Origin of the sequence: Absicoccus porci (assembly GCF_003725415.1) — a bacterium.
In the GTDB taxonomy this organism is placed as follows: domain Bacteria; phylum Bacillota_I; class Bacilli_A; order Erysipelotrichales; family Erysipelotrichaceae; genus Absicoccus; species Absicoccus porci.
This window is the reverse complement of record NZ_RJQC01000004.1, coordinates 57,516-115,186: the sequence shown is the minus strand read 5'-3', so window position 1 is coordinate 115,186 and position 57,671 is coordinate 57,516. Positions and strand designations below refer to the sequence as shown.

56 protein-coding genes, 3 rRNA genes, 1 pseudogene and 1 riboswitch (2 of these 61 cut by a window edge) are annotated in these 57,671 nt (G+C 41.0%); of the genes and pseudogenes, 37 read left to right on the top strand and 23 right to left on the bottom strand.

The annotated features are described in order from the left end of the window. From EDX97_RS10200 to EDX97_RS10170, 7 genes are all read left to right on the top strand, one after another. A protein-coding gene (locus tag EDX97_RS10200; RefSeq protein WP_128521059.1) for a bifunctional folylpolyglutamate synthase/dihydrofolate synthase crosses the window boundary here: on the top strand, window positions 1-72 show its end. The gene continues 1,107 nt to the left of window position 1, outside the view; 72 of the gene's 1,179 nt are visible here — the last part of the coding sequence; its start codon lies off the left edge, out of view; its stop codon occupies window positions 70-72. A gap of 26 nt (window positions 73-98) precedes the next feature. Then, window positions 99-725, top strand: coding sequence for a phosphate signaling complex protein PhoU (gene phoU / locus EDX97_RS10195; RefSeq protein ID WP_128521058.1), 627 nt, complete (start codon window positions 99-101; stop codon window positions 723-725). Continuing rightward, window positions 722-1,396: a winged helix-turn-helix domain-containing protein gene (locus tag EDX97_RS10190; protein WP_128521057.1), complete on the top strand. Its 675-nt coding sequence runs from the start codon at window positions 722-724 to the stop codon at window positions 1,394-1,396. Before phoU ends, EDX97_RS10190 begins: the two co-directional genes overlap by 4 nt. Continuing rightward, on the top strand, window positions 1,393-3,054 hold the full coding sequence (locus EDX97_RS10185; protein WP_128521056.1) for a sensor histidine kinase: 1,662 nt from the start codon (window positions 1,393-1,395) through the stop codon (window positions 3,052-3,054). Before EDX97_RS10190 ends, EDX97_RS10185 begins: the two co-directional genes overlap by 4 nt. Window positions 3,055-3,142: 88 nt before the next feature. Next, window positions 3,143-4,114, top strand: coding sequence for a phosphate acetyltransferase (gene pta, locus EDX97_RS10180; protein WP_317313731.1), 972 nt, complete (start codon window positions 3,143-3,145; stop codon window positions 4,112-4,114). A 46-nt stretch (window positions 4,115-4,160) separates the two neighbouring features. Beyond that, window positions 4,161-4,406, top strand: coding sequence for a GNAT family N-acetyltransferase (locus EDX97_RS10175; protein WP_128521055.1), 246 nt, complete (start codon window positions 4,161-4,163; stop codon window positions 4,404-4,406). Between the two features lie 70 nt (window positions 4,407-4,476). Beyond that, window positions 4,477-5,688, top strand: coding sequence for a trans-sulfuration enzyme family protein (locus EDX97_RS10170; RefSeq protein ID WP_221175945.1), 1,212 nt, complete (start codon window positions 4,477-4,479; stop codon window positions 5,686-5,688). 98 nt (window positions 5,689-5,786) lie between these two features. Here EDX97_RS10170 and EDX97_RS10165 read toward each other — a convergent pair whose 3' ends face one another. The 7 genes from EDX97_RS10165 to EDX97_RS10135 form a co-directional block, all read right to left on the bottom strand. Beyond that, the gene (locus tag EDX97_RS10165) at window positions 5,787-7,130 is read right to left on the bottom strand and encodes an MATE family efflux transporter (protein WP_128521053.1); all 1,344 of its coding nucleotides are present in this window, start codon (window positions 7,128-7,130) and stop codon (window positions 5,787-5,789) included. Beyond that, on the bottom strand, window positions 7,130-7,561 hold the full coding sequence (locus tag EDX97_RS10160; RefSeq protein ID WP_128521052.1) for a MarR family winged helix-turn-helix transcriptional regulator: 432 nt from the start codon (window positions 7,559-7,561) through the stop codon (window positions 7,130-7,132). Before EDX97_RS10160 ends, EDX97_RS10165 begins: the two co-directional genes overlap by 1 nt. A gap of 77 nt (window positions 7,562-7,638) precedes the next feature. Beyond that, window positions 7,639-8,457, bottom strand: coding sequence for an AmmeMemoRadiSam system radical SAM enzyme (amrS, locus tag EDX97_RS10155; RefSeq protein ID WP_128521051.1), 819 nt, complete (start codon window positions 8,455-8,457; stop codon window positions 7,639-7,641). A gap of 8 nt (window positions 8,458-8,465) precedes the next feature. Next, complete coding sequence (gene amrA, locus EDX97_RS10150; protein ID WP_128521050.1) at window positions 8,466-9,848, bottom strand: AmmeMemoRadiSam system protein A; 1,383 nt, start codon at window positions 9,846-9,848, stop codon at window positions 8,466-8,468. A 21-nt stretch (window positions 9,849-9,869) separates the two neighbouring features. After that, entirely contained in the window at window positions 9,870-11,057 is a 1,188-nt protein-coding gene (locus EDX97_RS10145; protein WP_128521049.1) for a chloride channel protein, read from the bottom strand. 35 nt (window positions 11,058-11,092) lie between these two features. After that, window positions 11,093-11,165: riboswitch (Fluoride riboswitch) on the bottom strand. A 24-nt stretch (window positions 11,166-11,189) separates the two neighbouring features. Beyond that, on the bottom strand, window positions 11,190-11,417 hold the full coding sequence (locus EDX97_RS10140) for a Txe/YoeB family addiction module toxin (RefSeq protein ID WP_245978053.1): 228 nt from the start codon (window positions 11,415-11,417) through the stop codon (window positions 11,190-11,192). An 18-nt stretch (window positions 11,418-11,435) separates the two neighbouring features. Further along, entirely contained in the window at window positions 11,436-11,699 is a 264-nt protein-coding gene (locus tag EDX97_RS10135; RefSeq protein WP_128521048.1) for a type II toxin-antitoxin system Phd/YefM family antitoxin, read from the bottom strand. 124 nt (window positions 11,700-11,823) lie between these two features. Between EDX97_RS10135 and EDX97_RS10130 the strand changes: the two genes are divergently transcribed. The 5 genes from EDX97_RS10130 to EDX97_RS10110 are packed head-to-tail and all read left to right on the top strand — an operon-like array spanning window position 11,824 to window position 15,856. Beyond that, window positions 11,824-12,432 (top strand): 4Fe-4S binding protein, encoded by a 609-nt coding sequence (locus tag EDX97_RS10130; RefSeq protein ID WP_128521047.1) that lies wholly within the window; start codon window positions 11,824-11,826, stop codon window positions 12,430-12,432. A 2-nt stretch (window positions 12,433-12,434) separates the two neighbouring features. Continuing rightward, the gene (locus tag EDX97_RS10125; RefSeq protein ID WP_173446218.1) at window positions 12,435-13,379 is read left to right on the top strand and encodes an NAD(P)-dependent oxidoreductase; all 945 of its coding nucleotides are present in this window, start codon (window positions 12,435-12,437) and stop codon (window positions 13,377-13,379) included. Further along, window positions 13,376-13,921: an RNA 2'-phosphotransferase gene (locus tag EDX97_RS10120; protein WP_128521045.1), complete on the top strand. Its 546-nt coding sequence runs from the start codon at window positions 13,376-13,378 to the stop codon at window positions 13,919-13,921. The genes EDX97_RS10125 and EDX97_RS10120 overlap by 4 nt, the downstream gene beginning before the upstream one ends. A gap of 35 nt (window positions 13,922-13,956) precedes the next feature. Beyond that, window positions 13,957-15,339 (top strand): alanine/glycine:cation symporter family protein, encoded by a 1,383-nt coding sequence (locus tag EDX97_RS10115; protein ID WP_128521044.1) that lies wholly within the window; start codon window positions 13,957-13,959, stop codon window positions 15,337-15,339. A gap of 1 nt (window position 15,340) precedes the next feature. Next, window positions 15,341-15,856 (top strand): phosphatase PAP2 family protein, encoded by a 516-nt coding sequence (locus EDX97_RS10110; protein WP_128521043.1) that lies wholly within the window; start codon window positions 15,341-15,343, stop codon window positions 15,854-15,856. On the opposite strand, the gene EDX97_RS10105 is transcribed toward EDX97_RS10110, so the two are convergent. The 4 genes from EDX97_RS10105 to EDX97_RS10090 form a co-directional block, all read right to left on the bottom strand. Beyond that, window positions 15,853-16,419, bottom strand: a complete 567-nt coding sequence (locus EDX97_RS10105) for a GNAT family N-acetyltransferase (RefSeq protein ID WP_128521042.1) — start codon at window positions 16,417-16,419, stop codon at window positions 15,853-15,855. The genes EDX97_RS10110 and EDX97_RS10105 overlap by 4 nt on opposite strands. Window position 16,420: 1 nt before the next feature. Further along, window positions 16,421-16,675 (bottom strand): TIGR03905 family TSCPD domain-containing protein, encoded by a 255-nt coding sequence (locus EDX97_RS10100; protein ID WP_128521041.1) that lies wholly within the window; start codon window positions 16,673-16,675, stop codon window positions 16,421-16,423. Window positions 16,676-16,753: 78 nt separating this feature from the next. Then, window positions 16,754-17,899, bottom strand: coding sequence for a lactaldehyde reductase (fucO, locus tag EDX97_RS10095; RefSeq protein WP_128521040.1), 1,146 nt, complete (start codon window positions 17,897-17,899; stop codon window positions 16,754-16,756). A gap of 89 nt (window positions 17,900-17,988) precedes the next feature. After that, window positions 17,989-18,543: a TetR/AcrR family transcriptional regulator gene (locus EDX97_RS10090; RefSeq protein ID WP_128521039.1), complete on the bottom strand. Its 555-nt coding sequence runs from the start codon at window positions 18,541-18,543 to the stop codon at window positions 17,989-17,991. 222 nt (window positions 18,544-18,765) lie between these two features. Here EDX97_RS10090 and thiS point away from each other — a divergent pair, with 222 nt between their 5' ends. Next, window positions 18,766-18,972: a sulfur carrier protein ThiS gene (gene thiS, locus EDX97_RS10085; RefSeq protein ID WP_128521038.1), complete on the top strand. Its 207-nt coding sequence runs from the start codon at window positions 18,766-18,768 to the stop codon at window positions 18,970-18,972. Further along, window positions 18,972-19,400, top strand: a complete 429-nt coding sequence (locus tag EDX97_RS12300; RefSeq protein WP_478209483.1) for a ThiF family adenylyltransferase — start codon at window positions 18,972-18,974, stop codon at window positions 19,398-19,400. The genes thiS and EDX97_RS12300 overlap by 1 nt, the downstream gene beginning before the upstream one ends. A gap of 74 nt (window positions 19,401-19,474) precedes the next feature. Here the strand turns inward: EDX97_RS12300 and EDX97_RS10080 are convergent. Beyond that, window positions 19,475-19,899: pseudogene (locus EDX97_RS10080) on the bottom strand (MATE family efflux transporter); the annotation flags it as partial. A gap of 118 nt (window positions 19,900-20,017) precedes the next feature. On the opposite strand from EDX97_RS10080, the gene EDX97_RS10075 reads away from it, so the two are divergent. Then, complete coding sequence (locus EDX97_RS10075; protein WP_128521036.1) at window positions 20,018-20,881, top strand: LysR family transcriptional regulator; 864 nt, start codon at window positions 20,018-20,020, stop codon at window positions 20,879-20,881. Beyond that, on the top strand, window positions 20,878-22,104 hold the full coding sequence (locus EDX97_RS10070) for an MFS transporter (protein ID WP_128521035.1): 1,227 nt from the start codon (window positions 20,878-20,880) through the stop codon (window positions 22,102-22,104). Before EDX97_RS10075 ends, EDX97_RS10070 begins: the two co-directional genes overlap by 4 nt. Window positions 22,105-22,112: 8 nt before the next feature. Here the strand turns inward: EDX97_RS10070 and EDX97_RS10065 are convergent, their stop codons facing one another. From EDX97_RS10065 to EDX97_RS10035, 7 genes are read right to left on the bottom strand one after another with little or no spacing between them, the layout of a single operon-like run. Further along, window positions 22,113-23,165 carry a threonine aldolase family protein gene (locus EDX97_RS10065; protein ID WP_221175938.1) on the bottom strand — a complete coding sequence of 351 codons (1,053 nt, stop codon included), beginning with the start codon at window positions 23,163-23,165 and terminating at the stop codon, window positions 22,113-22,115. A gap of 8 nt (window positions 23,166-23,173) precedes the next feature. After that, complete coding sequence (locus tag EDX97_RS10060) at window positions 23,174-23,902, bottom strand: GntR family transcriptional regulator (RefSeq protein WP_128521033.1); 729 nt, start codon at window positions 23,900-23,902, stop codon at window positions 23,174-23,176. Then, complete coding sequence (locus EDX97_RS10055) at window positions 23,899-24,408, bottom strand: GntR family transcriptional regulator (RefSeq protein WP_183164341.1); 510 nt, start codon at window positions 24,406-24,408, stop codon at window positions 23,899-23,901. Before EDX97_RS10055 ends, EDX97_RS10060 begins: the two co-directional genes overlap by 4 nt. A 37-nt stretch (window positions 24,409-24,445) precedes the next feature. Beyond that, on the bottom strand, window positions 24,446-25,819 hold the full coding sequence (locus EDX97_RS10050) for a uracil-xanthine permease family protein (RefSeq protein WP_128521031.1): 1,374 nt from the start codon (window positions 25,817-25,819) through the stop codon (window positions 24,446-24,448). A gap of 18 nt (window positions 25,820-25,837) precedes the next feature. Further along, window positions 25,838-27,007, bottom strand: coding sequence for an alanine racemase (gene alr / locus EDX97_RS10045; protein ID WP_128521030.1), 1,170 nt, complete (start codon window positions 27,005-27,007; stop codon window positions 25,838-25,840). A gap of 2 nt (window positions 27,008-27,009) precedes the next feature. After that, on the bottom strand, window positions 27,010-27,774 hold the full coding sequence (locus EDX97_RS10040) for an HAD-IIB family hydrolase (RefSeq protein WP_128521029.1): 765 nt from the start codon (window positions 27,772-27,774) through the stop codon (window positions 27,010-27,012). 7 nt (window positions 27,775-27,781) lie between these two features. Further along, the gene (locus EDX97_RS10035; RefSeq protein ID WP_128521028.1) at window positions 27,782-29,053 is read right to left on the bottom strand and encodes an MATE family efflux transporter; all 1,272 of its coding nucleotides are present in this window, start codon (window positions 29,051-29,053) and stop codon (window positions 27,782-27,784) included. A 110-nt stretch (window positions 29,054-29,163) separates the two neighbouring features. On the opposite strand from EDX97_RS10035, the gene nagB reads away from it, so the two are divergent. From nagB to EDX97_RS09975, 12 genes are all read left to right on the top strand, one after another. Beyond that, on the top strand, window positions 29,164-29,886 hold the full coding sequence (nagB, locus tag EDX97_RS10030) for a glucosamine-6-phosphate deaminase (RefSeq protein WP_128521027.1): 723 nt from the start codon (window positions 29,164-29,166) through the stop codon (window positions 29,884-29,886). A gap of 82 nt (window positions 29,887-29,968) precedes the next feature. Next, entirely contained in the window at window positions 29,969-30,550 is a 582-nt protein-coding gene (locus EDX97_RS10025) for a histidine phosphatase family protein (protein WP_128521026.1), read from the top strand. A 120-nt stretch (window positions 30,551-30,670) separates the two neighbouring features. After that, window positions 30,671-32,209: ribosomal RNA gene (locus tag EDX97_RS10020) — 16S ribosomal RNA — on the top strand. Window positions 32,210-32,413: 204 nt separating this feature from the next. Continuing rightward, window positions 32,414-35,294 (top strand): 23S ribosomal RNA (locus tag EDX97_RS10015). Window positions 35,295-35,343: 49 nt separating this feature from the next. Continuing rightward, window positions 35,344-35,457: ribosomal RNA gene (gene rrf / locus EDX97_RS10010) — 5S ribosomal RNA — on the top strand. Together the 16S, 23S and 5S rRNA genes form the textbook arrangement of a ribosomal RNA operon. Window positions 35,458-35,662: 205 nt before the next feature. Then, a complete protein-coding gene (locus tag EDX97_RS10005) occupies window positions 35,663-36,340 on the top strand; it encodes a F0F1 ATP synthase subunit A (protein WP_128521025.1) in 678 nt (225 codons plus the stop codon). A gap of 18 nt (window positions 36,341-36,358) precedes the next feature. After that, the gene (gene atpE / locus EDX97_RS10000; protein WP_128521024.1) at window positions 36,359-36,580 is read left to right on the top strand and encodes an ATP synthase F0 subunit C; all 222 of its coding nucleotides are present in this window, start codon (window positions 36,359-36,361) and stop codon (window positions 36,578-36,580) included. 1 nt (window position 36,581) lies between these two features. After that, window positions 36,582-37,052 (top strand): ATP synthase F0 subunit B, encoded by a 471-nt coding sequence (locus tag EDX97_RS09995; RefSeq protein WP_128521023.1) that lies wholly within the window; start codon window positions 36,582-36,584, stop codon window positions 37,050-37,052. A 5-nt stretch (window positions 37,053-37,057) separates the two neighbouring features. After that, a complete protein-coding gene (atpA, locus tag EDX97_RS09990) occupies window positions 37,058-38,824 on the top strand; it encodes a F0F1 ATP synthase subunit alpha (protein WP_128521022.1) in 1,767 nt (588 codons plus the stop codon). Beyond that, window positions 38,808-39,725, top strand: a complete 918-nt coding sequence (gene atpG / locus EDX97_RS09985) for an ATP synthase F1 subunit gamma (protein ID WP_128521021.1) — start codon at window positions 38,808-38,810, stop codon at window positions 39,723-39,725. The genes atpA and atpG overlap by 17 nt, the downstream gene beginning before the upstream one ends. Then, entirely contained in the window at window positions 39,716-41,104 is a 1,389-nt protein-coding gene (gene atpD, locus EDX97_RS09980) for a F0F1 ATP synthase subunit beta (protein ID WP_128521020.1), read from the top strand. The genes atpG and atpD overlap by 10 nt, the downstream gene beginning before the upstream one ends. Window positions 41,105-41,106: 2 nt before the next feature. Next, complete coding sequence (locus tag EDX97_RS09975; RefSeq protein WP_128521019.1) at window positions 41,107-41,520, top strand: FoF1 ATP synthase subunit delta/epsilon; 414 nt, start codon at window positions 41,107-41,109, stop codon at window positions 41,518-41,520. Window positions 41,521-41,548: 28 nt separating this feature from the next. Here EDX97_RS09975 and EDX97_RS09970 read toward each other — a convergent pair whose 3' ends face one another. After that, on the bottom strand, window positions 41,549-43,066 hold the full coding sequence (locus tag EDX97_RS09970) for an ATP-binding cassette domain-containing protein (RefSeq protein WP_128521018.1): 1,518 nt from the start codon (window positions 43,064-43,066) through the stop codon (window positions 41,549-41,551). Window positions 43,067-43,267: 201 nt separating this feature from the next. Here EDX97_RS09970 and EDX97_RS09965 point away from each other — a divergent pair, with 201 nt between their 5' ends. The 5 genes from EDX97_RS09965 (at window position 43,268) to EDX97_RS09945 (ending at window position 50,794) form a co-directional block, all read left to right on the top strand. Then, window positions 43,268-44,848, top strand: a complete 1,581-nt coding sequence (locus EDX97_RS09965) for a glucose-6-phosphate isomerase (protein ID WP_128521017.1) — start codon at window positions 43,268-43,270, stop codon at window positions 44,846-44,848. Window positions 44,849-44,930: 82 nt separating this feature from the next. Beyond that, complete coding sequence (tgt, locus tag EDX97_RS09960) at window positions 44,931-46,124, top strand: tRNA guanosine(34) transglycosylase Tgt (protein ID WP_128521016.1); 1,194 nt, start codon at window positions 44,931-44,933, stop codon at window positions 46,122-46,124. A gap of 106 nt (window positions 46,125-46,230) precedes the next feature. Beyond that, on the top strand, window positions 46,231-47,646 hold the full coding sequence (pyk, locus tag EDX97_RS09955; protein WP_128521015.1) for a pyruvate kinase: 1,416 nt from the start codon (window positions 46,231-46,233) through the stop codon (window positions 47,644-47,646). A gap of 69 nt (window positions 47,647-47,715) precedes the next feature. Continuing rightward, the gene (locus tag EDX97_RS09950) at window positions 47,716-49,260 is read left to right on the top strand and encodes an alpha-amylase family glycosyl hydrolase (RefSeq protein WP_128521014.1); all 1,545 of its coding nucleotides are present in this window, start codon (window positions 47,716-47,718) and stop codon (window positions 49,258-49,260) included. A gap of 58 nt (window positions 49,261-49,318) precedes the next feature. Beyond that, complete coding sequence (locus EDX97_RS09945; RefSeq protein WP_128521013.1) at window positions 49,319-50,794, top strand: nicotinate phosphoribosyltransferase; 1,476 nt, start codon at window positions 49,319-49,321, stop codon at window positions 50,792-50,794. On the opposite strand, the gene yaaA is transcribed toward EDX97_RS09945, so the two are convergent. Together yaaA and bsh are read right to left on the bottom strand one after the other, a co-directional pair. Further along, the gene (yaaA, locus tag EDX97_RS09940; RefSeq protein WP_128521012.1) at window positions 50,791-51,504 is read right to left on the bottom strand and encodes a peroxide stress protein YaaA; all 714 of its coding nucleotides are present in this window, start codon (window positions 51,502-51,504) and stop codon (window positions 50,791-50,793) included. The genes EDX97_RS09945 and yaaA overlap by 4 nt on opposite strands. A gap of 1 nt (window position 51,505) precedes the next feature. Next, window positions 51,506-52,480, bottom strand: a complete 975-nt coding sequence (gene bsh / locus EDX97_RS09935) for a choloylglycine hydrolase (RefSeq protein ID WP_128521011.1) — start codon at window positions 52,478-52,480, stop codon at window positions 51,506-51,508. A 76-nt stretch (window positions 52,481-52,556) separates the two neighbouring features. On the opposite strand from bsh, the gene EDX97_RS09930 reads away from it, so the two are divergent. From EDX97_RS09930 to EDX97_RS09920, 3 genes are read left to right on the top strand one after another with little or no spacing between them, the layout of a single operon-like run. Further along, on the top strand, window positions 52,557-52,799 hold the full coding sequence (locus EDX97_RS09930) for a glutaredoxin domain-containing protein (RefSeq protein WP_128521010.1): 243 nt from the start codon (window positions 52,557-52,559) through the stop codon (window positions 52,797-52,799). A gap of 23 nt (window positions 52,800-52,822) precedes the next feature. Then, on the top strand, window positions 52,823-53,335 hold the full coding sequence (locus tag EDX97_RS09925; RefSeq protein ID WP_128521009.1) for a ferritin: 513 nt from the start codon (window positions 52,823-52,825) through the stop codon (window positions 53,333-53,335). Between the two features lie 43 nt (window positions 53,336-53,378). Next, on the top strand, window positions 53,379-54,005 hold the full coding sequence (locus EDX97_RS09920) for a hypothetical protein (RefSeq protein WP_128521008.1): 627 nt from the start codon (window positions 53,379-53,381) through the stop codon (window positions 54,003-54,005). Here EDX97_RS09920 and EDX97_RS09915 read toward each other — a convergent pair. Further along, complete coding sequence (locus EDX97_RS09915; protein ID WP_128521007.1) at window positions 53,924-56,395, bottom strand: translation factor GTPase family protein; 2,472 nt, start codon at window positions 56,393-56,395, stop codon at window positions 53,924-53,926. The genes EDX97_RS09920 and EDX97_RS09915 overlap by 82 nt on opposite strands. Between EDX97_RS09915 and malQ the strand changes: the two genes are divergently transcribed. Continuing rightward, window positions 56,306-57,671, top strand: the 5' portion of a protein-coding gene (gene malQ, locus EDX97_RS09910; protein WP_338076166.1) for a 4-alpha-glucanotransferase. It continues 269 nt past the right edge of the window; only the first 1,366 of its 1,635 coding nucleotides appear in the window; it begins with the start codon at window positions 56,306-56,308; its stop codon lies beyond the right edge, outside the window. The two genes, EDX97_RS09915 and malQ, sit on opposite strands and share 90 nt — an antisense overlap.

Here is a 57,671-nt window from a genome sequence, read left to right as displayed (position 1 = left end):
AAAGATCATACATTAGTATGTGGTTCTTTATATTTCATTGGTGATTTTTACAAAGCTTTTACAAACAAATGATACACTGAGCCAAAGAGGGAAAATCTATGCGCGTACAATTGGACCATCAACTACAAAGTTTATATCGAGATTTGGTTTTAATGGGATCTTTATGTGAGACCATGTTGGCTAAGGCAGCGCATGTCTTACCAACCGGGGATACGAGTTTTGCGTTAACGATGACGCAACAAGCCAAACAAATGAAAGAAAAAGAAGAAGATATTGAACAGAGGTGTATGCGATTGATTCTTTCGCAACAACCTGTGGCCAGTGATTTGAAACAAATCCATGAAGCCCAAAGTATGGCACGCAATATTCGCCGAATGGCCGATCATGCTCTGGATATTGTAGAAATCATGGCATCGAGTCATCTAAAAACCAATGATCTAGAAGATATGGCCTTGTCGACCATTTATATGGTGAGTCATTGTATCGATGCGTTTGTGAATCAGGATATTCCATTGGCTAGATCGGTCGTGAACTATGATGATATTGTCGATGCTTGTTTTGTGAAGATCAAAGAATCGATGGTACAACGGTTACAGAAACAGACTATCGATAGTGAAGATGCCTTGGATATTTTTATGATTGCGAAATATTTTGAACGCATTGGTGATCATGCCAGTCATATGGCGCAAGATTTAATAGATACAAAGAGAGAGGAACGTGCATGATTTATTTAGTAGAAGATGATGAAAGCATTCGTAATATGATGATGTATACTTTGGAGGCCAGTGGCTTCGAAGTCAAAGGATTTGAAAATGGCAAATCCTACTTTCAAGCGATGTTGATGAATCATCCCGATTTGGTGATGTTAGATATTATGTTGCCCGATATGGATGGCATCGAAATTTTAAAGAAGATGAAAAAAGACCCAGAAATGAAAGATATTCCGGTCATCATGGCTTCAGCCAAAGGAACCGAATACGATAAGGTCATTGGCTTGGATCTGGGTGCCGATGATTATTTGGCCAAACCTTTTGGCATGATGGAAATGGTTTCTCGTGTCAAAGCCGTTTTGCGACGGACCAAACCTGATCCGGAACAAATGGTCTTGCAGGCTGGTGACTTGGAGCTGGATCTGGGGGCGCATATTGTGAAAGTCCATGGCCAACGGGTGCAATTGACTTTGAAAGAATATGAATTGTTGCGCTTGTTTATGGAAAATATCAATCGTGTCTTTACCAGAGAACAGTTATTATCCAATATCTGGGAATCGGATTATTTCGGTGAGACCAGGACCGTGGATGTACATGTCGGCACCTTGCGTACGAAGCTGCAAGATTGTGGCTCTTACATTCGTACCGTACGTGGGGTTGGGTATCGGATGGAGATTCCTCAATGAGAAAACAGATTTTTCGTTCCATCTGTGTCGTTGCGTTTGCGGTCCTTGTGGCCGTTTTTACGTTGATCATGGGGCGCCTTTATAATTATTTTACATCAGAAGAGATGCAACAATTGGCTGTACAAACAGAATTGGCTTCCAAAGCGGTCAATGATGAGGGCATGACGTATTTTAAGCATATGCGCAAGACCACCGATTATCGGATCACCTGGATCGATAGTGATGGAACGGTTTTGTATGACAATCAAGAAGATGCGAAAACGATGGATAATCATGCCAATCGAACCGAGGTCAAACAAGCTTTAAAGAAGGGCATTGGCCAAGCCAATCGACGTTCGAATACGATCATGCATCAATCGTTATATTATGCCTTGAAATTAGACGATGGCACGGTATTGCGACTATCGTGTGATCAAAATACCGTTTGGAGTTTGGCCTTTACGATGATGCAACCTATCTTTGGCATATTGATCTTGATCATTTTATTATCCCTTTTCTTGGCTAGACGGGTATCCAATCGCATCGTTGAACCATTAAACAATACCGATCTGGACAATCCCTTGGTCAATGATCACTATGAAGAATTAACGCCATTTTTAACCCGAATTGATCAACAGCAAGTGGAATTAAAAGCCCAATCACGAAAACTACATCAAAAAGAAGAAGAATTTGATGCCGTTACGAACAATATGAATGAAGGTTTGATCCTGTTAAATCGGGAAGGTATCATTTTATCGATCAATCGCAAAGCCAAACAATTATTGGGTGGAACTTCAGCCAGTATTGGCAAGGATATTTTAACGGTTAATCGCTCGTTGGAACTCAATGAATTATTGGATCAATGTCGCGAAGGCCAACAATCTGAAATTGTATATCCCATCAATCGGGAAGATTATCAATTGATTGCGAGTCCCATCTTTTATCATCAACGCGTTTCCGGTATGGCTTTATTGATGTTGAATGTAACGGAAAAAAAACAAGCCGAAAAATTACGTCGTGAATTTACGGCGAATGTTTCGCATGAATTGAAAACACCGTTACATACGATTTCTGGTTGTGCCGAATTGTTGCAAAGTGGTATGGTCAAACCCGAAGATCAAGCGAAATTTGTGCATGAGATTTATCGCGAAGCCCAACGTATGATTGCCTTGGTGGAAGATATCATCAAATTATCCCATTTGGATGAAGGTACGACCGATATGCAGTATGAAGAAATTGATTTATATACATTCACCCAACAAATGTTGGATAGTTTAGCGGATAAAGCCCAAGGTGCTCAGGTGCAATTAGCGTTACATGGCAAACATGAAACAATCAATGCGATTCCGCAATTGCTGCAAAGCATTGTCTATAATATTTGTGACAATGCGATCAAATACAATCATCCCGGTGGCCATGTGGATGTAACCGTCGATGAAGATGAAAACAACGTGATCTTCAAAGTCAAAGATGATGGCATTGGTATTCCATTGGAACATCAAGCCCGTATTTTTGAGCGTTTCTATCGGGTGGATAAATCGCACTCCAAAGCGGTAGGTGGTACCGGTTTGGGTTTATCCATCGTCAAGCATGCGGCACAAACGTTACATGCCAAACTTTTCGTGGATTCCAAGCCCAATCAAGGCACGACCATGACGGTTTGGTTCCTAAAGGATTAATCGCTTACATTTATTTGTGAAAATAATATCTTTATGGAAAGTCAGCATCAGATGTTTTATACTTGATACAGAAAAGAGGTACATATCGATGATTCTTGATGAATTGAAACAAAAAGTACAAGGAAAAAAGATTCGCTTAGTTTTTACAGAAGGTAATGATTATCGAATTCAAGAAGCGGCTCAACATTTAGTAGCCGATGATATTTGTGTTCCTGTATTATTAGGAAATAAAGATGAAATTGCGAAAGTTTCAAAAGAATATGGTTTTGATCTAACCGGTTGTGAACAAATTGATCCAGCTACCTATTCGGATAATGGTGAAATGTTCAACTTGATGATGGAACTTCGTAAAGGTAAATTAACGGAAGAAAAAGCCCATAAATTGTTGCTGCAAGCTAACTATTTTGGAACAATGTTAGTTAAGATGAAAAAAGCCGATGGCTTGTTGGGTGGAGCAACTTATTCAACGGCTGATACGGTTCGTCCAGCTTTACAATTGATCAAATGTGCACCTGGTAACAAGATCGTTTCAAGTTGCTTCCTGTTGATCAAAGGGGACAGTCAATTGGTATTTGGTGATTGTGGTATCAACATCAATCCAAGTGCAAGTCAATTGGTTGACATTACGCTTCAAACTGCACGTTCGACAAAGAACTTTGGAAAAGATCCAGTCGTTGCGTTGTTGTCATTCTCTACCAATGGTTCCGCTAAGGGTGATGATGTGACCAAGATGCAGGAGTGCTTGGCAAAATTAAAAGAAATGCCATTGGACTTCCCAGTGGATGGAGAAATGCAATTTGACTGCGCGGTAGATCCAGATGTTGCTAAGAAGAAATTCCCAGAATCAAAAGTAGCTGGTCATGCCAATACATTCATCTTCCCTAATATTTCGGCTGGAAATATTGGTTACAAGATTGCGGCTCGTTTAGGTGGATATACCGCTATGGGACCTTTACTACAAGGTTTGAATGCACCAATCAATGACTTATCTCGTGGATGTACATGGGAAGAAGTTTACAATAACGCCATCATTACGGCTAACGAAACATTCAATATTTAATGCATCAGGAACCCGATCGGGTTCCTTTTTAATAGAAGGAGTAAGTATGATCAAAATTGTATTTGAACCCGAAAAGAATCGTTCGGCTGCCTATGATGGAGAAAAGTGTATTGGGCAGTGTGTATATACCATCCATGATTCGATTTGGACGATTGTTCATACCGAAGTCGATTCGAATTATGGTGGACAAGGGATTGCTCGAAAATTAGTCAATCAAGTCATACAAGAAGCAAGAAACCAAAATGTGAAAGTGGATGCGACTTGTTCTTATGCCAAAAAAATTTTGGTATAGATTCTTTATAAGGTGGATATCATAAATCCATAGAATGAAAAGAGGCTTTCTACCATTATAATTTTCTTACATATATAAGGAGTTTACGATTGCAAAGAAACAAAATAAATTTAAAGGATATGATATTTACACCCAAGCCGTTCATACGGGAACAGATTATGATGAAGGGACCGGAGCCGTACGTCGACCCCTTCATATGGCCAATAGTTATAAATTACCCGATGATCTATCGCAAGTGAATTATTCTTCGACAGATCTTTTGATGTATTCACGCAATGGCAATCCCAACCAACATTGGTTGGAAGAAAAAGTAGCTGCCTTATACCATGCCGATGATGCCATAGTTTTTGCGAGTGGAGTGGCCGCTTTGCATGCGTTATTTTGGACCTTATTAAAAACCGGCGATCGTGTGGTTTATCCAAAAGTCAGTTATATGGCTGTGTATCGGCTATTCCATGAATTGTTCAATAAGAAATTTGGGGTAGAGACCGTTATGGTTGATATGACCAATCTAGAAGAGGTCAAAAAAGCGATTACCCCAAATACAAGATTGGTACATATTGAAACCCCCGATAATCCCACGGTGGGTATCAGTGATATTGCCGAGATTGCGAAAATGGCCCATGAAAATGGTGCGGTTTTGTCGGTGGACAATACCTTTGCCTCCCCTTTCAATCAACGACTCTTGGAACTCGGTGCTGATTTTGTGGTCGATGCTTTGACCAAATTTATCAATGGGCATGGAGATGCCCAAGGAGGTGCCATCCTTTCCAATGATTTGGAAACTATGGATCGGATTCGTTATGAAGCCCAAGTCAATGTGGGTTCGGTCATTAGTCCATTTAATGCTTGGCAGATCTTTCGAGGAGCCGTTACCTTTCCATTACGGATGGAACGGATCAATCAGTCTTCCTTAGAAATTGCCCAATGGTTAGAACAAAGAAAACATGTGACGTTTGTGTCCTATCCTGGCTTGGAATCGCATCCGCATCATGACTTGGCCAAGCGGCAAATGAAAGGATTTGGTGGAGTCATCTCGTTTGGCGTCGAAGCCGATGATAAAACCGTTGAAAAGTTTTGTGCTCATTTAAAAGTGGTTACCTTTGCGGTGTCATTGGGACATGATGAAAGTTTGATCTTCCCACAACCAAGTTATGATGAACGTATAGATTTGTATCCATCTCAATTTCACAAGGGATTTATTCGCTTTAGTGTCGGTTTGGAAGATCCACAAGATATCATACAGGATCTCAATCAAGCCTTCCATGCGATAGGGTTATAGAAATTGGTGTTTAAATCAAAAAGGCCGATGGTTTGGATACCATCGGTCTTTTTAGATCATAACTATAAGTATACTGAAAATCGAAAAAATTGAAGTACTTATTTTGTAAGTGAAATTTGTTTTCGAAATCGAAATAAATAGACAAGATTCAATAGGACTCCAAATGTAGTAGCCAATGGAGAAGCCAAACCAATCATAAATAATCCAGCTTGTTGAATGGTCATGAAATAAGCAAAAGGAATTCGTACCAGAAAGGTTTGAAGAATGCCTTGGGTCATGGTCCAAAGGGTTCGTTCATGGCCATTGAAATAGCCAAGTAATGAAAACAGGATAGCCGTAACAACTGTTTCAAACGAGAACCCACGTAAGTATTCAAAAGCGGCTTTTGTGACGATGGCTTCTTTGGTGAAAAGCGCACACATTTTATCGCCAAAAAACCAGACACATAAGAAAACCAAACAACCAAATACCAAGCCAATCGCAATGGATATTTTCGTTCCTTGACTGGCTCGATCTTCTTTTTTGGCACCAACATTCATCGAAACAAAGGCAGCATTCGATTGCATCAAAGCACTTGGTAAAAGCATCGCAAAGTTGATGATCTTGCAGGCAATGCCATATCCAGAAGAAGCGGTTAATCCCAAACTATTCACAAACGCACAGACGATCACAAACGAAATCTGGGTCAATAAATCTTGGAGGGCAAGAGGAATGCCAATTTTTAAGATATGGACTGTTTCTTCATTGAAGCCAAAATCTTTGCGTTTTACTTCAATGCCGGCAACACGCCGTTTCAATAAACCAATCGCAAAGACAACACTGACAGCTTGCGCTAAAACGGTAGCCAAGGCCGCACCAGCTACATTCATATGGAGTACAGCTACAAAATATAAATCACCGATGATGTTGATGATACAGGCAATACCAACAAAGATCAAAGGGGAGCGACTATCTCCTAAACCACGAAAGATCGCACTTAATAAGTTATACGCCACAATAAAAAAGATACCTGAACCACAAATACGAATATATTGAGCCGTTAGATCAACGGCTTCTTTTGGTGCTTGCATCAAATACGTAATCGTTAAGGCTCCAAAAAACATCAAAATAAACAAGATAATGGCAACCAATCCATACAAAGTAAAGGCAGCTCCCAATAAGCGATTGATACGATCGGCACGGTTTTCCCCTAAATACCGACTGATCAAAACCGTAACGGCCATGGAAGATCCCGTTACGACCAGGGTAATCAAATTCAATATTTGTGAGCCGGTAGAAACACCGGATAATCCAGCGGTGGTTCCAAATTGGCCAACCACCAATAAATCAACTGCACCATAGGCGGCTTGAAGAATCAAAGCTCCTAACACTGGCAACATGAATGCTAAGATTTTCTTTGGGATGTTGCCCACGGTAAAATCCGATAAAGAATCTTGTTCCATTATTTCTCCCCCTTACATAAAACTTGATAAATTTGTTCAATGGTTTGTGCCATTTGATGAATGGATGTTTCCGATACATTGGATAACTTCTTTTCGATTGTTTGAAAATAATCCGTCACATACTTTTGGACAACAGCTTGCCCATTTGGTGTTAATTCCACTTGGACCATACGATGATCTTTCGCATCGGCTATCTTTTTGATATAGCCCATTTGGGCTAACTGACGAATGACCTTGGTGATGCCAGGACGAGGCAACTCTAAAAAATTACTGATGTCACTGACATAGACCACACTTTTTTTCGTTTTTAATTGATCGATGCAATCCAAGATATGAATACTTCCTGAACTTAAACCAGATGGTAATTCTGGTTGTAGTTCCCAAATACGTTTGGCAAGATACAACGCATCAAACATTTCTCTTTCGTTCATTTTCTACTCCTAATTACAAAAAGTAATTACATTATATAACTATATGTCTAAAAAACAAGGCCAGAGCAAGCTCTGACCTATACATTTCCTAGAAATACATGATGAAGATGAGTTTTCGCAATATCTTTTAGTCGATATAATGTAGAAATATTAGTTGCTGGTGTATCCATATGATATCTTGGAAAATAACGCGTTAAATGATACGGAATATCAGGATTTAGACTGGCAATCCATTGGGTCATCGCATCTATTTCACTTTCACGATCATTCATCCCTGGTACAACCAAAGTGGTGATTTCAATATGACACGATTGTACAGCTCTTTCAATAAAAGCCATTGTTTGTTCCAAATTGCCATGAAGAATCGAATCATATGTTTTGGCATCAAAACTTTTTAAATCAATATTTATCGCATCCATATAAGGAAGAATTGCATCCAAAACCATTTGACTTGCCGTACCATTGGTAACTAAGACATTCAACATACCTGCTTCATGGATCAATTTCGCACAATCTCGTATATATTCCCAACTACACAACATTTCATTATAGGTATACGCAACCCCGATCATACGATCCTCTTTGTGATTTTTGGCAATCTGTAAGATCTGTTCTGGCAAGACGAAAGTTGCCTGAGCAGCATTGTCTTGTCTAGAAATCGTATAGTTTTGACAAAAGGGACAATCTAAGTTACATCCATAACTACCAATCGAAAGAATGGTACTGCCCGGATGAAACATGGCCAAGGGTTTCTTTTCAATGGGATCGATAGCCATAGCGGTTAGATACCCATAATTGCAACAAACAATTTGGCCAGATTGATTCTTACGAGCTCGACAAAATCCGATTTGTCCTTCTTCAAGCTGACAATGACGAAAACAAGTTTGACAAATCATGATCCACCTCAATAATGACGAACGACTTCAAACCGTTGTAGTTCGACAGGTTCATCATCCCAAATACCGGCTTTTTGTTTCGCAATCGCAATTTGTTCGGATACCGTATCGACACCATCCAAATTTGGTAATAAGAGACCACGCTTTTCGTTGTGGGTAACGATGACACCATAGCGTTTGACATCCAGTTGATCACGGGAATCTATTTTTTCAGGCTTGGAAAGCACATCCACACTATAGGACAACTTAGCCAATTCATGTTTTTGAATCGGATCAAAACGCGGATCACGTGTAGCGGCACTGATTGCATTCGCAACGATTTCTTGGGCAATGTTTTCTTTGGTGGGACCAATCGTACCAATGCATCCACGCAAACGACCATCTTTATGAATGGAACAGAAGACCCCTGCTTTATTCGCAAGCATTTCTTGTGGCACACCATCAATCGATGGAACGGTACGATTGGTAATATAGGATTCCACAGTTTTTCGTGCTAAGGCAACATAGGCATCTTCATGATCTCGTTCAGCTTGGATGCGTTTTTTATCCTGGGCTTCGAATTGATCCAAGAAATTACGATGTGGATCTTCACCCAATACTTGAAAAGTAACAACGCCATAACCAACGCCCGTTACATCTTGATGACTCAAAGCATGTGCTTCCACCTTGCATCGATCCAAAGCACCGGCCATGATCACAAAGGATCGATGACCACATTCAGCGGCCTTTTGTAGTAAATTTGGATCAAATGTCAACAATTCATCAAAAGCACCACGACCACAGACATCCATGATTTTTTCATCATAGATTGGACCATTTGGATCAAATCCATAGGGACCATCGGCTTTTAACTTATGAGAAAGATCGCCACTGGCAATATAGACAATACGTCGATTCAATTCTTTAGCGGCTTGTTGGATCAACATACCAATATGATACTGTTCGGCTAGTGAAATACCAGAAATACCCAAACGAACCAATTTGAAATTCGTGTATTTCTGCATCACAAAATACAAAGGAACAATGGTTCCATGATCTAAAGATGGATCCCGTTGTCCTAAATATCCAGCTGGTAAATGATTTTCTTTGGCCAGATCACAAACTCGTTGACTCAATTCTTGATCGTAATCGCGTTCGATATGAACGGAAGGTGCACGAAATCGAGCCATATCACCTTCGGCATGGGTACCAGGAGAAATATGTAAATAGTCGGAATACATAATACTGTGAGGGGAAGAAAGCACAATGGTTTCTGGTTGCAGATTGGCCACAAATTCTGCTGCTTGTTTATAGGCCTGTATGGTCGGTTCAATGATTTTTTCTTCAACACGACCAACTTCGGGTAAGATCATCGGTGGATGAGGAACCATGATTGCACCAACAATGGACATATAACCACCTCATTTCTAGTTTCAGTATATCACTTTGGATTGGGCAGTATAAATGGAATGGTTGCCATTGACAAGATACGCAATGATACATACCAACGTAAAAGGAATCATATTGACACCACCAAAGACTTCCAAACCAATGAAGATGGGTGCCAAAAGCGTGTTGGTTGCACTGCCAAAGACAGCGGCATAGCCCAAAGCGGCACAAAGCAGAGGATCCAATCCCAATAAGGAACCAAGAACAACACCTAAACTTGCCCCAATCGAAAACAAAGGGGTAACTTCACCACCTTGAAAGCCAATGGAAAGAGTCAAAATGGTCAAACCTAATTTTAAGATCCAATCCCAAGCATAGATGGTTTGATGAGTAAAACTATTGGTGATGAGATTGGTACCTAAGCCACTGTACCGACCACCAAATAACAGAATTAAAACAATGGCTAACGGAATCGAAACCAAACCAATGCGTCGATACGGATTGGGAAAGGCATGTTTCATCCAAGTTTTGGCTTTGGCCAAAACGGACGCAAAGAGACGTCCCGTCAATCCAAAGGCAATGCCTAATATAAGGATAGAACCAATCACATGGACAGAATGTAATGAAAGAGTGGATTGTAGATCAATCGCAAATTTGGGTAAACCCAGAAAATTCGATGTGAAACAAGCCACATAACTGGCCAGAATGGCAGGTAATAAGGCATAGACATCCAAGTAGCCCGCAATCACAACTTCCATCGCAAAGAAGGTAGCGGCCAATGGCGTTTGGAACAAGCCGGCAAAACCAGCCGCCATACCCGTAACTAAAAGGATCTTACTGTTATCAGGCAGATGGCATTTCTTACCTAGCCAATGAGAGATCGTAGCACCAATTTGTACGGCCACACCTTCACGACCGGCACTTCCACCAAATAGATGGGTGATCCATGTACCGACCATGACTAAAGGAATCAAGGCTAAAGGAATATCTTTCCGTTTGTCTAAACGAGTTTCAAAAATTAAGGTCATACCACCTAAGCTTTCTTTGTTGAAACGGTGATAGAGCCAAGTAATCAAAAGACCGGCCAGCGGTAAAAAAGGCAATAACCATAGATAGTGAATGGTCCGAAAATCCGTGATCCAAATAAGGACACGACCAAACAGGGCATCAATGGCCCCAACGATGAGCCCCACAACTAAGGCAAGGAAAATGTGTTTGTAGATGTTTTTCATATGCGCTCTCCTAAAAATAAAAAAAGACTGGTGGCTTCTTTTCAGAAGTCATCAGCCAGAATGGCAGTTTCGAACGAATCGCGGGAGTACCTCATTCCCTTGTCTAAAATTTAGCAACCAATGAAATGTTTGTCAAGCTTGATATCTACAAGCAATGATATAAATATTGTTTTCATCCAATCGATAAATTAATCGATCTTTACTATTGATTCTTCGACTCCAAAATCCCGCAAAGTCACCAATCAACGGTTCGGGCTTGCCGATACCAGCATTCCCATCTCTTTCGATATCTCTAATCAACTGATTGATTTTTTTAAGGTTTTCTTGTCTTCCGTTTGCCAAAATAGATAATCGATCCATCCATTTTTGGTGAAAACTTTATTCATGTGCATCCTCAATTAGATCATGTTTTTTTTGATTTCCCTCTTCCAATTGCTTCTTCGATTCTGTGAGCCAATCATAATTTTCTTTATTGCCTAATACATGGATATTTTCCATTAGATTATTGTAGGTATCTTCCGATAAAACGACAACATTTTCGTTGTTTTTACGAGTAACGACCATCGTTTCATATTCATTCACAACTTTGTCGAAATATGATTTCATATTCTTTCTAAGCGAGGTATAGTTAACAGCCAACATGATGTATGCCTCCTTTATTTACTTTTGTTATAATGTACAACATATTGTACGTCAATCAAATGGAACCAAAAACGCAACGTACCCGTTTCCATGTATAATATAGTAAAACAAATAGAGGGACCCTATGGAAACAAAAGACTATTTAAGAATATTAGTGGAAGACATACACTCCTGTGTGGTCGCAACCATCGATGAGAATGGACATCCTATCACACGGGTAATCGATATGATGTTGTATGATGAAAAAGGTGTCTATTTTTTAACCGCCAAAGGCAAAGTGTTCTATGAACAATTGATGAATCAAAAATATATCAGTCTTTCTTGTGTCAAAGGTCAGAAGTCGATTTCTTTATCTGGTCATGTACGCAATATTGGTCATGAAAAGTTGGATGAAATCTTTGAAAAGAATCCGTATATGAAGAAGATCTATCCAAAAGATACTCGCAATATCTTACAAGTATTTATTTTAGATAAAGGGGAAGGCCAATTCTTTGATATCAGTGATCCATCCTATATAACTCGAGGATTGATCCAATTGGGTGATGTTAAAACAAAACCAAGTGGCTATTTCATCACATCGGCTTGTATTCAATGTGGTAAATGTCTACAAGTTTGTCCGCAACAATGTATTGATTGTACGGTTGCCCCACCCGCACAAATTGATCAAAATCGTTGTCTGCATTGTGGGCAATGCGAACCAATTTGTCCGGTGCAAGCTATCGTTCAAAGATAAACATGAAAATTGTGATCACAGGACGAAATTTTGATGAAAAAGCCAAACAAGTATTGAAAGGCAATGAAATTGTTGATTATTCCTATTTGAATCTAGGTCCAGGCGCGGATCCAAATCAAATGATCGAATGCATCCAAGATGCCCAAGCTGTTATTTGTGGACCCGAACCCATCAATGCGAAGATCATGGATGCCTGTTCCCATCTACAAGTGATTTCACGAAGAGGCATTGGCTACGATAATATTGATGTATCTGCCTGTCAGAAACGCAACATTGCCGTATTACGAACTACCGGACTGGTTGAAGCCGCCGTAGCAGAACATGCCTTGGCCTTTTTATTGTATTTTGCGCGAAATATCAATCAAGAAAATAAAGAAATGCATCAAGGCCTATGGCATCGACAAAGGAGCATGGGTGCTAAGAATCGACGCTTAGGATTGATTGGTTTTGGGGGCATAGGTAAAGAAATTGCGAAAAGAGCCTATCCATTTGGGATGGACATTGTCTATTATTGCCGCCATCCCCATAAAGAATGGGACAATATGTATCATGTGCAGTATGCCGATTTGGATACTTTACTATCTAGCAGTGATTATATTTCCATTAATGTGCCATTGACCAATCAAACCAAAGGCATGATTGACAAGGAAGAACTTGCGAAGATGAAACCAGAAAGTGTATTGATCAATATTGCCCGGGCTTCCATTGTGGATACGCAAGCTTTAAAAGCTGCATTGATGTCACATCAAATTCGTGGCGCTGCCATCGATGTATTTGATCATGAACCATGTACGGACTCACCTTTTATCGATTGTGATAATGCGATATTGACGCCACATGTAGCTCCATTCACAACCGAAAACTTTCAAGCTATGAATCAACAATCCGCACAAAATATCGTGGATTGGCAACAAAATAAATTGAATAGGAAGTATCAAGTCGTATGAATAAAACCAAAATGAGTAAATTTATTTCTTTGATCTTGCGTCATCATCCCGAAGTTATTGGTATTTCCTTGGATGCGCATGGATGGGCCAATGTCCATGATTTATTGGCTGGGATCAATGCGGATAGCTATCGCTTTATCACCATGCCCATGTTAGAAGATATTGTGGCAAGTGATGAAAAAGGAAGATATAGCTTCAATGCAGACCATACCAAAATTCGAGCCAATTATGGTCATTCTCTTCCTATTGATTTGGAATTGGAAGCCGGTATTCCACCAAAAATCTTGTATCATGGGACTGCCCAAAAATCCGTGGCTTCCATTTCGAAACAAGGATTATTGCCGATGGAACGTTTATATGTGCATCTTTCCAACGATATTCCGACGGCTACAAAGGTGGCATCTCGTCATGGAAAACCCGTTATTTATCAAATCGATACGCAAAGAATGATCCAAGATGGCTATTGTTTCTATCAATCACCCAATGGTATCTGGCTAACGAAACAAGTTCCTGTTAAATATTTGGAAAAGATTTCGAAATAGTGTATGATGGTAGCGCTACGTTTTAGGGGTATAACATGATACAAACAATTATACAAATCAATCAAGCGTTGAATACGTTTATCTGGGGAATTCCCGCGATGGTGGCAATCATTGGTGTGGGTCTCTTATTGACGATTCGTACGCGCTTTCTACAAGTACGTAAGTTTTCGGATGCCATGAAAAATACGATTGGGAAGGTCTTTGATCGAAAAAAAGCCCAAAAAGGTTCGATCTCTCCTTTTCAAGCCGTTTGTACAGCACTGGCCGGTACAGTCGGTACTGGAAATATTGCCGGTGTGGCCGGAGCCGTGGCAATTGGTGGACCCGGTGCCGTCTTCTGGATGTGGTGCTCTGCCTTTTTAGGCATGTGTACCAAATTTGCGGAAGTCACCTTGGCGGTTCGGTATCGTGAAAAAAGTAAAGATGGCGAATATGTGGGAGGTCCCATGTACTACATTAAAAATGGCCTATCGCATAAATGGCTCTTTTTAGCTTATGCCTATTCCATTTTAGGTATATTAACCGTATTTGGGACCGGAAATGCGACCCAGGTTAATACGATCGTTGCTGCCATCAATGAAGCTTTATTGAATATGCATGCGGTACAAGAAAGTCAACTATCATCCATTAATTTGATTTTAGGTATCATCATTATGGGATTGGTGGCTGTTGTCTTACTAGGTGGTATCAAACGAATTGGACGGGTATCCGAACGATTGGTGCCGTTCATGGCTATTTTATATATTGTGTTGGGACTGGGTGTGATACTGATTCATATCGATCGCGTGCCACATGTATTGGCTTCCATTATTGTGGGTGCTTTCAATCCCAAAGCTGTGACCGGGGGAACCATTGGTTCGATGATGATTGCCTTACGAAAAGGCGTATCCCGCGGGATCTTCTCCAATGAAGCTGGCTTAGGTACGGGTAGTATTGCGCATGCTTGTGCCGATACGGACGAACCCGTTCGTCAAGGCTTGTTTGGAATCTTTGAAGTCTTTGTCGATACGATCGTTATTTGTACTTTGACGGCATTGGTTATTCTATTAGGTAATGAAGCCATTACCTATGGGGCACCAGCCGGTGCCGAATTGACCATTGCAGGTTTTGTTTCCGTTTATGGCCATTGGGTATCAATCTTTACGGCCGTTGCGTTGTGTTGTTTTGCGTTTTCAACCACGATTGGTTGGGGACTGTATGGGTCTCGTTGTGTGGAATTTATTGGCAGTGAAAAGTGGGTCAAACCCTTCTTGGTGATTTATTCATTGGTTTCGATATTAGGTGCAACTGTCAACTTAGGTTTACTTTGGGATATTGCCGAAACCTTTAATGGTTTTATGATCATCCCGAACTTAATTGCTCTGTTCTTATTGTCAAATAAAGTGATTTCACTCGCCAAGGAATATTTTAAGGAATAATATGGAAATACAAATTTTAAATGCGATTCAAAATATACATACCTCTTGGTTAGATGCTTGTATGATTGGCATCACAAAATTAGGAAATCATGGTTTGATTTGGTTTGGATTGACGTTGGTGTTATTGATCATTCCCAAAACACGAAAAATTGGTATTATGTGTACCCTTGCGTTGATCATTGATTTGATTGGTTGTAACTTGGTGTTAAAACATTTCTTTGCGCGGCCACGTCCATATATGGTCAATCCGAATGTCCACTTATTGATTCCAGAAGTGGGAGATCATTCTTCCTTTCCTTCGGGACACACGGCCATGGCCTTTACGATTGCGAGCGTGTTCTATCTCAACAAATTCAAAGGATGGCAAATCATTGGAATTTTTGCGATACTGATTGCCTTCTCAAGATTGTATTTATATGTGCATTTTCCAACCGACGTCTTAGCTGGTATTTTGATTGGCATCGGCTGTGGAATCTTAGGTGTTAAAATTTATCAATCAAAAAGACAAACCAATTAACGGTTTGTCTCTTTTATATTGGGGTAGGGAATGATGGGTTTTGGATGTTCTACCACATCTACGATTTTTTCCATCCAGATCATGTCATACCATCGATGAAATTTATATCCACAATGATGAAAATAGCCATTCTCTTTATAGCCTAGGTGTGCATGAAATTGGGCACTGTTTTTCGTTAGATAGCCATCGTCTTTTTGCGGATAGCCAATACACGCATAGAAATTGGTGATTCCCATTTTTTTACAGGCTTCTTCTAAAGCAAAATAGAGCTTTTTTCCATATCCCTTTTTACGAGCACTAGGATCTAAATAAATGGTCATTTCACAAGACCAATCATAGGCTTCTCGTACATTTAAATGACCGGCATACGCATATCCCATGATCGTATTGTTATTTACGATCACCAGATAGGGATACATTTCCATGGCCTTTTTCATACGTTGTTGAAAAGCGATAACGGATGGTGTCTGATATTCAAAAGTAATGGCCGTCTTTTGGACATAATAATCATAAATCTCAACCAGACGGGGGGCATCTTCCAAAGTTGCGTTACGAATGATCATATTATTCACTCTGTAATGCTGCGGCAATCCCTTTGGCTAATTGATCGGCACACGATGTATTTTTCATGCCACATGTATTTCCTTTTAAAATATCAACAGTTTTTTGGGCATCGGCACCTTCCAATAGTTTGGAAATGGCTAGCAAGTTACCGGGACAGCCATTGGTGAAGTGTACGTTGTGTAGGGTATGTCCATCCAAATCAAATTCAATTTGGGTGGAACAAGTTCCTTGTGGTTTATATGTATAATGTTTCATGATTTTCTCCTTTCCTTAAAGGATAGAAGAAAATAGATATTTGTCAACCGAAAAGAAAAGCACAGATTTCTCTGCACTTTACATTAATTGTTTGAACATATCAATGACTTGTTCTTTGGTTGCTTCACGAGGATTGCCAGGATAACAAGCATCATTTAACGCATCGATGGCTAATTGTTCCAAATCTTCTTCTTTGATGCGATCATTCTTTGGATTGATACCTACATCCTTGCTTAATTGTTTAACGGCATGGATGGCCGCATCACGATATTCTTCTTGACTCATGTCATCTACACCTTCAACACCCATGGCACGAGCAATCTCACGATATTTTTCACCGGTGTAATCCCGATTGAATTCCATCGAAATCGGTAATAAAGAAGCACAAGCTACACCATGTGGCGTGTCATAATGGGCACTCAATGTATGGGCCATGGAATGATCAATACCTAAACCTACATTGGAGAATCCCATACCGGCAATATATTGACCGAGTGCCATACCTTCGCGACCTTTTGGATCATTGTTGACTGCTGCTCTTAAGTTTTCGGAAATCAAACGAATGGCTTCCAAATGGAACATATCCGTCATTTCCCAAGCACCTTTGGTTGTATATCCTTCGATCGCATGGGTCAAGGCATCCATACCGGTTGCAGCGGTTAGTCCTTTTGGCATCGAAGACATCATGTCTGGATCCACAACGGCGATGATTGGCATATCGTGTGGATCAACACATACAAATTTTCGTTCTTTTTCCACATCGGTAATGACATAGTTGATCGTTACTTCTGCAGCGGTACCAGCTGTTGTTGGTACGGCAATGATAGGAACACAAGGATTCTTGGTTGGAGCTGTACCTTCTAAAGAACGAACATCTTCAAATTCTGGATTCGCAATGATGATACCAATCGCTTTGGAAGTATCCATCGAAGATCCACCACCAATCGCAATGATGCAGTCTGCACCACTTTGTTTAAAGGCTTTGACACCAGTAGAAACATTTTCAATCGTTGGGTTTGGTTTGATGTTACTGTACAATTCATAAGGGATCTTGGCACCATCCAATAAATCGGTGACTTTAGCAGTTACACCAAATTTAACTAAGTCTGGATCACTCGCAACAAAAGCTTTAGTGAAGCCATGCGCTTGGATTTCGGTGACGATTTCTTGAATAGCGCCTTTTCCATGATACGATGTAGGATTTAATGAAATTCTGTTTGCCATAAATTTTCTCCTTTTTTTATCTCTATCTATACAATAATGTATTTGTGAAATAAAAAACAAGTTACATTTCTATGAAAATGTAACCCATCTCATTTATAAATATTTAATTGTTTAAATAAAGAAGTTAAATCTTGTGGCATTGCATGAATTAGGATATCTACCAATTCTTCCGGTGTTTCTTTGGTACCATTTAATACCCATTTTGCGGTTCGATATACCGACGCAAAACAATAGATTTCTAATATATCCCTTTGTTTCGAATGGAGTGGATATTGTTTCTTTTTGGTGATCAAATCTAGATAAAAGGCATAGATCATTTCAAAATCATGTTGCCGTAGATTATTCTGGGAATCGGTCGAAAAGGCTGCATGAAAGAATAAAGATTCTTCTTGAATATATTGAAATTTTTTCAATAGACCATCGTAAATGGTCCGGCCTTGTCCCATACGATCAAAGGAAATACGGAGAATGCAATCAAAGTACCAATTGATCAAATCATATTTATCTTTGAAACAACGATAAAACGTTTGTCGTGAGCAATTCGCTTCGAAACAAATCTCTTTGATGGTGATGTTTTCCACACTCGCTTTTTTCATGCATTGATTCATGGCTTGGGCCAAACGTAATTTCATCGGTTCTGACATAATCCTATTCTAACATGATATCATCTATGATAACAAAATTATGGAGGGGTGTAAAAAGTAATCCAAACAAAATGAACTGGCTATAAATAAAAATGATTACTGGCTATCATTCAAAACTGTTATGCTAATTCATACTAAAGTAGTACGATAAGTAGTAATTAAAGGAAACAAAAGAACTGGATGTAAAAAGTTCTTTGAAATTGTTTGGCATTGGAGGCAGAAATGAAAATTACAGTTAATGGAGATGTTAAAGAAGTGAAGGACGGTATCACGATTAGTGAACTGATCGAACAAGAGAAGGTTGAGACACCGGAGTATGTCAGTGTTTCAGTAAATGAGGCGTTTGAACAAAAAGCAAACTTCGACACAAGAAAACTCAAAGATGGAGATGTTGTTGAGTTCCTGTATTTCATGGGAGGAGGCCAGTGATGCCATTCACAAATGAACAGCTCGAAAGATATTCGAGACATATCATTCTTAAGGAAATCGGCGTCAAGGGGCAGAAGAAGCTGATGAAAGGAAGTGTTCTGATCATCGGTGCTGGTGGTCTTGGTGCTCCAGCAGCTCTCTATCTGGCAGCTGCCGGTGTTGGAAAAATAGGTATTGTCGACGCGGATGTGGTCGATCTTTCCAATCTACAGAGACAAGTCATCCACACAACGGCTGATGTTGGAAAACCCAAGGTTGAGTCAATGGATAGGATCAAATACAACATCTTTCGATCAAAGATACAATCTTTGCGGGTAAACATCAACCAAGAGAAACGATGTTTGATGGTCCATAGACTTAGGATAGCCGATACACATTGGGATAAAGCAGTGTCGAAAGCGGCACCAAAGATACCTTGTTTCCAATAGGCAACCAAGAATAAATCCAAACCCGTATTGGCCAATACACTGATCATTAAAATGATCAATACCGTTTTCGAATGACCAATGCTTCGCATTAGAGCGCTACAAATATTGTATAAATACGTAGTTGGCAAAGCGATGAAGATCACGATCAAATAGGTTTTTGTCAAGGGAACCAAATGAGTCGGAACATCAATCAAAGAAAGGATCATTGGTAAACCAACAATACCGAAGATGGCTAAAAGGACAGAAGCCAATGTGCCAAAAACAAGGGATTGAAAGAAAATACGATGAAAGGTATCCATATCTTTTTTTCCATAACTTTGTGAGAAGAGCACCGAAATACCGGTACAAGCTCCAATCAAAAGAAAAAAAAAAGATTCATTACAGAGGAGGCAACACCGACAGCTGCAAAATTCAGTGCATTGGTAAAGCGACTGATAATGATGCTGTCGATGGTGTTGTAAAGTTGTTGAAGTATATTGCTGCCAATCAGAGGCAACATTAATAACCATAGGTTTTTCGCATATTTATTTTTCATACGTACATGCTATAATGAAAAGTGTATTGATACAAACGAAAATAAGTTAAATTAGTTTTGAATATTATTCAAAAGGTAAGATATGGAAAAAGATAAATTACGCATTTTACTTCAAGTTCTTGAAGATCAGAGTTTTTCAGCAACCGCACAAAAATTAGGCTATACACCATCTGGCATCAGTCGAGCCATCACTGCATTAGAAGATACCTTTGGTTTTCCCCTATTGATTCGCAAAGCCAATGGTGTCAAACCAACGGCAGCTTGTCTGGCTTTATTGCCTGAAATACATGAGATCTTACATCATGAGGATCTGCTATTTCAAAAAGCCCAAGAAATCAATGGCTTATCCATTGGTAGTATTACGATTGGTACAGCATATAGTCGTTTTTGTGGACCTCTACAAAATCGCATTCAATCCTTCCAACAAACTTATCCAGGAATCACCTTTCATATAACAAGTGGTTTCAGTAATGATCTTTGTGATCAATTGTTGGCCCATACTTTGGATTTTATTTTGATTGGCAAGCGCTTAGGTCAGTGGCAATGGCATCCCATCAAAGAAAGTCCAATGATGGCTTGGGTTCCTGCTCATTTTGATTTAGCCAATCAGCATACAATTCCTATACAATCCTTTGCACAAGAACCCTATATTGAAATCTATGCCGGTACCGATACCGATAATAAACGCATATTGAAACAAAATCACGTACAACCCAATATACAAATGCATGCCACCGATTCCTATACCGCCTTTGCGATGGTCGAAGCCGGATTCGGTATGGTCTTAAATGAAGAAGAAAATTGTGTCTTTCAAAGTCCCAATGTGAAGATTCTTCCGGTGACACCCACCCAAACAATTGAAATTGGGATTGCGTATTTAGATGATTTGACTCCAGCAGCAAAACGCTTTTTACCCGTGTTAAAAGAAATGGTGGATGTATTATGAAATTCAACACCAAACGTACCATCTTGATTGGTCTCGCTTTTTTTTCTATTTGTGCCTTCTGGCAATTTTATGACAATGAAATTCCCAAGATCTTAAAAAATACCTTTGGCATGAAAGAAACAATGACGGGTTTTATCATGTCTTTGGATAATATTTTGGCGCTTTTTCTCTTGCCGCTTTTTGGCCGATGGTCGGATAAAACCAATACAAAGATTGGAAAACGTATGCCATTCATTCTAGTGGGGACCTTCCTTGCCTGTGGTTTATTGATCCTTTTAGGTCATATCACAAAACTAGGCCCTTTTATTTTCTGTTTATTATTGTTGTTGGTGGCGATGGGTATCTATCGATCACCCGCTGTATCTTTAATGGCGGATTTGACCCTAGCACCCCTTCGTTCTCAAGGCAATGCTATCATCAATTTAATGGGTGCTTTGGGATGTATTTGTACGCTGATCTTGATCAAAGTGCTCTTAAAAAATGATCAATATCTACCATTGATCTATGCCTTAGTGATATTGATGTTGGCTAGTATCCTTTTGCTTTTTAAAACGGTTCCTGAAAAAAAGCTCGAAGATGAGATGGGAACTCCATCTCAAACGGAAGAAGAAAAAGCCATCGAAGCTTCCAAAGGTAAGAAGATGCCCAAAGCTGTACAACACTCTTTACTAGCCATCTTGTTGGCTGTCTTCTTTTGGTATTGTGCGTATAATGCCGTAACGACAGCTTTTTCGCGCTATGTGGAACAAGTCTGGCAGCTTCAAAACGGTGCCTATGCCGATTGTTTGATGGTTGGAACCGTGGCCGCTGTTGTATCGTATTTGCCAGTCGGACATGTAGCCCAGAAAATCGGACGTAAAAAAACAATCTTATTCGGAATTGGCTGTATGATCCTGGCCTATGGTCTGGTTTGTTTTGTGAATCAATATACAACCATGATATCGATTCTCTTTGCACTAGTTGGTATTGGGTGGGCCTCCATCAATGTGAACAGTTATCCGATGGTCGTAGAGATGAGTCAGGTTGGTGATATTGGTATGTTTACGGGTTTGTATTATACCTTTTCTATGGCTGCTCAAGTCTTTACACCGATTGCCAGTGGATTTTTACTCGAACACGTAGGCTATCAAACCTTATTTCCGTATGCTGCATTCTTTATGATACTTGCAGGCATCACAATGCTTCGTGTGCATCATGGTGACATAGAAAAAAAGAACAGCTGAACTGTTCCTTACATTAAATTCTGTTTTGCTTCTTTTAGAAGCTTACACAATGCATCCACATCTTTGGCTTGGGTAGCCCAGCTCGTCGCAATCCGCACAATACTATGCGTTTCATCGGCTTTTTCCCAGAAACTCAAATCAACGTTTTCGGATAATCGATCCAATAGAGGTTGATTCACATAGAAGAAAATTTGATTGGTGACGGTTTCTAAATACAATGGATACCCATTTTCTTTTAATGTCTGCGTAATCTTTTGGGCATATTGAATCGCTGTATCTCCAATATGCATATACAAATTATCTTTAAACAATTCATCGAATTGAATACCTAACAGTCTACCTTTGGCTAGCAATGCTCCATTTTGTTTCATGATCGTGAAAAAATGAGGAATCAAATGCGGATTGGGCATGACAACAGCTTCCCCAATCAATGCACCGCACTTGGTACCACCAATATAGAAAATATCGCAAAGCTGCGCTAGTTCTGGCAAGGAGATGTCATTTTGTTGGGAAGCGAGGGCATACGCTAAACGTGCCCCATCAATATACAAAGGCATTGAATATTTCTTACATACCGAATAAATGGCACTTAATTCGGCTTTTGAATACAAGGTACCATATTCCGTTGGTTGCGATAGATACACCATACCAGGCATGACCATATGCTCATGATTGAGATCGTGTTCAAAATCTTGCATATATTGTTCAATTTGTTGAGCTGTGATCTTACCCAACGTACTCGGAATAGGTAGTACTTTATGTCCACCAAATTCAATGGCACCCGCTTCATGCACACTGACATGACCAGAAGTGGGTGCAATGACACCTTGGTACGAAGATAAAATCGCCCCAATGATCGTGGCATTGGTTTGGGTACCACCACTTAAAAAATAAACAGACGCATCACATTGGCAAGCTTCTTGGATTCGTTTACGAGCGGATGCACAAATCGCATCGGTACCGTAACCGGGTGTTTGATCCATGTTGGTTTGGACCAATCGGTTGATAATATTTGGATGGGCTCCTTCTTGATAATCAGACGCAAATTGTAGTTTTTTCATTATTTTCATCACTTTCTTGTATGATCTTGGACAAATTTAAAACACGTATACTTTGGTTTATTGTAGGAAATCGTGTATTCCACATGTTCTTTGTGTTGATCATAGCCATAATATTGAAATAAAAACAATTGATCATTCGCCTTCACATCCATGATCGACTGATAAGCCACAGGTAGAGAAGTAATACGCAACATCGACGTTTGCGTAATGGTTGGATGATGATGATCGGCCATATATTCATATAATGAACAAGTTTGAAAATCAAAACGATCCATGTCATGAAATAAAGTCGTTGGCAGATATGTCTTCTGCAAGGCATACGGTTCTTCATTGATCGTAAAGATACGAATGAGTTCATAGACTTTTTCACACGAAAAAAAATCTTTAGCTACATCTGGAACATCGACCACTTGTAACGAGATGACCTGCCGCGAAGAACTCATGCCTTTTTGACGAATCTGCACCGATAAAGAAATATTTTCCGAATCACCCAATTGGAGACGATCATGGACCGTAGGAATCTGGGTGACAAACGTTCCTTTACCACGGAAACTGGTGACAATGCCTTCTTTTTCTAAGTTTTTGATCGCATTGCGCACCGTCATACGATTAATGCCATACATTTCCGACATTTTGCGTTCGGAATCCAACTTGTCGCCAATTTGCAGTTCACCCTGGATGATCTTTTGCTTGATGCTTTGCATCAATTGTTGATACAACGCTTGCGGATTGTTCATTGATGGATCACGCTCCTAAATCGGAAAAAGGAAGGGATGGCAGCCATTTCGTAATATTCAAACGGCTTGCCAATATTTAAATACGAATTGCCCTTGATCAATACAATATCTTGGCCACTGGACAAGTTTAAATAATTGGCCTCTTCATCATTGCAGGCCACGATCAAAATATCTTCCTGATTGGATGCCAAGTGATAGCCATATTTGTTTTCAATCACATCCAAAAAGGCCGCATTATTCAGATCAACCTGATCCAATCCCGGTACTATATCCAGATTGATATACGTCTTTTCTAGTATTTTGGGTTGATCTTCGACGACGCGTAAGCGTTTATAATAGAATAATTTGGTCGCTAAAGGCACGCCTAAGATATGTGAAATCGTATAATTGGATTCAATGATTTTTTGTTCGATGACCTTATTTTCAACTTTGTAGCCTTTTGCTTTTAATAAATTGGTTAACGAAGCAGGACTATCCATGCTCCGTTCGATATAAATCTCTGCCATATATGTATTATAACGGAATCCAGAAAAAAGAGAGAAATTATTCTCCCTTTGGCACATCGGTTTCATAATATTTTGGATCTTTTGGTAAACAAAGATCCATGATCAAGGCAACCACAAAGACCCCGGCAACCATATTGCCTGCAAAGATATCACCAAAAACATGGGGTAAATGACTAAAGAAACCATCGACTTGCGTTACACCAACGCCTAAACAAATTGATGTGGCAGCAATCAATACATTTCGATTATCCAATCCGGCATCATGCATCATACGAATACCCGACATAAAGATGGAACCAAACATGATAACAGTACAACCACCCAATACACAATCGGGTAAAGTCGTTAAGAAAGCACCAATGGGTGGAAACAGTCCACCTAAGATCATGGCTAAGGCACCAAATAGGATACAAAAGCGATTGACAACATGCGTCATGGCAATCAGACCTACATTCTGACTAAAAGAAGTAATCGGTGAACAACCAAAGATACCACCAGAAATAGCCGAAATAAAACCATCGACACCTAAGGAACCGGAAATTTCTTTCGAGGTTACATCGCGATGCAAGACTTCTTTGGCCGTGGCTGTCGTATCTCCAATCGTTTCAACCGCGGATACCACAAAGATCAAACAGAAAGAAAGGATGTGACTGAGATTGAATTTTGGAGTATAGGCACACAATTGCGGAATTGCAATGATCCCCATTTCCGAAATGGTTTTGCCCATGGCGGCAAAGTCCACCATACCAAAGAAGATGGATACCACATACCCAACCAGCATACCGAGTAATACATACATTTGTTTAAAGATGCCTTTTAATTTAATATGGAAGATCAAAGCCGAAATCAAAGTGATGGTCGCAACCAAAAGGTTTTGCCAAGCTCCCATATCGTATTTAGCCGAAGAGCCAAACGATTGTACACCTACATTTAAAATACTTAAGCCAATGGAAATAACCACACAAGCAGCAACCATTGGTGAGATGAATTTTCGCCAATATTTGGCTGTTAATCCCAATATACCTTCAAAAATACCACCAATAATGATGGCACCGACCATATAGCCATAATCTTGACTGGCAGCATTCATAGCCGCAGCTAAGAAGGTAAAGCTCAAACCCATGACGATAGGGAGCCGAGATCCAATCGGACCAATCGGATACAATTGAATCAGAGTACCAATACCAGCAATCAACATACAATTTTGAATCAGGCGTGCTGTTTCCAAACTGGAAAATGGTTTTCCATTATAGACAGCGACACCAGCAATTAAGATCAATGGGGCCACATTGGCAATAAACATGGCCAAAACATGTTGGAGACCAAATGGGATGGCCTTGGCAATAGGGACATATCCATCCAGTTTATACACATTTTCAACTTTCGCATCCGCATACGTTTCTTTCTTCATACATTTCCCTTCCTTGTGTTACATTCGTAATAATAATTCCTTTGATATAATTTTTCCCTGTTGATAATAATAGCGAGGAACACGCTTGCTGATGGCACAAACAATTTCATAGGGAATGGTTCCGGCTAAAGCGGCCCAATCATCCAATGATTGATGCGGTCCAAATATTTCAATTTCGCTACCCACATCGACATGCCATTTATCCGTCAAATCAATCATGGCCATATCCATACAAATACGACCTCGTTGTTGGACAGGTCCATCTTCGCTCATCAATTGGCAACGATTGGATAAGGAACGCAAAAAGCCATCCGCATACCCATAGGGAATTACCCCCATCCTTGTTTTCTTATCGGTCGTATAAATGCCGCCATAGCTGACATGCGTGCCGGGATCATAGACTTTAATGGTGCTTACAGTTGTTTTCATGGTCATCAAAGGTTTGAGATGCCATTTTTTCGCATAGGCTCCATAGCCATACAACAACAAGCCTGGACGAACCATATCCAAATAGGTTTCTGGATAATCCACCGTGGCACCCGTATTGGCACAATGATGAATCGCAAATCGCTGCCCCCATTTGGATTCCACTGCTTGGATCACTTTTTGAAAGAGGGCAAATTGTGCATGGGTGTATTCTCTTCCTACAGGGTTATCTTCATCGGCCATCGCAAAATGGGTGAATATACCTTCGGCTTGTAAACCAGGCCATTGACAAGCTTCGACAATCCCTTCGACACCCGTATCAAAATGTTCATCGTTACATAAATAACCCAACCGGGACATACCCGTATCCACTTTGATGTGGACCTTTAAGGTGCCACCATATTTTAATGCTTCTTGATTGTATTCATCTGCTTTCGCCTTACAAGTAACGGCTTGGGTTATGTTGAAACAAATCAAACGATCCACTTGTTCTTTGGGGGTATGACCCAAAATGAGGATGGGCATCGTGATGCCATTGAAGCGTAATTCCATGGCTTCATCAATGCTGCTAACCGCTAAATAATCGGCACCTAGATCTTGAAGCCGACTGGCAATCTGGACAGAACCATGCCCATAGGCATCGGCTTTGACCACACCTAAAAATTTGGTGTTGGGACCAATATGGGAACGAATTGTTTGATAGTTATAGTCAAGGGCATCGAGATCAATTTCGGCCCATGTTCGTTTTAATGTTGATTTCATTTTTATTCACCACCTAATAATTCGGCAATCGAACCGACAACTTGAGATGCTTGGTTTTTCACTTCTTCACTGGCCCAGTCAACGGCTGCACCATGGGGACTAAAAGTAATCAAAGGAATATCGTTGTTGCCATCACCAATCGTATAGATATTGTTTTTGTCAATATGATGTAGTGCACAAATGCGTGCAATACCAGTTGCTTTGGAAATGTTTTTCGGAACGACATCGACGACATATTGATTGGCATAGGCCACAATTTGATCGGCAAAATGATCATTGATACGTTTTTCCAATTGTAAAGCTTGTTCTTTGGAAGCCATCGACAAAACAATTTGGGCATATTTGCCTTGGGCATGTAGTTGGGCTTCCGTGATATCGGGTGCTAGATTAGGGTATCGTTTTTCTTCGAGTTGATCATCGACAATAATGCGATGCCGATAAAAGCCATCATTGACAACGTAGCTAACGATGCCACCTACCATTTTGGCAATATACATGATATCGATGGCCATAACCGGATCGAGATAGGTTGAAAATATTTCTTTTTGGGAAGCATCAAAAGCCATTCCACCATTGTTGGTGACAAAGTAATCGACGGGTAATTTGTACAGTTGCACTTGTTCTAAAATGGATTCCATCGAACGGCCCGTATCGATCACAAATAGATTTCCTTTGGCTTTCCATTGATAAATGCTTAGAAGATCTTTTTCTTGGATGGTTCCATCCACTTTTAATGTCCCATCATAGTCGGTTGCGAATAATTTCATAGGGCTATTATACTACATCTCTATATATTCTTCTTTGGTTACTTTTAAATATAAAAGAATGACCGCTGTTCCGGTAATGATCCAGGAAATTGGGTAGATAACGGCTACTTGAGCGAAGTTGGGAATGGCCAATTCCACGTAAGCTGCCACCAGGCACTTCATATAAAGAAGTGAGTGGTTCCAATAACGCAATGTATGTCATACGGATATAGGCATAATAAATGACTTTGGGATCATTGGTAAACAAGCTTAGTAAAGGACCTTTGAATAGATAAAAGGTACAAGATAATAGGGCGGTAAAGCCAAAGGCACAAAGCCAAGCCGTACGCGTGGTCTTACGACAGCGAGTATAGTTCTTGGCGGCGTAGTTTTGCGAAATAAAAGTCATCGTGGCTTGGGTAAAGCCATTGACGATGAAGTAACAAATGTATTCGAAGTTTAAGGCGGCGGCATTGCCAGCTACACAAGCGGAACCAAAATGGTTGATGGATGCTTGAATCACAACGTTTGAAAAGGAAAAGATCAAACCTTGTAGGCCAGCGGGTAGACCAATCCAAAGAATGGAACGAAGATATTCGCTTTTGATTCCTAATTTATGGATGTCTAAATGAAGCATGCCTTGTTCATGAAGCAGGGTATAGAAAATCAAAAAACTGCTGAGACCATTGGCAATGGTTGTTGCGAGTGCGACCCCATCGGCATTGCGATGAAATCCAATCACAAAAACCAAGTTTAAACAAACGTTGACAATGCCGGCAATGATCAAAAAATACAAGGGGCGTTTGGTGTCGCCGATGGACCGTAAGACGGCGGAACCAAAATCATAGATCATCAAAAAGGGCATTCCACAAAAGTAAATGCGTAAGTACATGGTGGCCATATTGATGACATTGGCCGGGGTATGTAAAAGGAGTAAGACAGGTTTGGCAATGAGTTGACCAATGATCAACATCAAAAGGCCACTGATAATGGCCAGTACAAAACTGGTATGTAAGACTTCATTGGCTTTGTCTTCTTCTTTGGCACCGATACAACGAGCTAAGACAACATTGGCACCAATGGATAGACCGGTAAAAAAGGTAACGATCATATTGATCACAGGGGCATTGGATCCAACGGCGGCCATGGCTTGACTGGAAGCAAAGTGACCTACGACAGCGGTATCCGATGCATTAAAGAGTTGTTGGAGAATGTTGGAAAGGGCAATAGGAATGGCAATGATGCATAAATTTTTATAGATACTGCCTTCCAACATATTGATAGCGTGTTTATTTTTCATAAATATCTTCTTTCTACTTGTCCTATTCTATCACGAAGTAAATTTTGATAAAGTGGTTGCAACTGGTATATAAAAGTGGTATATATGAATTAGCAAAGGAGAATGCAATTATGAAAGTTATTGTTTGTGAGAATTACGAAGAAGAATCCAAAAAAGCATTTGAAGTGATGAAAGATGTGATTCAGAAGAATCCGCATGCGATTTTAGGTTTGGCAACTGGATCTAGTCCAGAAGGTTTATATAAGGAAATGGTCAAAGACTACGAAGAAAATGGTACGAGTTATGCGGATATTACCTCCTATAACTTGGATGAATATGTAGGCATTGATCGCAATCATCCAGAATCCTATTATTCATTCATGCATAAACATTTATTTGATCATGTCAATATCAAGCCAGAAAATACACATTTACCAGAAGGTAGTACACAGGCCGATGCGGATGCCTATGAAGCCGAATTGAAAAAAGTCACGATTGATCTTCAACTATTGGGAATTGGTCGGAATGGTCATATTGGTTTTAATGAACCAGGTACATCGTTTGATGCGCCTACCCATATTGTGGATCTAACTCAAAGTACGTTGGAAGCCAATAGTCGTTTCTTTGACAATGATGTCAATAAGGTTCCTCATCAAGCAATGTCGATGGGATTGGGATCAATCATGCGTTCAAAAAAGATCTTATTGGTAGCCAATGGAGCGAATAAGGCCGATGCGGTAAAAGCCATGGTAGAAGGACCTGTAACGGAAAAGGTACCAGCTTCGATTTTACAAAAACATCCAGATGTCGTTGTTGTCTTAGATAAAGCGGCTGCATCCAAGTTATCAAAATAAATGATTTCTCCCCCCCCTAGGTCGAAGGATTCTCCTTCGGCCTTTTTGTGTATAATAAGGAAAAAGAAAGGGAGAAGCAAAAATGAAGATTGTAGTGATTCGACATGGAACAACGGATTGGAATGATAAAAATTTAGCACAAGGGTCAACCGATAATCCATTAAATGAAAGAGGGATGGAACAAGCACGAATAACGGGAAAAAGATTACGAGGAATGGGAATTACGAAAATTTATAGTTCGCCATTGATTCGGGCGCGACAAACGAGTCAAATTATTGCTCAAGAATTAGAGCAAGAAGTACCGATTATAAATGAACCGGCTTTACGCGAACAAGATTTTGGGATTTTTGAAGGGGTATTACGTAGTGACAAACAGTATCAAGCGGAGAAGCATAAATATTTCAAACGATTTAAAAATGGAGAATCGTTTTTAGATGTGGCAGCTCGGGTCTATCCATTTTTAGATGATTTGATTGAAAAATCAGAAGATGAGGATGTGATCTTATTATCTTGTCATGGTGGTATTTGTCGAATGGTTGCCAGTTATTTTGAAGATTTAGATAATGATGCGTTTGCTTCGTATTTTGTCAAAAATTGTGAGGCAAAATCATTTGATGTGAAAAAAATAAAAAAAATTAAAAAAGGGGTTGCAGAAGGGGGATAGATTTGATAATATAACTGAGCACGCGAAAGCGTGACGATCTTTGAAAACTGAACAGGAAACCAAGAAACACGTCAATTTCGAAAAGGAAAAAAAGATGTCAGAGACATCGTAGAGCTAAATCAAATGAAGAGTTTGATCCTGGCTCAGGATGAACGCTGGCGGCATGCCTAATACATGCAAGTCGAACGGAGAAGGAAGGTGCTTGCATCTTCCGGATCAGTGGCGAACGGGTGAGTAACACGTAGGTAACCTGCCCATGTACCCGGGACAACGGTTGGAAACGACTGCTAAAACCGGATAGGCATATGGAAGGCATCTTCGATATGTTAAAGGGGCCACGGCCCTGGACATGGATGGACCTGCGGTGCATTAGCCAGTTGGTGAGGTAACGGCCCACCAAGGCGACGATGCATAGCCGACCTGAGAGGGCGAACGGCCACATTGGGACTGAGACACGGCCCAAACTCCTACGGGAGGCAGCAGTAGGGAATTTTCGTCAATGGGGGGAACCCTGAACGAGCAATGCCGCGTGAGTGAAGACGGTCTTCGGATTGTAAAGCTCTGTTGCGAGAGAAAAAGGACAGGAAGAGGGAATGCTTCCGGTTTGATGGTATCTCGCCAGAAAGTCACGGCTAACTACGTGCCAGCAGCCGCGGTAATACGTAGGTGGCGAGCGTTATCCGGAATGATTGGGCGTAAAGGGTACGTAGGCGGCCAGATAAGTCTGGTGTGAAAGGCTGCAGCTCAACTGCAGCACTGCACTGGAAACTGTCCGGCTGGAGTGCAGAAGAGGGCGATGGAACTCCATGTGTAGCGGTAAAATGCGTAGATATATGGAAGAACACCGGTGGCGAAGGCGGTCGCCTGGTCTGCAACTGACGCTGAAGTACGAAAGCGTGGGGAGCAAATAGGATTAGATACCCTAGTAGTCCACGCCGTAAACGATGAGAACTAGGTGTTGGGGGAATAACTCAGTGCCGCAGTCAACGCAATAAGTTCTCCGCCTGGGGAGTATGCACGCAAGTGTGAAACTCAAAGGAATTGACGGGGGCCCGCACAAGCGGTGGAGTATGTGGTTTAATTCGAAGCAACGCGAAGAACCTTACCAGGCCTTGACATCCCCTGCAAAGATGCAGAGATGTATCGGAGGCTATCAGGGAGACAGGTGGTGCATGGTTGTCGTCAGCTCGTGTCGTGAGATGTTGGGTTAAGTCCCGCAACGAGCGCAACCCTTGTGATATGTTACCAGTATCAAGTTAGGGACTCATATCAGACTGCCGGTGACAAACCGGAGGAAGGTGGGGATGACGTCAAATCATCATGCCCCTTATGGCCTGGGCCACACACGTACTACAATGGCGGATACAGAGGGCAGCGACAGGGCGACCTGGAGCGAATCCCGAAAAGTCCGTCCCAGTTCGGATTGGAGTCTGCAACCCGACTCCATGAAGTTGGAATCGCTAGTAATCGCGAATCAGCATGTCGCGGTGAATACGTTCTCGGGCCTTGTACACACCGCCCGTCAAACCATGGGAGTCAGTAATACCCGAAGCCGGTGGCATAACCTTAGGGAGTGAGCCGTCGAAGGTAGGACCGATGACTGGGGTTAAGTCGTAACAAGGTATCCCTACGGGAACGTGGGGATGGATCACCTCCTTTCTAAGGAGAAAGCAAGTGTACAGAGAGATGTGCGAAAAGGATTCCTGATCAGTTTTGAGAGATCGGAAGATTTCTCAGAGATGATCTTTGAAAATCGAACAACGAAGAAGACAACAGAAGGTCTATAACGTTTAGTGAAGAAGATTTCATAAACAGTAGTAGAACAGTTCTGAAGAATCTCGAAGAAAACACGAAGAGAACCAAGATCAAGCAAGGAAGGGCGTACGGCGAATGCCTGGCCACTCAATACTGAAGAAGGACGTGCCAAACTGCGAAAAGCGACGGGGAGCTGTTAGGGAGCGAAGATCCATCGATATCCGAATGGGGGAACCCGGCCGATAGAAGATCGGTCATCATATTCTGAATCCATAGGGATATGAGAGGTACGCGGGGAACTGAAACATCTAAGTACCCGCAGGAGAAGAAAATAAGAATGATTCCCTGAGTAGCGGCGAGCGAAAGGGGACCAGCCCAAACCGTCCCGAGGGACGGGGTTGAAGGACTGCCAAAGACGAATGGAGCATAGTGGAACGCGATTGGAAGCGCGGCCGAAGAGGGTGCAAGCCCCGTAGACGACATGCGAAAGGAAGCGGGCAGGATCCTGAGTACGGCGAGACACGAGGAATCTTGTCGGAAGCAGGCGGGACCATCCGCCAAGGCTAAATATAGTTGAGTGAGCGATAGTGGACCAGTACCGTGAGGGAAAGGTGAAAAGAACCGCGGGAGCGGAGTGAAAGAGAACCTGAAACCGTATGCCTACAAGAAGTCAGAGCCCGTTGAAGGGTGATGGCGTGCCTTTTGTAGAATGAACCGGCGAGTTGCGATGAGATGCGAGGTTAAGCGGGAAAACGCGGAGCCGCAGCGAAAGCGAGTCTGAATAGGGCGGAAGTAGAACATCGCAGACCCGAAACCGGGTGATCTAGCCATGAGCAGGTTGAAGTTCAGGTGAAACTGAATGGAGGACCGAACCGACCATCGTTGAAAAGCTGGCGGATGACTTGTGGCTAGGGGAGAAATTCCAATCGAACCCGGAGATAGCTGGTTCTCCCCGAAATAGCTTTAGGGCTAGCGTCGTGAAGAACCTGATCGGAGGTAGAGCACTGAATGAGTGATGGCCCCATCCCGGGGTACTGAACTCAATCAAACTCCGAATGCCGAACAGGATGCACGGCAGTCAGACCGTGAGTGATAAAGTCCATGGTCAAGAGGGAAACAGCCCAGATCGCCAGTTAAGGTCCCAAAATTCCGGCCAAGTGGAAAAGGAAGTGGGGATGCACAGACAACTAGGAGGTTGGCTCAGAAGCAGCCATCCTTGAAAGAGTGCGTAACAGCTCACTAGTCGAGTGACCCTGCGCCGAAAATGTACCGGGGCTAAGCCGGATACCGAAACTGCGGATATCGTAAAGATGTGGTAGGGGAGCGTTGCATGCAGGAAGAAGCCGTACCGAGAGGAGCGGTGGACCGCATGGAAGCGAGAATGCCGGTGTGAGTAGCGAGATGAAGGTGAGAATCCTTCACACCGAAAGCCCAAGGATTCCAGGGGAAGGTTCGTCCGCCCTGGGTAAGTCGGGACCTAACGCGAGGCCGAAAGGCGTAGCGGATGGAAAGCAGGCAGATATTCCTGCACCCGGATGTAGAGCGAAGGAGTGACGGAGACGGGAAGCATGACCCTCTTAACGGATTGAGGGCGAAGCGAGGTAGCGGATGACCAGGCAAATCCGGTCATCGGAACGTGAAGACGTGACAGGGAAGCGAAAGAGCGATCGAGTAGCGAAGACATGCGGACCGGCTTCCAGGAAAAGCTTCTAGCAATGTATGTCCGGCCCGTACCAAAACCGACACAGGTGGGCAGGGAGAGTATCCCGAGGTGAGCGAGAGAACTGTTGCCAAGGAACTCGGCAAAATGACTCCGTAAGTTAGCGAGAAGGAGTGCTCGAAAGAGCCGCAGTGAAGAGGCCCAAGCGACTGTTTAACTAAAACACAGCTCTCTGCGAAGCCGCAAGGCGAAGTATAGAGGGTGACACCTGCCCGGTGCTGGAAGGTTAAGAGGATCTGTGAATCGAAAGAGGAAGCAGTGAGTTGAAGCCCCAGTGAACGGCGGCCGTAACTATAACGGTCCTAAGGTAGCGAAATTCCTTGTCAGGTAAGTTCTGACCCGCACGAAAGGTGTAACGATTTGGGCGCTGTCTCGGCAGCAGACTCGGTGAAATCTTAGTACCTGTGAAAATGCAGGTTACCCGCAACTAGACGGAAAGACCCCATGGAGCTTTACTGCAGCTTGATATTGAACTTTGGTCGTAGACGTACAGGATAGGTGGGAGACAGAGAGACGTGTTCGCCAGAATACGAGGAGTCGCCGGTGGGATACCACTCTTGTGCGATCGGAGTTCTAACCCAGGTCCCTGAGCGGGACCGGGGACCGTGTCAGGCAGGCAGTTTGACTGGGGCGGTCGCCTCCCAAAGAGTAACGGAGGCGCCCAAAGGTACGCTCAGATTGGATGGAAACCAATCGTCGAGTGCAAATGCAGAAGCGTGCTTGACTGTGAGACAAACAGGTCGAACAGGGACGAAAGTCGGGATTAGTGATCCGGCGGTGCCGAATGGAAGGGCCGTCGCTCAACGGATAAAAGCTACCCTGGGGATAACAGGCTGATCTCGCCCAAGAGTTCACATCGACGGCGAGGTTTGGCACCTCGATGTCGGCTCATCGCATCCTGGAGCTGGATTCGGTTCCAAGGGTTGGGCTGTCCGCCCATTAAAGCGGTACGCGAGCTGGGTTCAGAACGTCGTGAGACAGTTCGGTCCCTATCTGTTGTGGGCGTTGGAGATCTGAGGAGAGCTGTCCTCAGTACGAGAGGACCGGGATGGACCTGCCGCTGGTGCACCGGTTGTTCCGCCAGGAGCACAGCCGGGTAGCTAAGCAGGGAAAGGATAAGCGCTGAAAGCATCTAAGCACGAAGCCTACTCCAAGATGAGATCTCCCAAGAAGTAAGACCCCTTAAAGACGATAAGGTAGATAGGCCAGGGATGGAAGTACAGCGATGTACGGAGTTGACTGGTACTAATCGGTCGAGGACTTGATCTGAGAAGAGTCGGAAGCGTTGTTCGATTTTGAGAGAGCATCTCTCAAAGGATCCGGTAGCGATAGCGGAGTGGATACACCTGTTGACATCCCGAACACAGAAGTTAAGCACTCCCGCGGCGAAGATAGTTGGGCCTGCCCCTGCGAACATAGCACGCTGCCGGGTCCTTTTTTTATTATTTTTGTTTTTTCAATGAAAACGTTCCCATCGTTAAAAAACGATTGACGTCCTATTTTAATGAGCGTACAATGCAGATTGTTAGAAAAAACAAAGGTGCATTAACCCGCGATGAGGCTAGTCGGTTCACGAGTTAACGTGAATCACTGGCCTTATTTTGTTTTTTCGAAGAGGAGGTGCTGATTCTAGAATAATGGAAGAATTTACCAACGAGTTAATTCAGCAGTTACATGTAAATACGGTTTTTACCATTGGCCCGTTTGCGATTGCTGAATCGGTGGTCGTTAGTTGGTTGGTCATGGCCATCTTGGTCGCCTTAGCCATCTGGTTAACACGCGGTTTGAAAGTGCATGATCCAAGCAAGAAGCAAGTCGTTGCAGAACTGATTGTTACATGGTTGGATTCTTTTACACAATCGATGCTCGGACCAAATGCCAAAGAATATAGTGGTTATATTTCTACGGTCCTATTATATATAGGTTTAGCCAATATCATTGGTATCTTTGGTTTAAAACCACCGACAAAAGATTTGAATGTAACGATCGCGTTAGCCCTGATGAGCATTGTCTTAATTGAAGTCAGTGGTATTCGCGCAAAAGGATGTAAAGGTTGGTTAAAAAGTTTTGCCCAACCGATGGCAATTGTTACCCCTATCAATATTTTAGAGTTGGTCACTCGACCACTATCGCTATGTATGCGATTATTCGGAAACGTATTGGGTGCATTTGTTATTATGGAACTCATCAAAATGGTAGTTCCAGTTATTATACCAAGTATTTTTAGTCTATATTTTGATTTTTTTGATGGCTTTATACAAGCCTATGTGTTTGTCTTTTTGACATCACTGTTTATTGCGGAAGCAACAGAATAAAATAGGAGGAAAAGAAAAATGAGTTTAACAGCAATTGGAGTTGGTATGGCAGCATTAGCCGTTGTTGGTGGTGGATTAGGAATTGGTATTGCCACATCGAGTGCCGTTAAGGCCGTTGCTCAACAACCAGAAGCAGACGGAAAAATTATGCGTAACTTATTGTTAGGATCGGCATTGGCAGAAGCCACAGCTATTTACGGTTTCGTATTGGGTATCTTGATCATCTTCATGGTGAAGTAGTATGTTACGTATTGATTCCAATGTACTTTGGACAATCATTAACTTACTTGTACTCTATGCATTGATGAAGAAATTTTTGTTTAAACCGGTTCGCGAAATCATTGCGAAGCGCAATGAAGAAATTGATTCTTCCTTTGCGGATGCAGCCAAAGATAAAGAAACAGCCCAGGCTCTCAAAGCGCAGGCCGATGAAAAACTCGCAACCATTCATGAACAATGCAATGCTGAATTGGCGAAAGCGAAAACAGAGGCTAGCCAGCAATATGAACAAATCATTGCGGATGCCAATGCAAAGTCAGAAGAAATGATTGCTCAAGCACGCTTAAAAACCAAAGAAGCTGCAGATCAAGAAAAGATCAAAGCCCAAAACGAAATGGCAGCTCTGATCGATCAAGCAGCCAAGAAAGTGGTTGGTCAAAAAAGCGATGCCGACTTATATGATGATTTTATTAAAGAAATGGATGAAGGATAATGGATATGAAACAAAAAAATTTAACCGCTACACTGCGATGTGTGACACGTCCAACCTCTGCCCAGGCCGATAAGATCAAAACCTTTCTGAAAGAAAAGTATGATTGTAGTGATGTTACGCTAAATATCGAAATAGATCCAAGCGTGCGTGGTGGATTTATCTTACACGCTGGTAATGATGAATACGATTGGTCGACTCGTTCGCGTCAAGAACAGTTGACAGATCAAATCAAAGCGGCTAGGGATAAAGCTTTACGCATGAAAAAAGATGGAACTTTGATGACAATCTTAAAAGAAGCCATCGAACAATTTGAGGCGCAAGCGGCCACCAATGAAGTGGGCTATGTCGAAACGATTGGTGATGGTATTGCGACCATTTCCGGAATCGAACATGCGATGTATGGAGAAGTTGTTGTCTTTGAAGATGGAACCAAAGGTATGGTACAAGATATCAACGATGATGGTATTGGCGTTATCTTGTTTGATACAGATGGATTGATTGGTCAAGGCACCAAAGTTTCTCGTACCAAGCTACAAGCAGGTATGCCTGTTGGTCCGGATTTTTTAGGTCGTGTTGTGGATGCCTTAGGAAATCCTATTGATGGACAAGGCACCATCGATTCAGAAGAGATCCGTCCTATTGAAGAGCCTGCCCCAAGCATTATTGATCGTAAACCTGTAACGACCCCATTGGAAACCGGAATTCTTTCGATTGATTCTATGTTCCCCATTGGTCGAGGTCAACGTGAGTTGATCATTGGCGATCAACAAACCGGAAAGACATCAATTGCTTTGGATACGATCTTGAACCAAAAAGGCAAAGATTGTATTTGTATTTATGTTTCCATTGCCCAAAAGGCATCGACCGTGGCTAACTTAGTGAATACCTTAAAGAAAAATGATGCGATGGACTATACCATTGTGGTGACTTCAACAGCTGCGGATGCTCCAAGTTTACAATATATTGCTCCTTATGCAGCTACCTCCTTAGGTGAGTATTTTATGCATCGTGGCAAAGATGTATTGATCGTCTATGATGATCTTTCTAAACATGCCGTTGCGTACCGTACCATTTCACTATTATTAGGTCGTAGCCCAGGTCGTGAAGCGTATCCAGGTGATGTCTTCTATCTGCATTCTCGTTTATTGGAACGTTCCAGTCGTCTATCGGATGAAAAAGGGGGCGGATCCATTACGGCTTTGCCAATTATTGAAACGCAAGATGGTGATGTCAGTGCCTATATCCCAACCAATGTTATTTCCATTACCGATGGTCAAATCTTCTTGGAAAGTGATTTATTCTTTGAAGGTCAACGACCAGCCGTAAACGTTGGTTTGTCGGTTTCTCGTGTTGGTGGTGCTGCCCAAACGAAAGCCATGAAAAAAGCATCTGGTTCTTTGCGTATTGATTTAGCCCAATATCGAGAAATGAAAGAATTTACTCAATTTGCTTCAGATCTTGATGATGCGACCAAACGTCAATTGGCTCATGGCCAAGTCTTGATGGAACTATTGAAACAACCATTGAATCATCCCATGGATCAAGCCGATCAAATTATGGCTTTAGTGGTTGCCGATGCCAATTTGTTGAGTGATGTTCCTGTCGATCAAATCAAAGACGAAGAAACGAAGATGTTAGCATGGTTGGATAGTGAACATAGTGAATTGGCTCGTGAAATTCACACAACGGGTGAATTAGCGGATGATCTAAAAGATCGCATTATTGCAGCCGCTAAGGAGTATCGAGGATTGGAACATGTCAGCCATTCGTGAAATTAAAGATCGCATGACCGGTATCCAATCCACCATGAAGATTACCAAGGCCATGTATATGATTTCATCGACCAAAATGAATAAAGCCAAACAAAGTTTGGCCAATACCGAGCCCTATTTCTATTCTCTGCAAAAAGTTATGTTGACCATTTTGCAAAGCATGCCCGATAACTTTCATCATCCTTATTTGGATGAGCGAAAATATATCAATCAAGATAATCAACGTCGTGCCGTTATTTGTGTCACGGGTGATAAAGGATTGGCCGGTGCCTACAACCACAACGTCTTAAAGATGACGGAACAGATGTTGAAAGGCTTTAAAAACTATAAACTTTATATGGTTGGTGAAGTCGGACGTCAATATTTTATGCGTCGTCATATTCCCATTGAAGAAAATTTCTTATATACAGCGCAAAATCCTACGTTGCCTAAAGCACGTTCGATGGCTAGTAAAATGTTGGATCTATTTGAAAATAAAAAGATTGATGAATTGTATATTGTCTATACGCGGATGGAATCTTCCACACAGTTTGCACCAGATATCGAACAACTATTGCCTTTTTATCGGTTGAATCGTGATGTCGAAGTAGATGGTGAACAAAATATGAGCTACGAATTGGAACCAAGTCCAAAAGTTTTATTGGATACGGTCATCCCCGATTATTTAGCTGGTTATCTTTATAGTTGTTTGGTGGAATCGTATGCAGCCGAGCACTTTGCTCGTATGCAAGCGATGGATTCAGCCAATAAGAATGGTGAAGATTTGTTGGCGCAATTATCGTTGCAGTACAATCGTCAAAGACAAGCGCAAATCACCCAGGAAATCACCGAAGTAGCGGCGGGGGCAAAGGCGCGCAAACAACAATTAGAAAAGAAAAGGAGACGTGCCACATGCAAATAGGAAAAATCACACAAGTTATGGGGCCTGTTGTCGATGTTCATTTTCCATCGACACCATTGCCCTTGATCCATACGGCCTTGCAGGTGGATAACCATGGCAAGAAATGCATCATGGAAGTCATGCAACATGTGGGAACCGACACGGTTCGATGCATCATGTTGTCACCCAGTGAAGGCCTTCAAAAAGATATGCCCGTTTTATCCCAAGATATGGGAATCGAAGTTCCTGTTGGTAAACAAAACTTAGGCCGTTTGTTTAATGTATTGGGCGATACCATCGATGGAAAAGAAGCCATCGATACCGATACGTATTGGGAAATTCATCGAAAACCACCAAAGTTTGAAGATCAATCCCCTGTCACTGAAGTTTTGGAAACGGGTATCAAAGTCATTGACTTAATTGCACCCTATGCCAAGGGAGGCAAGGTTGGTTTGTTCGGTGGTGCCGGTGTTGGTAAAACCGTATTGATTCAGGAATTGATTCGCAATATTGCCAGTGAACATGGAGGTTATTCCATCTTTACCGGTGTTGGAGAACGTAGTCGTGAAGGAAACGACTTATGGACCGAAATGAGTGAATCTGGTGTTATTGATAATACTGCCTTAGTTTTTGGTCAAATGAATGAATCGCCAGGTGCTCGTATGCGTGTAGCCGAAACGGGATTGACCATGGCCGAATATTTCCGTGATGTGGAACACAAAGACGTCTTATTGTTTATTGATAATATCTTCCGTTTTGTCCAAGCTGGTTCTGAAGTCTCTTCTTTGTTGGGACGTATGCCATCGGCCGTTGGTTATCAACCAACATTAGCCAATGAAATGGGCCAACTTCAAGAACGTATCGCATCAACGAAGAATGGTTCGGTTACTTCAGTACAAGCTGTTTATGTACCTGCCGATGATTTGACCGACCCTGCTCCCGCAACCACATTTGAGCATTTGGATGCAACAACGGTATTGTCTCGTAAAGTCGTTGAACAAGGTATTTATCCTGCCGTAGATCCATTGGAATCGAGTTCACGAATTCTACAAGCCGATATTGTGGGTAAGGAACATTATGATACGGCTCAAGAAGTCTTGCAGTATCTGCAAAAGTATAAAGAGCTACAAGATATCATCGCTATCTTAGGTATGGAAGAATTAAGTGATGAAGATAAGACGATTGTTGCTCGTGCGCGTCGTTTACGTAACTTCATGGCACAACCATTCCACGTAGCCGAACAATTTACTTCCATTCCTGGTAAATATGTACCATTGAAAGATACCATCAAAGGTTTCCGTGCCATCTTGGATGGTGAAATGGATCAATATCCAGAAAGTGCCTTCTTCAATGTCGGTACAATCGATGATGTTATTGAAAAAGCGAAAGAAGTGGAATAAACATGACAGCTGTATTTGACTTAAAAATCATGGCTAGCGATCATGTATTCTATAATGATAAAGCGCAAGTACTGACTGTGCACACACCCGAAGGATCCAAACAATTCTTAGCCCATCATGCCAAGAGCATTTATGCGATTACGCCTGGTGAATTAAAGATTCGTAAAGAAGATGGATCGGAAATTAAAGTTGTTAGTGGGTTTGGCACCATGATCTTTAGTGACAATCAAGCCGAAGTCCTTGTCGATACATGTGAGACGCAGTCGGAATTGGATCAGCGAAGAGCGAAAGAAGCTTTAGAACGAGCCAAAGAAAAAATGCGTCAGAAACAATCGCAACGTGAATATAAGATGTCACAAGCGGCCATGGCCAGAGCTTTAGCACGTCTACAATTTAAAGATAAGAGTATTAATTAACGGAATCCATGCAAGGATTCCGTTTTTTTTAGGATATATGAAGTCCGGTATCATCCAGGACATAGACCACATCACAAACTTCTGAAATATACTTACGATCATGGGATACACTGATGATCGTTCCCGAAAATTGTTGGAACATGGAACGAATCAAAGGGTTAGATAACGGTGATAAATTACGAGTAGGCTCATCCAAGATCAATACATTCGCTTGTTTCAATCCCATCGCTAAGAAAAAACATTTGGCAAGTTGACCACCCGAAAGCTGAGCCAAATCATGTTCCATTTCTTCTCGTGTAAACTTTAAGGCAGCTAGTCCATTACGAATAATGGTTTGATTGGAACAATACGTACTTAAAAAAGCGATTGGACTTTGGGCCAGATCCATTTGATCACTATAGTTTTGGGGCATATATGCGACTGTAATATCTTCTCTTTTCACCAATTGATCATAAATGATATTTAATAATGTGGATTTTCCGGCACCATTTTTGCCAATGATACAAACTTTTTCGGGTCCAACAATGGATAGATTGATGTTTTGTGCCAACATTCGATTGGTTTTTAATGTATCAAGATGCAACTGAATGATTTGTTTACTCGTTGGAATTGGCGTTGGATCCATCCACATCCAACGAATGGCTTCTTCTTGTTCAGGAATGTCTAACATATTCGCATCGTCTTTTTCAAAGCGGCGTTCCATGGATTTAACGGCATGCATCTTTTTCTTTAATAATTGACCACCATGGGCATCTTGACGCGTAATGGTGTTTTGGGCATGTTCCACTTTTTGTTGGATGCGTTGGAACTTGGCATCGCGTTCCTTTTTTTCTTTTCGTTGTTCTTGGGCTTGTTGCATTTGATGCGCATAAGCTCTTTGGCGCGTTTGTAGATAGGTGGAATAATCGCCTTTAAACAAGCTGACTTTGGGCTGGGTCTTCTTTTTTAATTGTTCAAAATGAAGGATTTGATTGGCGGTATTTTCAATCAAAGTTTCATCGTGAGTGATATAGAAAAGAATGCCAGGATAGGCGTTGATCCATGTTTCCAACCATTCGAGTGTTTGAATATCCAGATCATTGGATGGTTCATCCAAAAGAATACAAGTGGGTTCATCCAACAAAAGGCGCAAGAGTTGCACTTTTACTTTTTCACCACCGGAAAGAGTCATCATTTTCTGATCACTAAAAGCAAGATCAGCGGGTGATCCCAAGGTTTTGGCATATTTGCCAATATCGGTTTGATGATCAAAAAAAGCTTCACTTTCACAGAAAAATTCATAGATAGTCAAAGCTTGATCTTTTGCGGGTAATTGTTGCGGTAAATAGGCCAATCGTTCGTTGGTTTGGATGCATTGACCATGATATTCAATATAGGATTGTATGTAGCTTGGATCATAGATCCATTGTAGAAAGGTCGATTTGCCATTGCCTTCTTCACCAATCAGAACGATTTTATCACCGGGATTGGCTGTCATCGAAAAATTGTTCATGAGATAATGGCCATCTTTTGTATGTAGTAGAGTACAGTTTTGAATTTGCAGCATAGAATGATTCTCCTCCTTTTTGTATGATCGTGATTTAAAGAGTCGAATTTAGAATCATTCTTCCACCTCCCTTCTAATATTTCCATAAAACAACATTCTTTCGGTGATGTCAACCTTGGAAAAAATGCTTAAATAGTCTATCATATAAATAGTCTATCATAATAGTGATATTTGTGTAATACACAGGGAGGTTTAAAGTTCATGGTAAATTGGACGAATTTTGATGCGTTGGATTCGTATCAAGCATTAAAAAATGTAGATGCAGTGAATGTTCGTGAAGTCATGTCAGGTGAATCAGGTGCACAACGTGTAAAAAAATATAGTGTACCAATGGCAGAAGGTATGGCTTATAACTATGCGGCAAAAGCTGTAGATGATGATATCTTAGCTGTTCTACAAAAATTATCGGATGAAGCACAATTAACTGAAAAATATGAAGAATTGTATAATGGTGCCGTCATCAATACCGGTGAAAAGCGTTTGGTTCTTCATCAATTGTGCCGTGGTCAATTAGGTAAAGATGTTGTTGTGGATGGAGTCAATAAACGTGAATTCTATCAAGCTCAACAAGATCGTATCGCCAAATTTGCGAATGATGTTCATGCTGGTAAGATCGTCAATGGCAAGGGTGAAAAATTCACAACGGTTGTTCAAATCGGAATTGGTGGTAGTGATTTAGGACCTCGTGCTTTATATTTGGCTTTGGAAAACTGGGCAAAAACAAATCATACATTAAAGATGCAAGCTGCCTTTATTTCCAATGTCGATCCAGATGATGCATCGGCTGTCTTAAATAATATTGATGTTGAACATGCTTTATTCATCGTTGTATCGAAATCGGGAACAACATTGGAAACATTGACAAATGCAGCCTTTGTGGAAGATGCATTGAAAAAAGCTGGTGTGGATCCTTCCAAGCATATGTTAGCTTGTACAAGTGAAACATCTCCATTGGCCAACAATGATAAATTCTTAGATTCTTTCTATATGGATGACTATATTGGTGGTCGTTATTCTTCAAGTTCTGCAGTTGGATGCTGCGTATTATCGTTGGCATTTGGACCTGAAGTATTTGCTCGTTTGATGGCTGGTGCCCATGCAGCGGATGAAACAGCTAAAGAAAAAGATATTTTGAAAAACCCATCTTTATTGGATGCTTTGATTGGTGTTTATGAACGTAACTTCCTTGATTATGCGACAACAGCTGTATTGCCTTATTCACAAGCTTTGTCACGTTTCCCAGCTCACCTTCAACAATTGGATATGGAATCCAATGGTAAATCAGTAAACCGTTTTGGTGAAAAAGTCAATTATGTAACAGGACCAATCATCTTTGGTGAACCAGGTACCAATGGTCAACATTCTTTCTATCAATTGTTGCATCAAGGAAAGACCATTGTTCCACTTCAATTCATTGGTTTCAAAGATAGCCAAATTGGTAATGATGTTGTTATTGAAGGTTCGACTTCACAAAAGAAATTGGATGCCAATGTAGCTGCTCAAATCGTTGCGTTTGCGTGTGGTAAAGACGATGAAAATCCAAATAAGAACTTCGATGGTGGTCGTCCATCCAGCATCATCATTGGTCAACAATTGAATCCAGAAACTTTAGGTGCATTATTGGCTCACTTTGAAAATAAAGTTATGTTCCAAGGTTTTGTATGGAATATCAACAGTTTCGACCAAGAAGGTGTTCAATTAGGTAAAGTTCTTGCAAAACGTGTATTGGCACATGATACCGATGGTGCATTAGCTGTATACAGTGATTTATTAGAAATCTAATCATTCGATTGATATTTTTGACTAGAAGTGTAACTTCTAGTCTTTTTTTGTGTATAATGGTCATTGTTTTAGGAGGATTCCCATGCATCAAAATGATTTTTCTTTTGAAATTACTCAAAAAATCCCCCACCAATTAGGTCGAGCGGGGATCATACATACACCTCATGGTGATATTCAAACGCCTGCCTTTATGTGTGTGGGTACACGTGGTCAAGTGCCTTTTTTACCCATGGAAGATCTACATCGAATTGGCGGCCAAGCCATGTTAAGCAATGGCTATCATTTACGTAAGACTTCGTATGAAATTGCCAATCAAGGCGGATTGGCCCAATGGTCTGGCTGGCATGGCCCAACCCTAACCGATTCAGGGGGCTTTCAAGTCATGTCTTTAGGATCGGGATCGGGTAAAGTGGTCAATATGGATACGCATAAGCCATTGGAAAATACGCCAATGGAAAAACGGTTGGCCAAAGTTAGCGAAGCCGGTGTTGAATTTGAAGATTATCTAACCGGAGACATGGATTTTATTGGTCCTGAAGAATCGATGCAGATTCAATGTCGGATTGGTGCGGATATTCATATGGCCTTTGATGAATTGACCTCGTTAGCTGATTCGTATGATTATAATGTGGAAGCGATGCATCGTACCGAGCGTTGGGCCCAACGCAGTCTAGATGAACATCAAAAACACTGTATGGATCTGGGTTACTATCAAGCTTTATATGGTTGTATTCAAGGAGGTCGATGGGAAGATCTACGTCGATCCACATCTAAAAAATTAGGATCCATGGATTTTGATGGATATGGATTGGGTGGTGCTTTCCAAAAATCCGATCTTGGCAATATTCTTCGTTGGTGCAATGAAGAATTACCAGAAAATAAACCAAAACATTTATTAGGCCTTTCTCATCCCGATGATATCTTGATTGGGGCCGAACAAGGGGCGGATACTTTTGATTGTGTAGCGCCTGCTAGGGAAGCGCGGCATGGACGTATCTATACGCATCATGGCTTTTATCATTTAAACTTGCAGCATCCGCATGACTTATTAGAAAAAGGCTGTGATTGTCCGACTTGTCAGGCGGGTTATACCCAAGGGGAATTGCGTGAAATGCAGAAATCCGAAGATAAGGCCATTCGCTATGAATATTTCCGTTTAGCCACCATGCACAATTTACGCTTTATTATTCGCTTGACAGAAGAAATTCGAGCTGCCATATTGGATGGCCATTTTGAATGGTATAAAAATGCCTTTTTAAAAGAATATCGACAATAAATTGTAAGGTCTAAATCAAATCTTAAGTTGAAAACGTTTACTTCTTTATTTTTGAAAAAAATCGTGTATGATACTAATGAATTAAAGGAATCGAGAGGTAAAAAGGATGAGAAAGACAAAGATTATTTGTACTTTAGGACCTGCTAGTGAAGATGACGAAACTATCACTGAGTTAATGAAGGCAGGGATGAATGTTGCTCGTTTTAACTTTTCACATGGATCCCATGAAGAGCATAAAGCAAAATTTGAAAAGGTTATTCGTTTACGTCACGAATTGGATTTACCAGTAGCGACGTTATTGGATACAAAAGGACCAGAAATTCGTTTGCGTGATTTTGAAAATGGTAGTGTTGAATTAAAGGAAGGTCAACGCTTTACCCTAACAACCGATGAAGTCATGGGAAATGAAGAACGTGTTTCTGTTTCTTATAAAGAAATGACACAGGATGTAATTCCTGGTGGAACGGTTTTGATCGATGATGGTTTGGTTGCCTTAAATGTATTGGAAATCAATGGACCCGATATCGTTTGTGAAGTCATGAATGGTGGTGTCATTTCCAATAAGAAGGGTGTCAATATCCCAAATATTGATTTATCAATGCCATTCATTTCCGAAAAAGATCGCGATGATTTGATTTTTGGATGTGAAATGGGATTTGAATATTGTGCGGCATCGTTTACACGTACAGCACAAGATATCTTGGATATCCGTAAGATCTTTGATGAACATGGTGGACATATGAAGATCATTGCCAAGATTGAAAGTATGCAAGGTGTTAAGAATGTCGATGAAATCTTGGATGTAGCCGATGGTATCATGGTTGCTCGTGGTGACTTAGGTGTTGAAGTACCATTGGAAGATGTACCTATCATCCAGAAACAAATTATTGAAAAATGTATCAAACGTGGCAAGATCGTTGTGACGGCAACCCAAATGTTGGATTCAATGATCCACAATCCACGTCCAACGCGTGCCGAAGCCAATGACGTGGCCAATGCTATTTACCAAGGTACAACTGCTATTATGTTGTCGGGTGAAACCGCCAATGGTAAATATCCTGTATTGGCTTGTCGTACGATGGCGCGTATCGCTAAACGTGTGGAAGAAGACGTGGATTACGATAAAATTGGTCGTTTGCGTTCCCAAAGTTCCAAAGTTTCACAAACTCGTGCCGTATCGCATGCAGCTGTTACTTTAGCTAAGGATATCAATGCCAAAGCTATCCTTTGTGTCACGATTTCCGGATATACAGGACGTCGTATTGCGAGCTACCATCCAGATCGTCAAGTCATTGCTTGTACGATTTCCGAGACCGTTGCTTGTCAAATGAACTTGTTGTTTGGGGTTTCTCCATTGACGATTCCGCAACAAGATAAAACGGAAATGTTGTTTAGTTCAGCACTTCATGCAGCGAAAAAAGCTGGATTAGTAGATAAAGGCGATTCTGTCGTTCTTTGTGCCGGTGTGCCATTGGGAGAATCGGGTAAAACGAACATGATCCGTGTCATGGATGTGGACTAGTGTTTATTGAGGTCAGAAATGACCTCTTTTTTTATGTTATAATGGTGGTATTTATAGGGAGGTATGCATATGGCTTGGTTTGATGAATCGGTGTTTTATCACATTTATCCATTGGGATTGGTAGGTGCACCGAAAAAAAACAAATATACAAAACCGGTATCTCGAATCAAAGAAATCATTCCTTGGGTCGATCATTTGGTGGACATTGGATGCAATGCCTTGTATATAGGGCCATTATTTCAATCGGTGGGTCATGGGTATGAAACTACCGACTACAAGACATTGGATAGTCGTTTGGGAACCAATGAAGATCTGATTGATTTTGTGAAATATTGCCATAAAAAAAAGGTTCATGTGATTTTTGATGGTGTATTCAATCATGTGGGCCGTGATTTCTTTGCGTTTCAAGATGTAAAGAAAAATCGCGAACAATCTGCGTATAAAGATTGGTTTTGTAACGTCAATTTCAATAATGATAATTCCTATCATGATGGCTTTAACTATGACAATTGGGGTGGCTATGATTTATTGGTTAAATTGAATCAAAGAAATCCAGCCGTCATTGATTATATTTGTTCGGTAATTCAATATTGGGTGGATACCTTTGATGTGGATGGCATTCGTTTGGATGCGGCCGATGTATTGGATTTTGATTTTATGAAAGCCTTGCGCCAACAAGCCGCTACCATCAAACCCGACTTTTATTTGATGGGAGAAGTTATTCATGGGGAATATAATCGTTGGTCCAATCCGGAACATCTACATGCCGTAACCAATTATGCACTGCATAAAGCTTTGTATTCTGGTCATAATGAACATAATTACTTCGAGATTGCACATACGGTCAAACGCTTAAACGATATGGGACACATTCGTTTGTATAATTTTGTGGATAATCATGATGTAGCGCGGATTGCTTCCAAACTGACCAATCCAGCCCATTTGATTCCGGTGCATATTTTATTGTATACATTACCGGGTGTTCCTTCGATTTATTATGGCAGTGAATGGGCGATTGAAGGTAAGAAAGAATGTTGGTCCGATTGGAATTTACGTCCACAAATTGATTTAGAGTCTATGCAAGAGATTCCTTTGACGCAAGTCATTTCCACGTTGGGACATGTACGCCAAACCACACCGGCTATATCGTATGGAGAGTATCAAGAATTGTTGCTGACCAATCGTCAATATGCCTATCGTCGTGGCAATGTAGTCGTAATGGTCAATAATGATGAAAATGTAGCCCACATCGATGTATCTGTAGATAATGGTACGTATACCGGCGTATTATCGGGACAAGTGATGGAAATAAAAGATGGTCATATGGCGGTGGATCTTCCTGCTTGTGGTGGAGAAATTTGGCTACCGGATCGAGAAGAAACATTTGAACCGATTGATTATCAAGTGGATATGCCAAAACCAGAAGAAAAGACGATTGATCTTCCGAAAGAAGTGCGTCAAGTACCGTATGAAGAGATGAGCGTAGAAGAGCTACAAGCTTGTATCTTGCAGAAAATGGCCAACAATGGATCGGTAACGGAACAGATGAAACAGTCGGTTTTAGAGAATGTTTACCATGATTCATTGTTAAATTGGGTAAAGAGTTTTCGTTGAACATGGAAACAAGCATCAATAAGGCGTATAATAAGGGACAATGAACGAGGACAATACAATGAATAAAACGATTTATGACAAACGTAACATTAGTATGATGATGGATCTTTATGAATTGACGATGGCCAATGGCTATATGTCAGAAAAAGATCGCAATGATTATGTGACTTTTGATGTATTCTATCGAAAAAATCCCGACATTGGTGGTTATGCGATTTTTGCGGGTTTGGAACAAGTGATCGAATATATCGAACAAATGCACTTTGATCAAGATGACATTGATTATTTACGCTCTTTACACTTATTTAGTGAAGAATTTTTAGAATATTTGAAAACTTATCATTTTAAAGGTGATATATTTGCGTTCAAAGAAGGTACGATCATGTATCCGAATGAACCGATTCTTACGGTCCATGCGCCATTGATCGATGCTCAATTGGTAGAAACAGCCATCTTAGCTGAAATTAATCATCAATCTTTGATTGCGACCAAAGCCAGTCGTATTGTACGTGCAGCTAGAGGACGTGCTGTGTCTGATTTTGGTGCACGTCGAGCACATAATATGGATGCGGCTGTTTATGGGGCTCGTGCGGCGTATATTGGTGGTTGCGTGGGTACCGCAACCGTATTAGCTGGTCAAATGTTTGATATTCCGGTGAGTGGTACGATGGCACATAGTTGGGTCATGTATCAAGAAGATGAATATACAGCCTTTAAAAAGTTTGCGGAAATGTATCCGGATGATTCCATTTTGTTGATCGATACCTATGATGTATTGAATTCGGGTGTTCCAAATGCCATTCGTGTAGCCAAGGAAGTATTGGAACCTATGGGCAAACGATTAAAAGGTGTTCGTTTGGATTCAGGTGACTTAGCCTATCTATCACGAAAAGTACGTCAAAAACTAGACGAAGCCGGATTGGAAGATGCGATTATTGTGGCTTCCAATAGTTTGGATGAATATACGATCAATTCCATCATGGATCAGGGTGGTTGCATCGATAGTTATGGTGTAGGTGAACGTTTGATCACTTCCAAGAGTGATCCGGTATTTGGTGCTGTCTATAAAATGGCAGAAGCCGAAAAAGATGGTCAACGCATTCCGAAGATCAAGATCAGTGAGACAGTCGAAAAAATTACCAATCCAGGTCGTAAGAAAGTCTATCGTGTCTATGATGAAGAAGGCAAAGCTGTTGCGGATTTATTGACCAAATACGATGAAAAGCCAATCGATACATCGAAACGGTATCGTTATGTAGATTCCAAGAAGCCTTGGAAAAATATGCATTATGAGCATTATTCGGTCAAAGAATTGCAGCATCAAGTCATCAAAGCGGGTAAGCGTGTTACGAATCCGGTTCCATTGAAAGAAATCCGTCAATATGTAGCGGATCAAATTCATAATGAAATCTGGGATTCGGAATTACGTTTTGATAATCCACATGAACATTATTTGGATATGAGTCCAAGTTATTATGAAATGAAAATGGATTTATTATATAAATCACAAAAGAACAACGAGGAGGAAGATTAACTTCCTCCTTTTACATAGATGAGTGTTTGTTTCGTGCTTGTTTGTGGATCAAAATGAAAGCCCAACTCATCAAAATCATAAAGTTGTTCAATCTGCTCCACTTGATGTTCAGCCATATAGCGAACCATACGACCGCGAGCCATCTTGACATGAACGCCTTTTTCTTTGCGCTGATCGCCTACTTGTTCATAAAAGCGAACGTCGATCATCGGACAATATTTAGAAATGGATTTGGCATATTCGGCACTGGCCAAATTGAGAATAACTGGATCATCAAAGGTTTGAGCAAGCTTATTCTTCCAAAAGTCATACAAATTGATGCCTGGTTTTTGATTCATCTCCAAACGATAGGCTTTGATGCCATCCATGGGACGTAAAATGCCATACAAACCAGAACCAATGCGTAGATGTGTACGTATATATTCCATTTCTTGATTGGTAAAGACATCGGGGGCCATATAGGTATATTGAATGCCACTAAAATAAAATAAGGCTGGATATACAGGTGCTTGCGCATACGAATGAATCATGTCATAGGCTTTTTGACTGATGGCATCGGAACAGGCATAGAGCTTTTTGAGCGCATCAATCGAATATGAAGATAAACGCTCGATGAGCTGATCTGCTTCCTGTTGAAACCAGGGTTGACTATTCGCAACAAAATCATCACAAGGCTTCATTTGTTTGGCCGGTGAAATGAAGATCTGCATATCAGTTACAATAATGAATTTGTTGGCCTTTGATCAATGGATAGGTAATGATCGTATCACCATCTAAGTTTTCTTTGTGCATATCAACGGCTGTGATTTGGGAATTTTCATAGGTCGTATAATAATAAATACCCTTATCTACATTGACACAACTCGAATAAATTGTGATTTCATATTGTTCGGGTGCTACTTCGCAACAACCTCGTTGTTGATCCACAGAACCTAAAATATGGAAGAATTGTGAAATACTTTCCGATTCACTATCGCCAGAAACGGAATTCATCTTGGTCCAAGCTACTTTCACAAAACGGGAAGCACTAGATAGATCACCCGGTAAGCCCATACCTCCCATACCACGAGAATATTCATCCAATGGAAGTCCTGGCGCAAACGTTTCGGGCAACGTGCGATTGGATAGATAACGATAATTATTTAAATTGAATAATTGTTTATCAAAGGTTGGATTGTTGGTCATGACACCCACTGGATCATCGTAGATATGAATGCCGTCCGCAACGGCTTCGATAACGATGCTTTGGTTACGATCCGACACCATCCAATGTAATGGAGAAGGTGGCAATTGTTCACTAAAAGCCGTATTGGTAATATTGACATCTTTCATTTTGGCTTTGACATCTTCTACCGTTTCACATTGGGTCAATAGCCATGGAATCAATTCGAAAGAAGCAATGTTGACTTTACCAGTTTCCACTGGTTTATAATCGGCATTTGCAGGAAAGTTTAAACCAGCCATGCTTAAGCCTTTTTCATTGGTGGCATCATAATATAAAGGATATTGATCGACTACAGTAGCCATACCAATCAAAGCCAAGTTGGCTTTTTTTTCATCGACATGACGATACGAAAATACATAGTTACGAGGGGTGACGGTCACGGTCTCATTATAAGAGAGTTCCAAATCTAAGTTACGACCGAAATAATGGTTTTTGGTTGCGTATGTAATGACAGTACACATAGTTAGACTCCTTTCTTTCTATCTATCTTTCATTTTACCCATTTTTTTTATAAAATCTAGATAAAGGAGGACAACTATGCAGTTAGATCTTTATATGTTTGAAACCTGTCCCTATTGTCAAAAAGTGATGCGTGAAATCCAAGCCGAAGGACGTACGGACATTGTCTTTCATGACATCCACAAAGAAGAAGAGGATCGCCAAACATTGATTCATGTAGGCGGTAAGGAACAGGTACCTTGTTTGTTTATCGATGGTGTGCCTATGTATGAAAGTGATGATATCGTTGCGTGGTTGAAAAGCCACCAAAAAGTACTATAATACAGGTGAATGGAGGGATTTCTATGTTAGATAAAAAAGTAAAAGATTTAATCAATACGCAAGTGAATAAGGAATTTTATTCGGCGTATTTGTATTTAGATTTTGCAAATTATTATTATGATCAAGGCTTAGATGGTTTTGCGAATTGGTACGATGTCCAAGCCCAAGAAGAACGTGATCATGCGATGATGATGCGTCAGTATTTGATTGATAATGGCGAACATGTAGAATTCTTCGCTGTAGAAAAACCAGATAAGACCTACCAATCGATTGAAGATCCTTTAAAATTTGGATTGGAACATGAACAATATGTAACTTCTTTGATCAATACGATCTATGCCGCAGCGGATGATATTAAAGACTATCGTACGATGCAGTTCTATGATTGGTTTGTCAAAGAACAATTGGAAGAAGAAAAGAATGCCGAAGATATTTTGAAGAAATATCATTTATTCGGATCGGATTCAAAAGGATTGTATGCTTTGGATCAAGAGTTAGCTGCTCGTACATACGTAGCACCAACAACCAATGCGTAAAGAGTTGTGCTTGTTACAACTCTTTTTTTGATACAATGAAAGTATGAAAAAGATCATACTCTTGCTTTGTATCATAGCCATCAGTTTAAGTGGTTGTACCGTGATGGAAAAACACCAAGTCGAAAAAACGGCGGATACTTATTGGACCCATATTGAAAAAGGGGAATGGATCCAAGCTGTAGCGATGATGGATGTACAAACCTCACTTTCAGATAAACTGGATACAGTCATTGATGATGCGAAAACAAAAAAATTGATTTTGAATGAAATCGACCAAACGATGCGATATACCTTATCAAAAATGTATAAGTCCCATACCATTGTATCGGTTTCCCTTAACGATAAACAAACCCAAGCAAAAGTAAAGGTCAAAGTACGTTATATCAAACCCGATGTCGATACCTTGAAAAACCAACTCTATATCGATGTGCTTCCGTATTTGATGAATCAAGGTGATATTCCTTCCATTGGTGAACGATGTCGGAAAGATATCCAAACCAGTCTAAAAGAGGGAAAGGTAGTCACAAAAACGGAAACAATGACGCTGATCAAGAAAAAAGGAGATTGGTTGGTCCAACCTCCAGAAAATCAAAGTGTATGGAAAGTTTTAAATGCGTCCGCATTGGTGGATAACGCTCGTTTTTCTAATTCTCTAGCTGACATTCTTTGACAACCATGGGCCAGAATCGTGTTTTGGATCAATCCATCACTCGAAGCCACGATTAGACGATATTTCTTTTTCCATTCCGATACATGTTTTTCAATATAGCTATCCGCTGTTTCATCGTATTTCGTAAAGATGACTTCCAAATCACCCTTTTTATATGAACGATGCGTACTGTCTTTGACACGATACGCATCAAAAACAATGATCAAGTAACAATTGCGATAGCCTTGATAATTGCTTAATCGATCAATGAGTTCATCTCTAGCCGAATCAAACGGAATCCCTTTGAGACTTTGCCAACCAAAGATCTGGTTGTAGCCATCGACCACCAAACATTCCGGCTTTTGGACAAGTGGTTTGGTTTCCACTTTTTCGAGATCGATTTTCTTTTTCTTGGGCTTTACTTTGTGCTTATCCTTATTCTTGTTTTGGCCATTGGTCATCGCAAACACGCGTTTGGCTTCTTCATCCGAAATGGTATATTTGACGCTGCGATAGGATTGGCTATTTTCATTTTTCGGTTGGATGTGCATATACGCATCCACTTCATTCCAAGGCACATAGAATCCAGCTCCATGGGTACAAAATACCGAACCCGTTGGATTGCGCATATCTTTTTCTGGATCATAGGCTTTTTGGGCAATGATTGTTTCGGCATCTTCACAAATATCATAGCCAGCCGGCTGACAAACAAAGGTTCCCAATCCTTTGGATAAAGCTGTTAATTCATTTTGGTAATTGGATAACGTTCGAACTGGACCTTTTCCCGTGATCGTATCTTCTTGTACTTCCACTTTGGCATGGCGTTGTTCCAAATCGTATAAAACACGCGACAAACTGCTTTGTGGCACATGGATCGTAAAATTATAATAAGGCTCCAATAAAAGATTGGTTGCTTGCATCAGACCTTGACGAATGGCACGATAGGTCGCTTGGCGAAAGTCACCACCCATCGTATGTTTGATGCTACCTTTACCTGCAATTAAAGTGATCTTCATATCCGTAATGGGACTTCCAGTTAAAACGCCACGATGTTCTCTTTCTTCTAAATGCGTAAGGATCAGATGTTGCCAATTTTGTGGTAATTCATTGGTAGATACTTCACTTTCATAGATCATGCCACTATTTCTTGGAAGAGGTTCTAATCGTAAATGGACTTCGGCATAATGGCGTAACGGTTCAAAATGACCTTTGCCAATGACCGATTCCTGAATGGTTTCTTTGAATAGGACATCCCCATTGGAAAAACCAACTTGAATGTGGGTCTTTTCATAGATGCGGTTGGAAAGAACTTCCATTTGAATCGGTCCCATCAAACGCAAAGTGATCTTTTTGAGCTTTTCATCATAGACCATATGAAGTTGGGAATCTTCTTCGGATAATTGTTCACAAACATCTTTTAACGATAATGGATCCACCCCGCTGGGTAAAACTAATTCATAATTCATATACGCTTCTAAAGTGGGAACGATACTATCGGCTTGATTTCCTATTCCTTGTCCGACTTCAAACTGGGATAAGCCCGTAAACACACAAATAGTTCCTGCTGATACTTCTTGTACCGATTCATACCCTTGGCCATTGTATATACGAATTTGATCAATCTTTTCTTCCTCATTGATTTTTTGTTTGACTTTGCATGTGCCCCCTGTGATCTTGACATGGGTGAGTCGTTGGCCTTTTTCATTCGTTGATATTTTATAGACCAAAGCTCCAAAGTCAGATGGATAATCTTTATCTAAACTATATTGCACGATCGCATCCATTAGTGGCTGGATACCTTCTTGTTTTAAGGCCGATCCAAAGAAACAAGGGAAACACTCCCGTCGATAGATGGCTTGTTGAAGAAGAGAAGTTGGAATGTTCTGGGTTTCGATATAGGCATTTAAACAATCTTCATTACATAAAGCGACTTTTTCTAAATAATCTTCCGTAAAATCAATACAAGTACTTGGCAGATCTTTTAGTAATTCTTCTTTGGAGTGATAACTGATATCCATCTTATTCATAAATACCAGGGTTGGAATATGATAATGTTCCAAACATTTCCAAATGGTCTTGGTGTGGCTTTGGACCCCATCTTGACCATTGATCAATAGAATCGCAAGATCCAAGACTTGAAGACTTCGTTCCATTTCCGCAGAAAAATCAATATGACCCGGTGTATCGATAACATAGATATCGGTATCTTTCCATTCCAAATGGGCTTCTTTGGAAAAAATCGTAATGCCGCGTTGACGTTCTTGATGATCAAAATCTAAAAAGGCATCTTGGTGATCGACACGACCCAATGTGCGGATTTGATGACTTTGATACAACATCGATTCAATCAAAGTGGTCTTTCCAGCATCGACATGGGCCAAGATACCTACGGTTACTTTTTTCTTATCCATACCACAAGACTATCACACTTTTGTGATAAAATAGAACACGAAAGTAAAAGAGGAATGATCATGAAACGAAGTGCAGGAATTTTATATCCTATTTTTTCTTTGTCATCGCGCTATGGCATTGGTTGCTTCTCCAAAGAAGCCTATGAATTTATCGACTTTTTAAAAAAGGCGGGCCAGACATATTGGCAGATCTTACCTATCCATTCTACCGGCTTTGGAGATTCACCTTATCAACCCGTTTCCGCCTTTGCGGGCAATCCCTATTTCATCTCTTTAGAAGACTTGATCCAAGATGGCTTATTAACCGAACAAGAATGCAACAGCTATGATTTTGGACATGATGTAGAACACATCAATTATGGCGCTTTGTATAATTATCGCCAAGACTTATTGAAACAAGCTTTCGTTCGGTTTCAACCCGATGATGCCTATGAGAAATTCTTAAAAGATGCCTCCTATTGGCTGAAAGATTATGCCTTATATATGGTCATCAAACAGCAACAAGAAGGAAAAAGCTGGAATGATTGGCCATTGGAAGCACGAATGCGAAAACCAAGTTATTTGAAACAAATCGAAACGGAAAATAAGAAGTTGATGCATTTTTATTATTTCCAACAATATGAATTTGCGAAACAATGGCAAAAATTATTGACCTATGCCCATTCGCAAGAGATTCAAATCATTGGGGATATTCCTTTCTATTGTGCCATGGATTCTAGCGATGTATGGGCTCATCCGGAAATCTTCTGGATGGATGAAGATTATTTACCAAAATATGTAGCTGGAACCCTGCCGGATGCCTTTAGTCCAACGGGACAACGATGGGGCAATCCGGTCTATGATTGGACCGCTTTAAAAAAGACCAAATACGATTGGTGGATGAAACGAATGCAACATGCACAAAAATGGTTTGATGTAGTGCGTATCGATCATTTTCATGGCTTTAGTGAATATTGTGCCATTCCGTATGAGGAAGAAACAGCAGAAAATGGCATTGCCAAAAAAGGACCCGGCTTGGATTTCTTTAACGTCTTGAAACAAGTTTGTCCCGATATTGAAATCATTGCGGAAGACTTAGGCACCAATACTCCAGAAAAAGAAAAATTATTGAAGGATACTGGTTTTCCTGGTATGAACGTACTTCAATTTGCGTTTACCGGATGGAGTCATGATAGCTATTATCTAACCCATAATCATAAGCGAAATAGCGTGGTGTATACGGGTACGCATGATAATCCAACGACATTGGAATGGTTTGAAACCTTGAATGAAGGAG

Excerpts from the sequence above, each read along its gene's own strand:
- nagB (WP_128521027.1), top strand. The coding sequence starts at position 29,164 with ATGAAAGTTATTGTTTGTGAGAATTACGAAGAAGAATCCAAAAAAGCA.
- EDX97_RS10105 (WP_128521042.1), bottom strand. The coding sequence starts at position 16,419 with ATGATCATTCGTAACGCAACTTTGGAAGATGCCCCCCGTCTGGTTGAG.
- EDX97_RS10115 (WP_128521044.1), top strand. The coding sequence starts at position 13,957 with ATGATACAAACAATTATACAAATCAATCAAGCGTTGAATACGTTTATC.
- EDX97_RS10100 (WP_128521041.1), bottom strand. The coding sequence starts at position 16,675 with ATGAAACATTATACATATAAACCACAAGGAACTTGTTCCACCCAAATT.
- EDX97_RS10120 (WP_128521045.1), top strand. The coding sequence starts at position 13,376 with ATGAATAAAACCAAAATGAGTAAATTTATTTCTTTGATCTTGCGTCAT.
- EDX97_RS10090 (WP_128521039.1), bottom strand. The coding sequence starts at position 18,543 with ATGTCAGAACCGATGAAATTACGTTTGGCCCAAGCCATGAATCAATGC.
- EDX97_RS10175 (WP_128521055.1), top strand. The coding sequence starts at position 4,161 with ATGATCAAAATTGTATTTGAACCCGAAAAGAATCGTTCGGCTGCCTAT.
- EDX97_RS10055 (WP_183164341.1), bottom strand. The coding sequence starts at position 24,408 with ATGGCAGAGATTTATATCGAACGGAGCATGGATAGTCCTGCTTCGTTA.
- EDX97_RS09920 (WP_128521008.1), top strand. The coding sequence starts at position 53,379 with ATGAAAAAGATCATACTCTTGCTTTGTATCATAGCCATCAGTTTAAGT.
- EDX97_RS09915 (WP_128521007.1), bottom strand. The coding sequence starts at position 56,395 with ATGGATAAGAAAAAAGTAACCGTAGGTATCTTGGCCCATGTCGATGCT.
- EDX97_RS09965 (WP_128521017.1), top strand. The coding sequence starts at position 43,268 with ATGGTAAATTGGACGAATTTTGATGCGTTGGATTCGTATCAAGCATTA.
- phoU (WP_128521058.1), top strand. The coding sequence starts at position 99 with ATGCGCGTACAATTGGACCATCAACTACAAAGTTTATATCGAGATTTG.
- EDX97_RS10160 (WP_128521052.1), bottom strand. The coding sequence starts at position 7,561 with ATGAACGAAAGAGAAATGTTTGATGCGTTGTATCTTGCCAAACGTATT.
- bsh (WP_128521011.1), bottom strand. The coding sequence starts at position 52,480 with ATGTGTACTGTCATTACATACGCAACCAAAAACCATTATTTCGGTCGT.
- EDX97_RS10145 (WP_128521049.1), bottom strand. The coding sequence starts at position 11,057 with ATGAAAAACATCTACAAACACATTTTCCTTGCCTTAGTTGTGGGGCTC.
- EDX97_RS10110 (WP_128521043.1), top strand. The coding sequence starts at position 15,341 with ATGGAAATACAAATTTTAAATGCGATTCAAAATATACATACCTCTTGG.
- EDX97_RS09950 (WP_128521014.1), top strand. The coding sequence starts at position 47,716 with ATGGCTTGGTTTGATGAATCGGTGTTTTATCACATTTATCCATTGGGA.
- EDX97_RS10040 (WP_128521029.1), bottom strand. The coding sequence starts at position 27,774 with ATGAAATTATTCGCAACCGACTATGATGGGACATTAAAAGTGGATGGA.
- EDX97_RS10190 (WP_128521057.1), top strand. The coding sequence starts at position 722 with ATGATTTATTTAGTAGAAGATGATGAAAGCATTCGTAATATGATGATG.
- EDX97_RS09970 (WP_128521018.1), bottom strand. The coding sequence starts at position 43,066 with ATGCTGCAAATTCAAAACTGTACTCTACTACATACAAAAGATGGCCAT.
- EDX97_RS10050 (WP_128521031.1), bottom strand. The coding sequence starts at position 25,819 with ATGAAGAAAGAAACGTATGCGGATGCGAAAGTTGAAAATGTGTATAAA.
- atpA (WP_128521022.1), top strand. The coding sequence starts at position 37,058 with ATGAAACAAAAAAATTTAACCGCTACACTGCGATGTGTGACACGTCCA.
- EDX97_RS12300 (WP_478209483.1), top strand. The coding sequence starts at position 18,972 with ATGCCATTCACAAATGAACAGCTCGAAAGATATTCGAGACATATCATT.
- EDX97_RS10135 (WP_128521048.1), bottom strand. The coding sequence starts at position 11,699 with ATGTTGGCTGTTAACTATACCTCGCTTAGAAAGAATATGAAATCATAT.
- alr (WP_128521030.1), bottom strand. The coding sequence starts at position 27,007 with ATGAAATCAACATTAAAACGAACATGGGCCGAAATTGATCTCGATGCC.
- atpD (WP_128521020.1), top strand. The coding sequence starts at position 39,716 with ATGCAAATAGGAAAAATCACACAAGTTATGGGGCCTGTTGTCGATGTT.
- EDX97_RS09975 (WP_128521019.1), top strand. The coding sequence starts at position 41,107 with ATGACAGCTGTATTTGACTTAAAAATCATGGCTAGCGATCATGTATTC.
- fucO (WP_128521040.1), bottom strand. The coding sequence starts at position 17,899 with ATGGCAAACAGAATTTCATTAAATCCTACATCGTATCATGGAAAAGGC.
- pta (WP_317313731.1), top strand. The coding sequence starts at position 3,143 with ATGATTCTTGATGAATTGAAACAAAAAGTACAAGGAAAAAAGATTCGC.
- EDX97_RS10140 (WP_245978053.1), bottom strand. The coding sequence starts at position 11,417 with ATGGATCGATTATCTATTTTGGCAAACGGAAGACAAGAAAACCTTAAA.
- thiS (WP_128521038.1), top strand. The coding sequence starts at position 18,766 with ATGAAAATTACAGTTAATGGAGATGTTAAAGAAGTGAAGGACGGTATC.
- EDX97_RS09945 (WP_128521013.1), top strand. The coding sequence starts at position 49,319 with ATGAATAAAACGATTTATGACAAACGTAACATTAGTATGATGATGGAT.
- amrA (WP_128521050.1), bottom strand. The coding sequence starts at position 9,848 with ATGTCCATTGTTGGTGCAATCATGGTTCCTCATCCACCGATGATCTTA.
- EDX97_RS09995 (WP_128521023.1), top strand. The coding sequence starts at position 36,582 with ATGTTACGTATTGATTCCAATGTACTTTGGACAATCATTAACTTACTT.
- EDX97_RS10005 (WP_128521025.1), top strand. The coding sequence starts at position 35,663 with ATGGAAGAATTTACCAACGAGTTAATTCAGCAGTTACATGTAAATACG.
- EDX97_RS10185 (WP_128521056.1), top strand. The coding sequence starts at position 1,393 with ATGAGAAAACAGATTTTTCGTTCCATCTGTGTCGTTGCGTTTGCGGTC.
- EDX97_RS10125 (WP_173446218.1), top strand. The coding sequence starts at position 12,435 with ATGAAAATTGTGATCACAGGACGAAATTTTGATGAAAAAGCCAAACAA.
- tgt (WP_128521016.1), top strand. The coding sequence starts at position 44,931 with ATGCATCAAAATGATTTTTCTTTTGAAATTACTCAAAAAATCCCCCAC.
- EDX97_RS10060 (WP_128521033.1), bottom strand. The coding sequence starts at position 23,902 with ATGAACAATCCGCAAGCGTTGTATCAACAATTGATGCAAAGCATCAAG.
- yaaA (WP_128521012.1), bottom strand. The coding sequence starts at position 51,504 with ATGCAGATCTTCATTTCACCGGCCAAACAAATGAAGCCTTGTGATGAT.
- pyk (WP_128521015.1), top strand. The coding sequence starts at position 46,231 with ATGAGAAAGACAAAGATTATTTGTACTTTAGGACCTGCTAGTGAAGAT.
- EDX97_RS10070 (WP_128521035.1), top strand. The coding sequence starts at position 20,878 with ATGAAATTCAACACCAAACGTACCATCTTGATTGGTCTCGCTTTTTTT.
- EDX97_RS09925 (WP_128521009.1), top strand. The coding sequence starts at position 52,823 with ATGTTAGATAAAAAAGTAAAAGATTTAATCAATACGCAAGTGAATAAG.
- EDX97_RS10130 (WP_128521047.1), top strand. The coding sequence starts at position 11,824 with ATGGAAACAAAAGACTATTTAAGAATATTAGTGGAAGACATACACTCC.
- EDX97_RS09930 (WP_128521010.1), top strand. The coding sequence starts at position 52,557 with ATGCAGTTAGATCTTTATATGTTTGAAACCTGTCCCTATTGTCAAAAA.
- amrS (WP_128521051.1), bottom strand. The coding sequence starts at position 8,457 with ATGATTTGTCAAACTTGTTTTCGTCATTGTCAGCTTGAAGAAGGACAA.
- atpG (WP_128521021.1), top strand. The coding sequence starts at position 38,808 with ATGTCAGCCATTCGTGAAATTAAAGATCGCATGACCGGTATCCAATCC.
- atpE (WP_128521024.1), top strand. The coding sequence starts at position 36,359 with ATGAGTTTAACAGCAATTGGAGTTGGTATGGCAGCATTAGCCGTTGTT.
- EDX97_RS10065 (WP_221175938.1), bottom strand. The coding sequence starts at position 23,165 with ATGAAAAAACTACAATTTGCGTCTGATTATCAAGAAGGAGCCCATCCA.
- EDX97_RS10075 (WP_128521036.1), top strand. The coding sequence starts at position 20,018 with ATGGAAAAAGATAAATTACGCATTTTACTTCAAGTTCTTGAAGATCAG.
- EDX97_RS10165 (WP_128521053.1), bottom strand. The coding sequence starts at position 7,130 with ATGGAACAAGATTCTTTATCGGATTTTACCGTGGGCAACATCCCAAAG.
- EDX97_RS10025 (WP_128521026.1), top strand. The coding sequence starts at position 29,969 with ATGAAGATTGTAGTGATTCGACATGGAACAACGGATTGGAATGATAAA.
- EDX97_RS10035 (WP_128521028.1), bottom strand. The coding sequence starts at position 29,053 with ATGAAAAATAAACACGCTATCAATATGTTGGAAGGCAGTATCTATAAA.